This window comes from Listeria marthii, assembly GCF_014227425.1.
GTDB lineage: Bacteria > Bacillota > Bacilli > Lactobacillales > Listeriaceae > Listeria > Listeria marthii.
Genome location: NZ_JAASWB010000001.1, coordinates 288358 through 346028 on the forward strand (window position 1 = coordinate 288358; position 57671 = coordinate 346028).

At 38.1% G+C, this 57671-nt stretch carries 54 protein-coding genes, 5 tRNA genes and 2 pseudogenes (2 of these 61 only partly in view); 25 read left to right on the forward strand and 36 right to left on the reverse strand.

From position 1 onward, the window contains the following. The 3 genes from fepA to HCJ55_RS01505 all read right to left on the reverse strand — a co-directional run. On the reverse strand, nucleotides 1-1323 hold the 5' portion of the coding sequence (gene fepA / locus HCJ55_RS01495) for a multidrug efflux MATE transporter FepA (RefSeq protein WP_185501943.1). The gene continues 9 nt to the left of window position 1, outside the view; 1323 of the gene's 1332 nt are visible here — the first part of the coding sequence; its start codon is at nucleotides 1321-1323; its stop codon lies off the left edge, out of view. A 9-nt stretch (nucleotides 1324-1332) separates the two neighbouring features. Beyond that, complete coding sequence (gene fepR, locus HCJ55_RS01500; RefSeq protein ID WP_008948397.1) at nucleotides 1333-1923, reverse strand: efflux pump transcriptional regulator FepR; 591 nt, start codon at nucleotides 1921-1923, stop codon at nucleotides 1333-1335. 110 nt (nucleotides 1924-2033) lie between these two features. Continuing rightward, a complete protein-coding gene (locus HCJ55_RS01505) occupies nucleotides 2034-3077 on the reverse strand; it encodes an alpha/beta hydrolase (protein ID WP_008948398.1) in 1044 nt (347 codons plus the stop codon). 214 nt (nucleotides 3078-3291) lie between these two features. On the opposite strand from HCJ55_RS01505, the gene HCJ55_RS01510 reads away from it, so the two are divergent. The 3 genes from HCJ55_RS01510 (at nucleotide 3292) to betL (ending at nucleotide 7573) form a co-directional block, all read left to right on the forward strand. Next, nucleotides 3292-4506 carry an argininosuccinate synthase gene (locus HCJ55_RS01510; RefSeq protein ID WP_008948399.1) on the forward strand — a complete coding sequence of 405 codons (1215 nt, stop codon included), beginning with the start codon at nucleotides 3292-3294 and terminating at the stop codon, nucleotides 4504-4506. Between the two features lie 3 nt (nucleotides 4507-4509). Then, nucleotides 4510-5880: an argininosuccinate lyase gene (argH, locus tag HCJ55_RS01515; protein ID WP_185516746.1), complete on the forward strand. Its 1371-nt coding sequence runs from the start codon at nucleotides 4510-4512 to the stop codon at nucleotides 5878-5880. Nucleotides 5881-6049: 169 nt separating this feature from the next. Next, on the forward strand, nucleotides 6050-7573 hold the full coding sequence (gene betL, locus HCJ55_RS01520; protein WP_185504035.1) for a BCCT family glycine betaine transporter BetL: 1524 nt from the start codon (nucleotides 6050-6052) through the stop codon (nucleotides 7571-7573). A 43-nt stretch (nucleotides 7574-7616) separates the two neighbouring features. Here betL and HCJ55_RS01525 read toward each other — a convergent pair whose 3' ends face one another. The 8 genes from HCJ55_RS01525 to HCJ55_RS01560 form a co-directional block, all read right to left on the reverse strand. Beyond that, nucleotides 7617-7814, reverse strand: a complete 198-nt coding sequence (locus HCJ55_RS01525; protein WP_008948403.1) for a hypothetical protein — start codon at nucleotides 7812-7814, stop codon at nucleotides 7617-7619. 3 nt (nucleotides 7815-7817) lie between these two features. Next, nucleotides 7818-8468, reverse strand: coding sequence for a class II aldolase/adducin family protein (locus HCJ55_RS01530; protein ID WP_008948404.1), 651 nt, complete (start codon nucleotides 8466-8468; stop codon nucleotides 7818-7820). 1 nt (nucleotide 8469) lies between these two features. Continuing rightward, entirely contained in the window at nucleotides 8470-9402 is a 933-nt protein-coding gene (locus tag HCJ55_RS01535; protein ID WP_185501937.1) for a 1-phosphofructokinase, read from the reverse strand. 17 nt (nucleotides 9403-9419) lie between these two features. Next, nucleotides 9420-10769: a PTS galactitol transporter subunit IIC gene (locus HCJ55_RS01540; RefSeq protein WP_008948406.1), complete on the reverse strand. Its 1350-nt coding sequence runs from the start codon at nucleotides 10767-10769 to the stop codon at nucleotides 9420-9422. Between the two features lie 33 nt (nucleotides 10770-10802). Next, nucleotides 10803-11078, reverse strand: coding sequence for a PTS sugar transporter subunit IIB (locus HCJ55_RS01545; protein ID WP_003722354.1), 276 nt, complete (start codon nucleotides 11076-11078; stop codon nucleotides 10803-10805). Between the two features lie 5 nt (nucleotides 11079-11083). Then, nucleotides 11084-11551: a PTS sugar transporter subunit IIA gene (locus tag HCJ55_RS01550; protein WP_185504038.1), complete on the reverse strand. Its 468-nt coding sequence runs from the start codon at nucleotides 11549-11551 to the stop codon at nucleotides 11084-11086. 7 nt (nucleotides 11552-11558) lie between these two features. Next, complete coding sequence (locus HCJ55_RS01555) at nucleotides 11559-13565, reverse strand: BglG family transcription antiterminator (RefSeq protein ID WP_185501935.1); 2007 nt, start codon at nucleotides 13563-13565, stop codon at nucleotides 11559-11561. A gap of 180 nt (nucleotides 13566-13745) precedes the next feature. Then, nucleotides 13746-15191, reverse strand: a complete 1446-nt coding sequence (locus HCJ55_RS01560; protein ID WP_185516748.1) for an aminotransferase-like domain-containing protein — start codon at nucleotides 15189-15191, stop codon at nucleotides 13746-13748. A gap of 125 nt (nucleotides 15192-15316) precedes the next feature. On the opposite strand from HCJ55_RS01560, the gene pdxS reads away from it, so the two are divergent. Beyond that, nucleotides 15317-16204 carry a pyridoxal 5'-phosphate synthase lyase subunit PdxS gene (gene pdxS / locus HCJ55_RS01565; RefSeq protein ID WP_185504040.1) on the forward strand — a complete coding sequence of 296 codons (888 nt, stop codon included), beginning with the start codon at nucleotides 15317-15319 and terminating at the stop codon, nucleotides 16202-16204. 1 nt (nucleotide 16205) lies between these two features. Continuing rightward, the gene (pdxT, locus tag HCJ55_RS01570; RefSeq protein WP_185516749.1) at nucleotides 16206-16772 is read left to right on the forward strand and encodes a pyridoxal 5'-phosphate synthase glutaminase subunit PdxT; all 567 of its coding nucleotides are present in this window, start codon (nucleotides 16206-16208) and stop codon (nucleotides 16770-16772) included. A 47-nt stretch (nucleotides 16773-16819) separates the two neighbouring features. On the opposite strand, the gene HCJ55_RS01575 is transcribed toward pdxT, so the two are convergent. From HCJ55_RS01575 to HCJ55_RS01590, 4 genes and pseudogenes are all read right to left on the reverse strand, one after another. Then, nucleotides 16820-17260 (reverse strand): hypothetical protein, encoded by a 441-nt coding sequence (locus HCJ55_RS01575; RefSeq protein WP_185516751.1) that lies wholly within the window; start codon nucleotides 17258-17260, stop codon nucleotides 16820-16822. Continuing rightward, nucleotides 17260-17928 (reverse strand): hypothetical protein, encoded by a 669-nt coding sequence (locus HCJ55_RS01580; RefSeq protein ID WP_185501933.1) that lies wholly within the window; start codon nucleotides 17926-17928, stop codon nucleotides 17260-17262. The genes HCJ55_RS01575 and HCJ55_RS01580 overlap by 1 nt, the downstream gene beginning before the upstream one ends. A gap of 285 nt (nucleotides 17929-18213) precedes the next feature. Further along, nucleotides 18214-18674, reverse strand: a pseudogene (locus HCJ55_RS01585) (NUDIX hydrolase). A 48-nt stretch (nucleotides 18675-18722) separates the two neighbouring features. Next, the gene (locus tag HCJ55_RS01590; protein ID WP_061668488.1) at nucleotides 18723-19259 is read right to left on the reverse strand and encodes a TetR/AcrR family transcriptional regulator; all 537 of its coding nucleotides are present in this window, start codon (nucleotides 19257-19259) and stop codon (nucleotides 18723-18725) included. Nucleotides 19260-19381: 122 nt separating this feature from the next. Here HCJ55_RS01590 and HCJ55_RS01595 point away from each other — a divergent pair, with 122 nt between their 5' ends. Beyond that, the gene (locus HCJ55_RS01595) at nucleotides 19382-20032 is read left to right on the forward strand and encodes a transmembrane-type terpene cyclase (protein ID WP_185516753.1); all 651 of its coding nucleotides are present in this window, start codon (nucleotides 19382-19384) and stop codon (nucleotides 20030-20032) included. Next, complete coding sequence (locus HCJ55_RS01600; protein ID WP_185516755.1) at nucleotides 20029-20646, forward strand: NAD(P)H-dependent oxidoreductase; 618 nt, start codon at nucleotides 20029-20031, stop codon at nucleotides 20644-20646. The genes HCJ55_RS01595 and HCJ55_RS01600 overlap by 4 nt, the downstream gene beginning before the upstream one ends. Before the next feature lie 79 nt (nucleotides 20647-20725). On the opposite strand, the gene pta is transcribed toward HCJ55_RS01600, so the two are convergent. Beyond that, complete coding sequence (gene pta / locus HCJ55_RS01605) at nucleotides 20726-21703, reverse strand: phosphate acetyltransferase (RefSeq protein WP_008948417.1); 978 nt, start codon at nucleotides 21701-21703, stop codon at nucleotides 20726-20728. A 319-nt stretch (nucleotides 21704-22022) separates the two neighbouring features. Here pta and HCJ55_RS01610 point away from each other — a divergent pair, with 319 nt between their 5' ends. From HCJ55_RS01610 to HCJ55_RS01620, 3 genes are read left to right on the forward strand one after another with little or no spacing between them, the layout of a single operon-like run. Next, nucleotides 22023-22250 carry a FeoA family protein gene (locus tag HCJ55_RS01610; RefSeq protein WP_003722363.1) on the forward strand — a complete coding sequence of 76 codons (228 nt, stop codon included), beginning with the start codon at nucleotides 22023-22025 and terminating at the stop codon, nucleotides 22248-22250. Continuing rightward, nucleotides 22247-24241 carry a ferrous iron transport protein B gene (gene feoB / locus HCJ55_RS01615; RefSeq protein ID WP_185516757.1) on the forward strand — a complete coding sequence of 665 codons (1995 nt, stop codon included), beginning with the start codon at nucleotides 22247-22249 and terminating at the stop codon, nucleotides 24239-24241. The genes HCJ55_RS01610 and feoB overlap by 4 nt, the downstream gene beginning before the upstream one ends. 6 nt (nucleotides 24242-24247) lie before the next feature. Next, nucleotides 24248-24430 (forward strand): FeoB-associated Cys-rich membrane protein, encoded by a 183-nt coding sequence (locus HCJ55_RS01620; protein WP_185501928.1) that lies wholly within the window; start codon nucleotides 24248-24250, stop codon nucleotides 24428-24430. A 27-nt stretch (nucleotides 24431-24457) separates the two neighbouring features. Here HCJ55_RS01620 and HCJ55_RS01625 read toward each other — a convergent pair whose 3' ends face one another. Beyond that, a complete protein-coding gene (locus HCJ55_RS01625) occupies nucleotides 24458-25312 on the reverse strand; it encodes a metallophosphoesterase (protein WP_185516759.1) in 855 nt (284 codons plus the stop codon). 251 nt (nucleotides 25313-25563) lie between these two features. Here HCJ55_RS01625 and HCJ55_RS01630 point away from each other — a divergent pair, with 251 nt between their 5' ends. From HCJ55_RS01630 to HCJ55_RS01640, 3 genes are read left to right on the forward strand one after another with little or no spacing between them, the layout of a single operon-like run. Further along, entirely contained in the window at nucleotides 25564-26325 is a 762-nt protein-coding gene (locus HCJ55_RS01630) for a DeoR/GlpR family DNA-binding transcription regulator (RefSeq protein ID WP_185516761.1), read from the forward strand. Nucleotides 26326-26330: 5 nt separating this feature from the next. Beyond that, nucleotides 26331-27473, forward strand: a complete 1143-nt coding sequence (gene nagA / locus HCJ55_RS01635; protein ID WP_185516763.1) for an N-acetylglucosamine-6-phosphate deacetylase — start codon at nucleotides 26331-26333, stop codon at nucleotides 27471-27473. A gap of 41 nt (nucleotides 27474-27514) precedes the next feature. Continuing rightward, complete coding sequence (locus HCJ55_RS01640; protein WP_185516765.1) at nucleotides 27515-28312, forward strand: alpha/beta fold hydrolase; 798 nt, start codon at nucleotides 27515-27517, stop codon at nucleotides 28310-28312. An 89-nt stretch (nucleotides 28313-28401) separates the two neighbouring features. Here HCJ55_RS01640 and manA read toward each other — a convergent pair whose 3' ends face one another. Together manA and HCJ55_RS01650 are read right to left on the reverse strand one after the other, a co-directional pair. Continuing rightward, nucleotides 28402-29358, reverse strand: coding sequence for a mannose-6-phosphate isomerase, class I (gene manA, locus HCJ55_RS01645; protein WP_008948423.1), 957 nt, complete (start codon nucleotides 29356-29358; stop codon nucleotides 28402-28404). Between the two features lie 79 nt (nucleotides 29359-29437). After that, nucleotides 29438-30169 (reverse strand): NADPH-dependent oxidoreductase, encoded by a 732-nt coding sequence (locus HCJ55_RS01650; RefSeq protein WP_185516767.1) that lies wholly within the window; start codon nucleotides 30167-30169, stop codon nucleotides 29438-29440. A 122-nt stretch (nucleotides 30170-30291) separates the two neighbouring features. On the opposite strand from HCJ55_RS01650, the gene HCJ55_RS01655 reads away from it, so the two are divergent. From HCJ55_RS01655 to HCJ55_RS01670, 4 genes are all read left to right on the forward strand, one after another. Beyond that, nucleotides 30292-30522, forward strand: a complete 231-nt coding sequence (locus tag HCJ55_RS01655) for a helix-turn-helix domain-containing protein (protein ID WP_008948425.1) — start codon at nucleotides 30292-30294, stop codon at nucleotides 30520-30522. Nucleotides 30523-30605: 83 nt separating this feature from the next. Further along, the gene (hemQ, locus tag HCJ55_RS01660) at nucleotides 30606-31361 is read left to right on the forward strand and encodes a hydrogen peroxide-dependent heme synthase (RefSeq protein ID WP_185501921.1); all 756 of its coding nucleotides are present in this window, start codon (nucleotides 30606-30608) and stop codon (nucleotides 31359-31361) included. A 197-nt stretch (nucleotides 31362-31558) separates the two neighbouring features. Beyond that, nucleotides 31559-32326 (forward strand): ABC transporter ATP-binding protein, encoded by a 768-nt coding sequence (locus HCJ55_RS01665; protein WP_185504051.1) that lies wholly within the window; start codon nucleotides 31559-31561, stop codon nucleotides 32324-32326. Then, on the forward strand, nucleotides 32313-34256 hold the full coding sequence (locus HCJ55_RS01670) for an ABC transporter permease (RefSeq protein WP_185516769.1): 1944 nt from the start codon (nucleotides 32313-32315) through the stop codon (nucleotides 34254-34256). Before HCJ55_RS01665 ends, HCJ55_RS01670 begins: the two co-directional genes overlap by 14 nt. 32 nt (nucleotides 34257-34288) lie before the next feature. Here the strand turns inward: HCJ55_RS01670 and HCJ55_RS01675 are convergent, their stop codons facing one another. Continuing rightward, nucleotides 34289-35113: a hypothetical protein gene (locus HCJ55_RS01675; protein WP_185501918.1), complete on the reverse strand. Its 825-nt coding sequence runs from the start codon at nucleotides 35111-35113 to the stop codon at nucleotides 34289-34291. Between the two features lie 61 nt (nucleotides 35114-35174). Here HCJ55_RS01675 and HCJ55_RS01680 point away from each other — a divergent pair, with 61 nt between their 5' ends. Further along, nucleotides 35175-35636: a GNAT family N-acetyltransferase gene (locus HCJ55_RS01680; protein WP_185516772.1), complete on the forward strand. Its 462-nt coding sequence runs from the start codon at nucleotides 35175-35177 to the stop codon at nucleotides 35634-35636. A gap of 34 nt (nucleotides 35637-35670) precedes the next feature. Here the strand turns inward: HCJ55_RS01680 and glmM are convergent, their stop codons facing one another. The 9 genes from glmM to HCJ55_RS01725 all read right to left on the reverse strand — a co-directional run bounded on the left by glmM (nucleotide 35671) and on the right by HCJ55_RS01725 (nucleotide 48233). Next, on the reverse strand, nucleotides 35671-37023 hold the full coding sequence (gene glmM, locus HCJ55_RS01685; protein ID WP_008948433.1) for a phosphoglucosamine mutase: 1353 nt from the start codon (nucleotides 37021-37023) through the stop codon (nucleotides 35671-35673). 239 nt (nucleotides 37024-37262) lie between these two features. Then, on the reverse strand, nucleotides 37263-38603 hold the full coding sequence (locus HCJ55_RS01690; protein ID WP_185502103.1) for a CdaR family protein: 1341 nt from the start codon (nucleotides 38601-38603) through the stop codon (nucleotides 37263-37265). After that, nucleotides 38603-39424, reverse strand: a complete 822-nt coding sequence (gene dacA / locus HCJ55_RS01695) for a diadenylate cyclase (RefSeq protein WP_003722380.1) — start codon at nucleotides 39422-39424, stop codon at nucleotides 38603-38605. Before dacA ends, HCJ55_RS01690 begins: the two co-directional genes overlap by 1 nt. A gap of 174 nt (nucleotides 39425-39598) precedes the next feature. Next, complete coding sequence (gene mdxK, locus HCJ55_RS01700) at nucleotides 39599-41860, reverse strand: maltose phosphorylase MdxK (protein WP_185516774.1); 2262 nt, start codon at nucleotides 41858-41860, stop codon at nucleotides 39599-39601. A gap of 15 nt (nucleotides 41861-41875) precedes the next feature. Continuing rightward, nucleotides 41876-42709 carry a DUF1189 domain-containing protein gene (locus HCJ55_RS01705; protein ID WP_185516776.1) on the reverse strand — a complete coding sequence of 278 codons (834 nt, stop codon included), beginning with the start codon at nucleotides 42707-42709 and terminating at the stop codon, nucleotides 41876-41878. 27 nt (nucleotides 42710-42736) lie between these two features. Beyond that, complete coding sequence (locus HCJ55_RS01710) at nucleotides 42737-43588, reverse strand: sugar ABC transporter permease (RefSeq protein WP_003763416.1); 852 nt, start codon at nucleotides 43586-43588, stop codon at nucleotides 42737-42739. After that, nucleotides 43589-44896, reverse strand: coding sequence for a sugar ABC transporter permease (locus HCJ55_RS01715; RefSeq protein WP_185392236.1), 1308 nt, complete (start codon nucleotides 44894-44896; stop codon nucleotides 43589-43591). A gap of 88 nt (nucleotides 44897-44984) precedes the next feature. Further along, the gene (locus HCJ55_RS01720; protein ID WP_008948440.1) at nucleotides 44985-46244 is read right to left on the reverse strand and encodes an extracellular solute-binding protein; all 1260 of its coding nucleotides are present in this window, start codon (nucleotides 46242-46244) and stop codon (nucleotides 44985-44987) included. Between the two features lie 213 nt (nucleotides 46245-46457). Beyond that, entirely contained in the window at nucleotides 46458-48233 is a 1776-nt protein-coding gene (locus HCJ55_RS01725; protein WP_185516778.1) for a glycoside hydrolase family 13 protein, read from the reverse strand. Between the two features lie 235 nt (nucleotides 48234-48468). Here HCJ55_RS01725 and HCJ55_RS01730 point away from each other — a divergent pair, with 235 nt between their 5' ends. Continuing rightward, nucleotides 48469-49104, forward strand: a complete 636-nt coding sequence (locus HCJ55_RS01730; protein ID WP_008948442.1) for a CPBP family intramembrane glutamic endopeptidase — start codon at nucleotides 48469-48471, stop codon at nucleotides 49102-49104. A gap of 36 nt (nucleotides 49105-49140) precedes the next feature. Here the strand turns inward: HCJ55_RS01730 and HCJ55_RS01735 are convergent, their stop codons facing one another. The 3 genes from HCJ55_RS01735 to kimA all read right to left on the reverse strand — a co-directional run bounded on the left by HCJ55_RS01735 (nucleotide 49141) and on the right by kimA (nucleotide 52902). Beyond that, nucleotides 49141-50106, reverse strand: coding sequence for a LacI family DNA-binding transcriptional regulator (locus HCJ55_RS01735; RefSeq protein WP_008948443.1), 966 nt, complete (start codon nucleotides 50104-50106; stop codon nucleotides 49141-49143). Between the two features lie 138 nt (nucleotides 50107-50244). Continuing rightward, nucleotides 50245-50481, reverse strand: a complete 237-nt coding sequence (locus tag HCJ55_RS01740) for a hypothetical protein (RefSeq protein WP_185501914.1) — start codon at nucleotides 50479-50481, stop codon at nucleotides 50245-50247. A gap of 597 nt (nucleotides 50482-51078) precedes the next feature. Then, entirely contained in the window at nucleotides 51079-52902 is a 1824-nt protein-coding gene (gene kimA, locus HCJ55_RS01745) for a potassium transporter KimA (protein ID WP_185501913.1), read from the reverse strand. A gap of 334 nt (nucleotides 52903-53236) precedes the next feature. On the opposite strand from kimA, the gene HCJ55_RS01750 reads away from it, so the two are divergent. From HCJ55_RS01750 to HCJ55_RS01770, 5 genes are all read left to right on the forward strand, one after another. After that, a tRNA-Glu gene (locus tag HCJ55_RS01750) sits at nucleotides 53237-53308 on the forward strand. A 157-nt stretch (nucleotides 53309-53465) separates the two neighbouring features. Further along, nucleotides 53466-53539: transfer RNA gene (locus tag HCJ55_RS01755), tRNA-Thr, on the forward strand. Nucleotides 53540-53548: 9 nt separating this feature from the next. Beyond that, a tRNA-Tyr gene (locus tag HCJ55_RS01760) sits at nucleotides 53549-53632 on the forward strand. Nucleotides 53633-53643: 11 nt separating this feature from the next. After that, a tRNA-Gln gene (locus HCJ55_RS01765) sits at nucleotides 53644-53715 on the forward strand. A 9-nt stretch (nucleotides 53716-53724) separates the two neighbouring features. After that, nucleotides 53725-53797 (forward strand) — tRNA-Lys (locus tag HCJ55_RS01770). Nucleotides 53798-53915: 118 nt separating this feature from the next. Here the strand turns inward: HCJ55_RS01770 and HCJ55_RS01775 are convergent. Further along, nucleotides 53916-54617: a Crp/Fnr family transcriptional regulator gene (locus tag HCJ55_RS01775; RefSeq protein ID WP_008948445.1), complete on the reverse strand. Its 702-nt coding sequence runs from the start codon at nucleotides 54615-54617 to the stop codon at nucleotides 53916-53918. Nucleotides 54618-55095: 478 nt separating this feature from the next. Between HCJ55_RS01775 and HCJ55_RS01780 the strand changes: the two are divergent. Beyond that, nucleotides 55096-55825, forward strand: a pseudogene (locus HCJ55_RS01780) (cyclic nucleotide-binding domain-containing protein). 11 nt (nucleotides 55826-55836) lie between these two features. On the opposite strand, the gene HCJ55_RS01785 reads toward HCJ55_RS01780, so the two are convergent. The 3 genes in view from HCJ55_RS01785 to HCJ55_RS01795 are tightly spaced (at most 18 nt apart) and all read right to left on the reverse strand, a layout consistent with a single transcriptional unit that may run on beyond the window. Then, on the reverse strand, nucleotides 55837-56736 hold the full coding sequence (locus HCJ55_RS01785) for a ketose-bisphosphate aldolase (RefSeq protein ID WP_008948447.1): 900 nt from the start codon (nucleotides 56734-56736) through the stop codon (nucleotides 55837-55839). A 16-nt stretch (nucleotides 56737-56752) separates the two neighbouring features. Beyond that, nucleotides 56753-57607: a class II fructose-bisphosphate aldolase gene (locus HCJ55_RS01790; RefSeq protein ID WP_185516782.1), complete on the reverse strand. Its 855-nt coding sequence runs from the start codon at nucleotides 57605-57607 to the stop codon at nucleotides 56753-56755. An 18-nt stretch (nucleotides 57608-57625) separates the two neighbouring features. Further along, a protein-coding gene (locus tag HCJ55_RS01795; protein WP_185392584.1) for a PTS fructose transporter subunit IIC crosses the window boundary here: on the reverse strand, nucleotides 57626-57671 show its 3' portion. The gene runs 1049 nt beyond the window's last position; the window shows 46 of its 1095 coding nt (coding positions 1050-1095); the start codon falls outside the window, past its right edge; the stop codon is at nucleotides 57626-57628.

Genomic DNA, 57671 nt, shown 5'->3' on the forward strand with positions numbered 1-57671 from the left:
TAAAATATGTTTTTTCTTCATATAAACTACGATGGATGCCGCTACGATCATTTCTGAAATCGGAATTGCTAGCCAAACACCAGGAATACCAATGATTGGTGGTAATACTAATAAGAAAATTACCATAAAAATAATCTCACGCGAAATCGTAATCCATGTCGCCATTTTTACTTTGTCCGATGTTTGGAAGTAAGTCATCATCACAAAGTTGAATCCCATGAACAGATAAGCCGTATAGAATAACTTGATGCCGTTACTTGCTAACTCTCTAATTTCCGGGCTAAAGTTCCCGAACATCGAAACGAGTAAATTGGAGCCAAAGAAACCAACGAGTAAAAAGCCAACTCCAGTACTAAACGCAACGATAATCGCGATTTTCAACGTTTCCAGCTCTTTTTGTCTTGCTTTTGCGCCCCGGTAATAACTAATAAGCGGCTGAATCGCCGAGCCCATACCAAGGAACAGCATCAAAATCACACTATGCGTATAATTCAACACGGAGAACGCCGCGACCCCAGCAGTTCCAGCAATCGCCGCAATCGAAATATTATAACCGAGCGTGAAAACCGATACGCCAACTTCTGCTAAAAAGCTCGGCAAACCAATCGACAATGTCTTTTTGAAAAAAGCTTTATTCCAGTCCACTTTTACAAATTTCAAGCGGCTCGATTTTTTGAAGAAATGGGTAATTAGGATGAATACACCGATAATAATCGCCAGCATTGTTGCTAAAGCAGAACCGGTTACACCCCATTCGAACACAAATAAAAATAAATAGTTCAAAATAACATTACTAATCGCCGTCACAATAAGCGCAATCATCGATAAATTAGGATCGCCATCATTACGTACAAAAATACTTAAAATATTTTCCAGCGTCAGTGCAAATCCGAAAATAAGTAGTATATTCATATATTCCAGTACATAACCAATCGTATCGTCATTCGCACCTAAAAAATAAGCTAATGGTTCTTTAAAAATAAACGCGATAATTCCAATAATAATCGTAAGCGAAACAACTGCTAAAATCGCATTGGTGAAAATCGTTTGTGCTTTCGCGACATTCTTTTCCCCAATCGCAAAGGAAAACTGGGTTGCAGCACCAATACCAATCCAGATCGAAATCGCCGTAAAAATAGTAAATACTGGTACGGCAATATTTATTCCAGCAAGTGCCACCCCGCCGAGCTTATGCCCAACAAAAATCCCATCAATCACGATGTTCAAAGACATTAATAACATCCCCACTAAAGAAGGGACTAAATATCTAAAATAAATCTTTTTTACTGAATCTGTTTCTAAAATTTCAATATTTTTTGCCATGTTACACCTCTAATTCAAGGCTTTTAGCGTAATTCCTCTCCAGAAAATTTGCCATAAAGCCGTGATTTTCTTTTCCGTTCTTTCTGGGTCATTCACGTACACAATGTCAACAATGACGGCATCGAGAATCCCCATGTATGCTTCTTTCATCGTTTCTACATCTTGCATTGGAATTAACTTTTGCTCTATCCAATCGTTAAATAAAGCCGTAAAATCTTGTTCCATTTGCCCGACATTTTCGGTAATATCCGCTTGGACAATATCATATAAATGCTTCGGCGGATAGAAGCCATATCTTAACCAGAATTGGTAGGCCTCATCCGTATCGTATAATTCTTTCACACCAAAAAGTAAACTAGACAAAACAAGATCTGGTCTTGATAAGTCACTATCACGAAGTTTCGCCCGATAGTAATCTATTTCTGTCGATTTCGCGTCCTTCATAATCGATAAAAACAAATCATCTTTATCTTTAAAATGAGAATAGATGGATTGCTTCTTTAGCCCCACTACTCCTGCAATGTCAGCAAGTGACGTTCCCTCAAAACCATTATGGGCGAAAAGTGTCAATGCGGCTTGTTTGATTTCTTCTTTTCTCATCTCTTCACTCCTCTCGTAAAAACTGACGACCGTTCGTAAGTCATTCTCTCATGAAAAAAATTCTTTGTCAATAAAAAAATCCACTCTAGTAAAAGAGTGGATTCCAGGTTTTATTTTTCTTCTAAAAACTCGCTAATCAGTTCATACGTCTCATCAGTAGCTGTAGAATTCGTTGTCATAAAGCCATGAGGGACTTTTTCAAAGCGTTTCGCAAATACTTCTACGCCGGCATCTTTTAATTTCTTCGCGTATGCTTCCCCTTGATCTCTTAGTGGATCAAATTCAGCAGTCGCAAGGAATGTTTTCGGTAGGCCAACTAAGTCTTTGCTACGAATTGGTGCTACAAGTGGATCATATTTACGATCACTTGCATTTGCAATGTATAATTTAAAGAATTTGTCTAATGATTCTTTTGTAAGTACGTAGCCTTCTGCAAATTCATCCATTGACGGATAAAGAACCGATGCATCACGACTGAAAATATCCGTTGCTGGATAAAGTAAAATTTGAGCGGTGATGTTTGGTTTTCCTTTGGCTTTAGCGATTTGTGTAACAACGGTCGCTAAGTTTCCGCCTACGCTATCTCCCGCAACGATAATGTCTGAGGATTTAGCTCGTAAACTAGTACGATGATTTTGTACCCAAAGTAGCGCCGCGTAAGCATCTTCCACTGCCGCTGGGAAAGGATTTTCTGGAGCAAGTCGGTAGTCAACAGTGACTACACGAGCACCGGTTGTTTGTACAAGTTTTCTAGCAATCGCATCATGTGTTTGCAGTCCGCCTAAAACAAATCCGCCACCATGATAATAAACGATAATTTCGAAAGGTCCGTCTTCTTCTGGCGTATAAATCCGAATTGGAATTTTGCCAGCCGGGCCATCAATTTTTTTATTTTCAACATCGCCAATTTCGATATCTTTTGCAGATGGCAATGCTTTTGTCGCTAGTCTCATATATTTATATCGCGAATCTACGTCGGATAATGGTGAAGTATTTTTCACAAATTCTTGTGAAGCTTCATCTAAATTCTCAAGTACCTCAGGATTATATTCTTTTTTCCCAACCGCTTTTTTGTAAATAAAGAAAACGATTAATAATGGAAGTAGAATGATCCCAGCAAAACCAATGGCAATCCATTTTATTGTATTTTTCACATTCGCTCAACTCCTTCAATATAACTTCAATAACAAGTATAGCAGTTTTATGAACAGGAACCAATTTATTACTATTTGAAATGATTATTTTTATTTCAAAATGTATTTTTAAGCATAATTATGAATAAATAAAAATAAAAAGGTTGATATCCAAAAGCATCGATGTTAATATAAATACAAATGTTTGTATATTTATGAATAGGGGATGTTTACAATGGCGAAAGAAAAAATCGTTTTAGCTTACTCAGGTGGGTTAGATACTTCGGTTGCAATTCAGTGGTTAGTAGAATCAGGTTATGAAGTTATCGCATGTTGTTTAGATGTTGGTGAAGGGAAAAATTTGGATTTTATTAAAGAAAAAGCCATTACAGTTGGAGCAAGCGAGTCCTATACAATTGATGCAAAAGAAGAATTTGCGGAGGACTTTGCGTTAATCGCCCTTCAAGCCCATGCTTATTATGAAGGAAAGTATCCGCTCATTTCCGCGTTAAGCCGTCCGTTAATCGCGAAAAAATTAGTAGAAGTGGCTCGTCAAGAAGGCGCCTCTGCTATTGCTCATGGTTGTACTGGTAAAGGAAATGACCAAGTTCGATTTGAAGTAGCGATTCATGCACTTGCACCTGATTTAAAAGTCGTTTCCCCTGTCCGTGATTGGAAATGGTCAAGAGAAGAAGAAATCAATTACGCCAAAGAACATAACATCCCCGTTCCAATTGATTTAGATAACCCCTTCTCGATTGACCAAAACCTTTGGGGCAGAAGCAACGAATGTGGTGTACTTGAAAATCCGTGGACAACGCCGCCAGAAGCTGCCTACGACTTAACAGTTAGTTTAGAGGACGCGCCAGACACAGCCGATATTGTCGAAATTACCTTCGATGCTGGTATTCCGATTTCCCTTAATGGCGAAAATATGAGTCTAGCTAATTTAATCCTTACTTTAAACGAAATCGCCGGCAAACACGGCGTCGGCAGAATTGACCATATCGAAAATCGGTTAGTCGGTATTAAATCACGTGAAGTCTACGAGTGCCCCGCTGCAGTCACTTTAATAACTGCACATAAAGAATTAGAAGATTTAACATTTGTTCGCGAAGTGGCACACTTCAAACCAATTATCGAACAAAAAATCAGCGAAACAATTTACAATGGCTTATGGTTCTCGCCTTTGACAGAAGCATTAGTAGCATTCTTAAAATCAACCCAAAAATTCGTCAACGGCACGATTCGCGTCAAATTATTTAAAGGGCATGCTATCGTTGAAGGAAGAAAATCTCCAAATTCGCTTTACGATGAAAACTTAGCGACCTATACTTCTTCCGATACATTTGATCAAGATGCAGCGGTTGGTTTCATCAAGCTTTGGGGACTACCAACGAAAGTGAGCGCAGAAGTCAATTCAAAAGTTACGATAACGACTGAGGTGTAAAAAATGGAAAAATTATGGGGTGGCCGTTTTCAAGGGAAAAGTGAGGCATGGATAGATGAGTTTGGCGCTTCGATTTCTTTTGACCAAAAAATGGCAAAGGAAGACTTAGCGGGAAGTTTGGCACATGTCGCGATGCTTGCCAAATGCGGGATCATTCCGGATAGAGAGGCTGCAGAAATTACGGCCGGGTTGAAAATCCTCCAAGAAAAATTAGCGCTTGGTGAGCTGGAATTTAGCACGGTGAATGAAGACATCCATTTGAATATCGAGAAACTGTTACACGAGGAAATCGGACCTGTCGCTGGGAAACTTCATACGGCGCGGAGTCGAAATGACCAGGTCGCGACTGATATGCATTTATATTTAAAACAAGCCGTAGCGGAAATTATCCAATCATTAAAACATTTACGCGTGGCGCTCATTCAAAAAGCAGAGCTGCATGTTGAAACGATTATGCCTGGTTACACACATTTGCAACACGCCCAACCCATATCTTTTGCTCATCATTTACTAGCTTACTTCGGAATGTTTTCGCGGGATTTAGAGCGTTTAGAAGAGAGTGTCAAACGGATTGATATTTCGCCACTTGGTTCTGCGGCGCTTGCTGGAACGACTTTTCCAATTGACCGGGCTTATAGCGCCGAATTGCTTGGCTTTTCTGCGGTTTATGAAAATAGCTTGGACGGTGTGAGTGATCGTGATTTTATTATTGAGTTTCTTAGTAATAGTTCCCTTTTGATGATGCATTTATCGCGTTTTTGTGAGGAGCTGATACTTTGGACGAGTCATGAATTTCAATTTGTGGAGTTGACGGATGCGTTTTCGACAGGAAGTTCGATTATGCCGCAAAAGAAAAATCCAGATATGGCCGAGTTAATTCGCGGGAAAACTGGCCGGGTTTACGGGAACCTTTTTGGTATGTTGACGGTTTTAAAAGGACTGCCGCTCGCTTATAACAAAGACTTACAAGAAGATAAAGAAGGCATGTTTGATACGCTTGAAACGGTTCAGACTAGCTTAGATATATTTGCAGGGATGATTGAAACGATGAAGGTTCGCACGGATATAATGGAAGAATCTACCCAAAAAGATTTTTCCAATGCGACTGAACTAGCCGATTACTTGGCGAAAAAGGGCGTTCCTTTTAGAGAAGCGCATGAAATCGTTGGGAAATTGGTGCTGGAATGTACGCAAAATGGGATTTATTTGCAAGATGTGGCGCTTAACCACTATCAAGAAATAAATCCACTTATTGAGGAAGATATCTATGATGTGCTTTCGTCTAAAACTGCCGTCCAAAAGAGAAATTCCTACGGTGGAACTGGCTTTGATCAAATCAAAGTGGCACTCGAAAACGCGAAAAAAACATTATAAAACTGGCTGGAATACTCACGGGTGTTCCAGTTTTTTTGCATTTCTCCCCTTTTTTGGAAAGTCTGACTCGATTTGTCAAAGCACTACTTTTTTTGTTACTATTAAATAGATGTTACCTTTGTGCTAACATGGGGAAATACATACATAGAATATAAAGGGAAGTGATGTAATGAAAAAATTAACGAATGTCTTTTGGGGAGCAGGTTTTTTAGTTCTCTTAGCTGTTTTATTTGGCGCTTTTTTGCCAGAGCAATTTGAGACACTTACAACAAATATCCAAAAATTTCTAACGAGTAATTTCGGTTGGTACTATTTAATCGTTGTCGCGATTATTATTATCTTCTGCTTATTTTTAGTTTTAAGCCCGATTGGTACAATTCGGCTCGGAAAGCCTGGCGAAGAACCGGGATATAGCAATAAATCTTGGTTTGCCATGTTATTTAGCGCCGGAATGGGAATTGGCCTCGTTTTCTGGGGTGCTGCTGAACCTTTATCGCATTATGCTGTTCAAGCTCCCGGCGGTGAAGTTGGTACACAAGCTGCTATGAAAGACGCGCTTCGTTATTCTTTCTTTCATTGGGGAATTTCCGCTTGGTCGATTTATGCGATTGTCGCCCTAGCACTTGCCTACTTTAAATTCAGAAAAAATGCCCCTGGTTTAATAAGCGCCACACTATATCCACTTCTAGGGCGGCATGCAAAAGGCCCGATTGGTCAATTAATTGATATTATCGCTGTTTTCGCGACAGTTATCGGGGTTGCAACAACGCTCGGCCTTGGCGCACAGCAAATTAATGGTGGGCTTACTTACTTATTTGGTGTTCCAAACAATTTTACAATTCAGTTTACGATTATTGTCATTGTAACTATTTTATTCATGTTATCAGCCATGTCTGGACTTGATAAAGGGATTCAGCTGTTGAGTAATGTAAATATTTATGTTGCCGGAGTGTTGCTCATTCTAACGCTTATTCTTGGCCCTACCCTTTTCATCATGAATAACTTTACCAACTCGTTTGGGGATTACTTACAAAATATTATCCAAATGAGCTTCCAAACCGCACCTGATGCGCCGGATGCTCGAAAATGGATTGACTCATGGACTATTTTTTACTGGGCATGGTGGCTTTCCTGGTCGCCGTTTGTCGGGATTTTCATTGCGCGAATTTCACGTGGCAGAACGATCAGACAATTTTTACTCGGGGTTATCGTTCTTCCAGCTCTAGTCAGTGTCTTCTGGTTTGCCGTATTTGGCGGCTCAGCGATTTTTGTGGAGCAACGTACAAACTCCGCACTTTCGAGTTTAGCGACAGAACAAGTTCTCTTTGGGGTATTTAACGAGTTTCCAGCTGGAATGGTATTATCGATTGTCGCGATGATTTTAATTGCTGTCTTCTTTATAACTTCGGCAGATTCTGCCACATTTGTTCTCGGTATGCAAACGACGGGCGGTTCTTTAAACCCACCGAACTCCGTCAAAGTGACTTGGGGACTTTTACAAGCAGGAATTGCGAGCGTACTACTTTACGCGGGCGGATTGACAGCACTTCAAAATGCTTCGATTATCGCGGCCTTTCCATTTTCAATCGTGATTATTTTAATGATTATTTCCTTATTCATCTCATTAACAAGGGAACAAGAAAAACTAGGCTTATTCGTTCGACCGAAAAAATCACAACGTTCACAACTATAATAAAAAGGGCTGGAAATCTAGTTTTAGATTCCCAGCCCTTTTTTCATCCTTTTTTCTGCTTTGCCGCGATTATTTCACGATAACTACGAGTTTGTTTAGGATATTTTTTCCGAAAGAAATGTTGCGAAACGACTGCTAACACGAGTGAGATGGCGGTAATTGGAATAGAACTTCTAAAAATACCGACCATTAGTAATAAAGCACTGGCAAATAACGTTGCATTAAAAAGGAATTTTTCCATTGGTTACTCCTCCAAATTGTAGTTTAGGTCGCGATCATGAGCTAATTTTTTAATACCTAAAGCATCGAATACTAAAGCTTTTTCTGCAATATAGGCATTGTATTCGATACGTTCTAGCATATCGTACGCTTTATGGAGCGAAGTGTCTAACACAACAATTCCATGTTTATTTAATAGACTTGCACTTGGAACTGCTTTTTCACCTAGCTCGATAACATGCTTACGAACGATTTCAGCAAGTTCCGGACTAGTCGCTGGTGCAAAAGCAAGGGTTGGAATTTGACCGATTTTTTGGGTTGCTTCTGTTAAATTCGGCAGTTCCATACCAAGCGTTGCGAATAACATCGATTCTTTTGGATGGGCATGAAGAACGCAGCCGATTTTTGGATTTTCTACGTAGCAAGCGCGGTGTAAGTTGATTTCTCTTGTAACTCTTCCGTCTCCTTCTACGACTTCATTATTGTTATCCACTACAAGGATTTCATATGGGGAAAGATCGCAAAGTTTTGCTTGACTCATAAGTGTTGGTGTCATAATAATATGTTCGCTATTCATGCGCACACTTACATTTCCTCCAGCAGCATTTGTTTCAAAGCGGTCAAACATCGTCTTCACTATTTTGGCTAAATCTTCACGTTCTTTTTGGTATAACATACTATCTCTCCTCCAATTGTATAATACTTACTTGATTCTTTAATTTTCCAGCAGCTTCTAAATCAAAGCTTGAACTGTCTTGTTGCATTACTTTGCTGGCTGAGCAACCTGTCGCAACTTTTAACGTTTCGGTGATTGGCATATTCATTGCAAGTCCTGCGATAAATGCCCCGACAAACACATCGCCAGCCCCTGTATCATTGCGTTCCTGCACTTTTGGCGGAATAACTTGATACAATTTGCCATTATGTGCGCACATTGATCCTTTTGATCCAAGCGAAACGACTAGATAAGGGATTTTTTCGGCTAACTTGCGGACATTTTCTTCCAGTGAAATCGTCTTTTCATCTAAAATGGCAATGACTTCATCTTCATTTGGCTTAATAAAATCGACACCCATTTCGACTGCTACGTTTAAATAAGCACCGGAATTATCGCATCCAAGAAACGCGCCTGTTGCTTTGACAGTTCTTAGTAGTTCTTTAAAATCAGATAATGTATAATGAGGAGGCGGGGATCCAGCAATCACCACCATGTCCTCTTTTTTAACTTTTTTAGCGATTTGTTTTAAAAGGTTCACTTTGTTGGTCTGACTTACGGTAAAACCAGCTTCTGGTATCATGGTGCTGCCATTCGTGTCATCACTTAAGACGACGAAGCATTCTCTTGTCGAAGTTCCAGCTTCTACAAGGAAATCATGGTTAATATGTTTTTCTTTTAGAATGGCATATAGTTTGTCGAGATTGTCTGATCCCGCAATTCCAAGTGCTTCATTTTTAATACCAAATTTCGATAGCACTCCCGAAACATGAAGCCCCTTTCCCCCGCAATCAAATTCCGTTTTTTTGACTCGATTAGTCTTCCTTTTTTCCAACTCTCCATTAATGAAAAGCAACCGGTCAATAGCTGGATTTAATGTTATCGTGTAAATCATCTCATCACTCCTATTTCTTAAGAGCTAGCTTTTTCTAGTTCAATAGTTCGTTTTTTCATCATTTTCACGTAGAATACTAGTAATACTACCCAAATTGCGACAAAAATAAATCCTAAAATAGTGAACTGTGCTGCTTCTGCAAATACATAACGGAACACTGGATACTCAAGCGTACTCCAAGTAATTTGTTGTCCAGCTTTAAGCGAAATCGCACCTGTTGAATGTGCTAAGTCCGTAATCGATCCTGCGAAGAAAGTAGATACATATAAGAAAATTGGTGTTGTAATTGTTCCTAGGATAATCATTCGAATCAAGTTCCCACCTGTTACGATAAGCGCTGGTGCACACAAGGAAATATTTAATATTCCGGCAAACGGTAATACGCCATTTCCTGGTAAAATTAGCGCGAAGATAAGTGTAACTGGAACCATAAGAACGATAGCTACCCATACTTCACTACATCCTGCTAAAATCGGCCAATCTAGCCCAATGAACAATTCACGATTTTTAAATTTACGTTTCATGAATTCAGAAATCCCATCAGATAGTGGGGATAAAGCTTGCATAAATAGTTTCGCAACCATCGGGAATAGTGTTAATGCCGCTGCTGCTTGCATGGCTAACATTAGTGTTTTCGCTACATCATAGCCAGCTGCAATCCCTAGAAGTCCACCGATAATAAAGCCCATCACGTGGTTTTCGGCAAAAATCCCAATTTTATCTTTTAATGCATTGGCATCCATATCTTTACGAAGTGCTGGAATTTTCTTTAGTAACCAGTCAATTGGCATTAAGAAAATACAGAAAATCATCATACCATGGGAAACTGTTACACCAGGAATCCCGTTTAGTTCTTGAATTTGGCGTTGGTTGGCATCACATAGAATTAGTTCCGTAACAATTTGAATTCCGGCAACGATAAATGCCAAGTAAACATTTTGTGTTACGCCAATAATAAGTACCGCTGTTAAAATTTTTCCCCAAACATTCCATAAATCGACGTTTAAGGTCTTTGTTTTATTAATAACAAGCATAATTGCGTTAATCCCAAGCTGTAGCGGGAACATCAAAAAGGCAAATGGCCACGCCCAAGCAAGTGTTGCCATTGATGTCCATCCTCCGTCTAAGATGCTTAAATTAATCCCTGTTCTCTCTGCAAGTCCTTGTGCAGCAGGTGTTAAAGCCTCAATCATAAAGCCGATAACGATGTTCATTCCAAGGAAAGCTACCCCTAAAATAATCCCCGCACTTACTGCGTCTCTCACTTTCATTCGTACGATTAGCCCAATAATAATCATCAGTGCTGGAACAAAAACGGCAGCTCCAAGGTTTAAAATAAACTGTATAACTGATTGTAATGACTCCATTTTTTCACGCTCCCTATTTTATCTTGTTTGTTTTTATTTTAAGGCGTTCAGTAATTTTTCTGTTTCTTCGTCCATGCCCATACCAGTTAAGAAAGCAATACCATTTAATGTTGGGATATCGAATTCTTTGTTTGCTTTTGTAATCGCCACATATACATCACTTGTTTTAATATGTTGTTCAAGTGATTTAATGTCTACTGCTTCTACTGTCGCGCGAACGCCCTTTTCTTTTAAAATACGTTCTACTTTTGATGCGACTGTTTGACTTGTTGCTACACCTGATCCGCACGCTACGATAACTTTTTTCATTGTAATCACTCTCCAAATTGTTTTTTTAGGAAATCACATAAAGTATTGCTATCATTCATTTCTTTTATTTGTTCCACAAAGTCTGCTTCCATAAATTTTTCCATGATACTTGAAAGCAGTGGAACTTGATCTTGGGGATTTTTGATTCCTAACATGAAAATTACTTCGACATCAATCCACTTATCCGTCGTTCCCATTTGAACAAAAGGAATCGGTGTAGAAAGTTTATTTACGAGTACAAAAGGCCGTTTTACATAAATTGTATCTGTATGAGGAATTGCGATTTTGATGCCATTCATCTCGAGTCCAGTAGGAAAAACTACTTCTCGGCTTGTTACCGCTTCTTTAAAAGTTGGCTCTACATACTGCTCTTTCTCTAATATCTTGCTCGTGTATTCAAAAAGTTCTGCCTGACTCTCGTAACTTGAATTTATCAGGGTTAACTCTTTTTGAAACAAATCATGGTAATCCACGTGACGCTCACCCCCTTTCAAGGATTTCAACGATTTTCTTTTTGTTAGTTGAAGCAAGAAGTTCCGCTAACCTTTCTGGCTGTAAGAAAATTTCGTTCAATTTTAGTAATAGTGGTATGTGTTTGTTTTGTTCGGATGGTGCTAGGGCAATCATGATTTTGACTGTTTCGTCCACCGGCGTTTTTGTGTCCGCTTTCATTATCATCAACTGAATATCTTGCTCGATTACGCCATTCGCCGGTTTAGCATGTGGTAAATAAATATTCGGTCCAATCATCATCTGCTCATAATTTTGATAGAAGATTTCTTCGCAAGTATGAATGTAACAAGTATCCACTGTTCCTCGTTCTAACATTGGTGCAAACGCCGCCGAAACCAGCCTCTCCCACTCAAGTGGTGTTTCTAAAAAATGAACCTGTTCTTCGGTAATCCGCATTGGTTCTGGTTCTTTTTTCTCCACAGGCTGCTCTTTTTTACTGAAAAATGATTCCACTTTAGCTTGCACTAAGCGGATGTTTTCTTCAGGAATTTCATCTTTTAGCATGGCAAGTAGTTCTTTGGTTTTTTTATGACTGTCCATTTCGATGGCTTTATCGACTTGTTCTCTAAGGATTTGTCGGCTATCTTTACTTAAAATCGACGGGATCACGAAAATGGTGGCGTCGCTTTGGACTGGAACGGTCGTAAAAATAAAATCGATATCACGCGCAACGGTATTTAATTGCCGCACCGCATAAGCTCCTTGAAAATCAATATTCGGAAACATCATTTTCAAGTTTTCTAACAGTAATTTGGAAATGGATGTACCACTTTTACAAAGGACGACTGCGCGGAAAATCGGCTGTTCCGTTTCCTCGATTTGATACATCCATCCAAGAACTATCATAGAAAGATACACAATTTCCTCTTCCGACCACTTACGGCCAACCAGTTTTTCAAAAGGTTTAGAGGCTTTTTCTACAATGTTGAATGTTGGGGTGTATTCTTTGATAAATTGTTTTTTAAGCGGATTATTGATTTGAAATCCTAAAATCGTCCGGTAAATTGCTGGCCTGACATGTAAAATCACTTTTTCTTTAAACTCGTTTTTCTTCATGATTTCGGTCGCAAAATACATTTCAAGTAAGCGGATGAACTCATCAACTGCGTAGGCGATTTCTTCACTGTCTGAGAAATGAAGTGCCGACTCGACTAGGTTCGAAGCGAGTACTTGTAACGATAAGTAAAGCAAATCATTTTCACTTAAAAAGTCGTAACCCCAAAACATTTCTTTCATTATCGGGAACTCACGGGTATTTTTGATGTCGTACATTTCAATTTTAAATGTCCATTTTTTATTCGTTACGTTGGACCGTTTGATGATGCCGTGGAGGATATAGGGCAATTCTTCCATTTGTTCATCTGTAAATGTAATTTGGAGTTTACTTTCGACTTTTTCGAGCCGTTTCTTTAGCAAAAAAACTTCGCTAACTGTAATAAGCTTCTTTTCATCAAGTACGAATTTTCCGTACGGGGTCTGAACGACTTCGCGAATGAGTTCCGCTAGTAAATTACGAATCAAGAATTCTGAACCGGAAACTGCATAACCATCTTTTCGCGAGTAATCTAGTTGTATTTCGAATTCATGCAAGCTTTCCTTAATACTTTTCACATCTGTTAACATCGTATTTTTACTTACATAAACGTATTCCGCAAGCGCGCCGAGTGACATGTAATGATTGTGAAGCAGCAGTTTAATCATAATTAGTTTGCGACGAATATTTACCTCATAAAACGAAAACAGCTGTTGTTCTTCTGCTGTTAAAAGCCGGTAACAAGCTTCCCTACATACATCTGTAACAAAAATCATGTCATGGTCAATCAAAATTGGTTCTGACTTTAGTAGATGGTTTATTTGTGTAATCTGTGCGCTAATTGCTTCTTTTGATACCTTAAAATTTTTGGAAACATTTCTAAGATTCACTTGCCGATTCAAGAGCAGATAAGTAATTAATTCCTTACAATTCTGTTCCATCTACTTTCCCCTCCCTTATATTAATAGTAAATGATAACCCTTACATAAAAATGCTGATTCATCACAACTTGTCTTTTGGCAGAAAGATTTATTGTGATGAGTGACATTTTGGGGTCTCTTTCTATTATAGATTAGAAGATATTAGAGTGGAATATGAAAAAAGTGCAACTCAGCTTTAACTCACGCTTCGTCGCACTTTTTTTCTTGTAATATTTGCTTGATTATTTTTGCTACACGTCTCGATTCTTCCTTCTCTAGTCGTGCATAAGTTACGCGAATAACGGTCTCCTTTACCCCGAATAAAAATCCTGGCATTACGAGTAAATCATTCGCTAAAAAAATATCAAAATCACGAATCGCGCGGAATTCAATTGGTAATTTCACCCATAAATGAAAACCGCCTTGTGGCCGAGTAAACATCAACTCATCCGGTAAAATTTCATCAAAAGCTTCGATTAAATTATCGCGGCGTTGTTCCAAAAGGTGATGTAATTGTTTTAAATGAGCGCTATACCCGGCCGTATTTAAAACACTGTTGGCTAAAACTTGCGGGAAAATACTTAAACCAAAATCCATTTCTTGCCTTGCGAGCGCGAGTCGTTCAATAACCGCGGTTGGTCCAATTAGCCAACCAATTCGTGTAGTTGATCCCATAATTTTTGAAAGTGAGCCAATATATAACACATTATCCGTGTCCAGCTGCTTTAACGGCGCTGGAATTCGACTATCAAGCGCGGCCAATTCTGAAAATGGATCATCTTCCACAATCGGAATTTGCAAGTGAGCACAAATTTTCACGAGTTCTTTGCGTCGCTTCGTCCCCATTACAAGCCCAGTCGGATTTTGAAATGTCGGATTAACAAATACCATTTTGACACGATGCTTATGGTATAAATCGCGTAAATCGGAAATAATCACGCCATCCTCGTCCATAGGTAAAGCAAAAATTCGTAAACCCGCCGATTGAAATAATGATAGCGAATAAAAATAAGATGGCGACTCAATCGCTACAGCATCACCAGGTTTTAGTAAACATTGCGTAATCAAAAAGAGGGCTTGTTGCGCACCAGATGTAATCAAAATTTGTTCCGGTCGCGCGTCTAATCCATATGCAGCTTTCATTTGTTTTTGAATCGTTTCTCGCAAAGGCCTGTAACCCGCTTCGTCTTCCAGCTGCTCCTCGGCAATAAAAGACTGCCACGAAAGACTCGGCGTTTCCATTTTCGGCGTCATTTCCAGTGGAAGTTCCCCGGTTGCAGCATCAATCACCCGTTCCGCATCCACTCGTTCCATGACTCCCGCTTGGCGAATATAAGGAACAGCTGGTGTAAAACCGCCTTGTGTTAAATAATGGCGCCAATTCGTCGACTGCCCGGCAAAAAGCCCCCATTTTTCCGCATTAACCGTTGTTCCACTACCTTGTTTGCGAATGATAACAGCCCGCGCCGTAAGTTCATCCAGCGCCCGCACAACCGTCGAGCGATTCACGCCAAACAACTCCGCCAACTGTCTTTCCGGAGGTAATTTTTCTTCTGGCAAAAGTTCACCATTCATAATTTTCGTTTCGATTAAATCAACAATTTGTAAATAAATCGGTAAACTGGAATTTTCACTTAACTGCCACATTGACACATTCCTCCTATATAAATTGGATGGAGAAAACAACATCCAATTGGCTGTTTTTACGAAATGGCTTTTAGCTTATCATAATAGTCAGGTAATTTCAATTAACTTTGATGGAGGTTGTTAATATGGAGAAAAAAGTTGGTACAGAACGTGTAAAACGTGGCATGGCGCAAATGCAAAAAGGTGGCGTCATTATGGATGTAGTTAACGCCGAACAAGCAAAAATCGCGGAAGAAGCTGGTGCAGTTGCCGTTATGGCACTTGAACGGGTTCCTTCCGATATTCGTGCAGCCGGTGGTGTCGCTCGAATGGCTGACCCTCGCATTGTCGAAGAAGTAATGAATGCTGTCTCTATCCCTGTTATGGCAAAAGCCCGCATTGGCCACATTACAGAAGCGCGCGTCCTAGAAGCAATGGGCGTGGATTATATTGACGAAAGTGAAGTATTAACTCCCGCCGATGATGAATTCCATTTATTAAAATCAGATTTCACCGTTCCTTTCGTATGTGGTTGCCGAGATATCGGTGAAGCACTGCGCCGTATTGGTGAAGGTGCTGCCATGCTCCGTACAAAAGGTGAACCCGGAACTGGTAATATCGTCGAAGCTGTTCGTCATATGCGCCAAGTAAACGGCCAAATTCGCCAAATCGCTGGCATGACAGATGATGAATTAATGGTTGCCGCTAAAAACTTCGGTGCTCCATATGAATTAATCAAAGAAATTAAAACACTTGGCAAACTTCCGGTCGTTAATTTTGCCGCTGGTGGTGTTGCGACTCCCGCTGATGCTGCCCTAATGATGGAACTTGGAGCAGACGGTGTTTTCGTTGGATCTGGTATCTTCAAATCTGATAATCCAGCAAAATTCGCCAGCGCCATAGTCCAAGCCACTACTTACTATACTGACTATGAATTAATCGGAAAACTGTCCAAAGAGCTAGGTTCCCCGATGAAAGGAATCGAAATGTCTCGCCTTAATCCAGAAGACAGAATGCAAGATCGGAGTATTTAATATGAAAAAAATTGGTGTACTTGCACTTCAAGGTGCAGTCGATGAGCATATCCAAATGATTGAATCTGTCGGTGCTCTCCCTTTTAAAGTAAAGCGTTCAAGCGATTTAGATGGACTTGACGGGCTTGTTTTACCCGGCGGAGAAAGTACCACGATGCGCAAAATAATGAAGCGTTATGATTTAATGGAACCTATCCGCGCATTTTCTAAAGAAGGGAAAGCTATTTTTGGAACTTGTGCTGGGCTTGTCCTTTTGTCAAAAGAAATTGAAGGTGGCGAAGAGAGTCTAGGATTGATTGACGCTACCGCGATCCGTAATGGTTTTGGACGTCAGAAAGAAAGCTTCGAAGCCGCGTTAAACTTAGAAGCATTTGGCGTCACTCCTTTTGAAGCTGTGTTTATCCGCGCTCCTTATTTAATAGAACCGAGCGATGAAGTAACTGTATTAGCAACCATTGACGAAAAAATTGTCGCTGCTCAACAAGCGAATATTCTCGTAACAGCTTTCCATCCTGAATTAACTAATGACAATCGTTGGATGCGTTACTTCCTCGAAAAAATGGTATAAAAAAACACAGCGGAAATCTAAACTATGATTTCCGCTGTGTTTTTTATTTATTTTGCCATAGATTCTATATATGATTTCGCATCTTTTTCCGGAATTCCCTCATAAATATAAAATTCATACATGTATTTCTCTAAAGCTGGAAGATACTTCGATACATCTTCGCCAGCTCTTCTCATTTTATTAATATTAATCAACGAAGCATCAATATTTTTTCTTTGCGCCTTCGTCAAATCTTCATAAGGAATATTTTTTTCGTAATAAGAAACCATAACATCCTTACTAATATCCTTCCGATAAGAATCTCCAACAAACATAAGTACAATCCCCGCTACTACACAAAGGCCTAAAACAATCCCCATTGTGCTAGTAGGACGAAATCTCCCTTTTGTGGATGAGTGTAGAATGTTAATAATAAGTACGCCAATAGGATAAACTAAAACTAGCGCTCCTCCTAAATACATCATTAATTCACCATTATTTTGTATCATTAATAATCCTCCCTATAAAGTAATTCATTGGTGTCAAAACTTTCTTGAATATCTGCAACAAGAGCATTATCGGTATCAAAGCATCGTTCAATCATTCTGGCATTCGAAAATTCTGTCTCCCAGATTCCTAAAATCACTTTACCATTACGTTTTACATCATATACCCGATATACCTGAGCTTGTCTAGCATCCATAACCCCATTGTAATCGTACAATTTCGCTTCAATGGAATCGATGTTATGGAACCAGATAGTTTTCTTTTTAATTAAGTTGCCACTTACTATCGCATTTTTATATAATTTCACATAATTCGTAGCATTTAGCGTGCACCAGACAAACCAGATAGCTAAAATTGCTAGCATAATCAATTTACTATTAATAGAACCCCGATAAAAAATCCCAATAACAAGCATAATTAAGCAAATAAAAATAGGCAGGATAAAGCGCCCACTCTTACTTCTTTTCAATAGAAGAATAAGTTCGCCCAGTTCCTCCACACCCGTATTAGACTTATTAAAAAACACTTTAAACATAGAAAACTTGTTCTCAAATTCTTGTTGCAGTTTCTGTTTTCGCTGCCTATTTATCCTGTTTGCAAAAAGTATTGCTAATCCTACAAATAGAGCAACACCTAAGAGAGATAACCAGCGGACTAAATTCTCGTCCATGTTCTACAATCCTTTCTTTTATCAATTCAATTTTACATAGCAAATAGAGTGTTCTTTTTAAGTATGTATTATAAACTGTTGTCCAAAACGGGACACTAAGTTAAGGACAACATCACCCAAATCTACTACACAACGAATTATTATAGCATAAGAAAAATAGCAAATTGATAAAATCTTAGAAAAATAGTTGTGGAAATGTGACGAAAATATGAATGCTAATTAAAGAATTCCTTTTCTCCACTACTAAAACAGGAAAGAAATCAACGTTTTAAAAATCCACTTTTTCTATCTTATCAATACCTGCCCATGAAACTGCTTCAAATCAGCCAGAAAATCCTCATGCTGCTTATTAACTAATTGAGGTACCTCATCTTCTTTAAAGTATCTAAGTTCAACAGTCTCCTCATCCCCAGCAGATAATTCCCACTCACATATTCCAGTTTAAAAAAGAATGATATTGGCTGCGCTCTATCTCCGTTTGGATAACTATCTTCATATTTAGAATATATCCCGATTAATGAGGTTACTTTAACACAGAGTCCAGTCTCTTCTAAATACTCCCTGATTAGCGCTTCTTCAAAAGATTCCCCCAGTTCAATCGCTCCGTCGGGAAATCCCCACAAATTTTTATCTGCTCTTTTTTGTAGAAGCAGCTTTCCTTGTTTATCTCTAAGGCAACCACTTACAAAGTTTAGCATTATTTTCTCATGACCTACCTTTTCTCTGATCCATCTAATATAATCCATTGTCGTCTCACCTTTCGTCAAACAAGCTTTTGGCATTCCCAATTTCTGCTATTCTGATAAATGCTCTAAATCAACCAACTTTAAAATGGACTGGGTCACCTGAGCCGGTGAATCTGTGCTTTTTGTGGAAATCCAATGAAGCATTGTCCGCGTTAAACCTCCTAGTATAAAAGTTTTCTGCGTCTCATTCAAACTATTAAGGGAGGGGATTTCTTCCATTATTTTTTCTAAAAAAGAATAAAATGGTTGATCCAATAAATGAATTAAATTGTTCTTAATGAGAATTTCCATAATTTGAGCATCACGTTTCCAGTAGTTAAAGCACTCCAGCAAAGCATTGTTTATATCAATTATTCCTTCTACTTTTTGTAATTCATTAAAATATTCTTCAAAAAGATAATTAGATCTAGCAAGTAATATTTGATCTTTATTTTCAAAATTTCTATAGAAGGTTAAGCGAGCAACTCCAGCTCTTTTAGTAATTTCAGTGATTGTAATTGCGGAATATGGTTTTGTTTTTAAAAGATCTAATAAAGCTTCAATAATCCATTTTTTACTTAGCACTCTTTGTCTATTTTCTTCCAAGACTCTTCCTCCTCAAAGTGTAACAATTCAGCTTTAAGTGTATCTTGTATTATGAAATCACAAGTACTACACTATTAACTGTAACATATGTAACACCTAATAAAAATAAAGGAGGATATATAATGACATTATTTTTAACCCTATTAAGTGGTATCGCTTGGACTATTGTCTATATAGAATTAATTCGTAACGGAATAAAATATAAAACATATGCAATGCCCTTATTTGCTCTAAGTCTAAATTTTGCTTGGGAAGTTATTTATTCGGTAAATGATTTAGTAATTAATTCGAACAGCGTAGGCGTACAAGGTTTGGTCAATCTAATATGGGCATGCTTTGACTTAATTATTGTGTACACATACTTTAAATATGGGAAAAAATATTTCCCTGAAAACGCAAAAAAATATTTTATTCCTTTTAGTATCCTTGTATTTATTACAGGATTTGCCATTCAATTTGCTTTTTATTTTAGTTTTGCATCCATTCCAGCTGCGCAATATTCAGCCTTTATGCAAAATGTCGCCATGTCCATTTTATTTGTAGCAATGTTATTCCAACGCCAAAATACAAATGGTCAAACCTTACTAATGGCTTTTGCCAAATGGATTGGCACTTTGGCACCGGCTATATTAATGGGAGTTTTGCAAGAAATCAATATCTATATCATTATATGCGGCTTTATTTGTAGTATTTTTGATATTATATATATCGCTTTCTTGAAAAAACGAAAATCAGCAGAAAATAAACTAGTAAAGAATGGCGGTATTTTATGAAACGGATTTGTATAGTTTTTGACCATCCTTACACAGGTGATGCTAGCTTTAACGAACCACATAACCGGAGTTTTTCAGCCGCTTTGTTATTAACAGCTAAAGATACTTACGAACAAGCTGGTTACACTGTCGATATAATTGATCTTCACAAAGACGGATTTGACCCTGTTATGCATAAAGAAGATTTAATTGCTTGGCGAAAAAAAGAAGTCGAAAATCCACTAGTGAAAAACTATCAAGAACGAATAATGACTGCTGAGGAGCTTCTTTTTATTTTCCCCATTTGGTGGGAAGCAATGCCCGCTATGATGAAAGGCTTTTTTGATAAAGTGATTGCTAAAGGCATCATTTATGAAGAATCCCCGAAAAGCAAACTATTCAAAAGTAATTTACCAAATTTAAAAAAAGTGAAAATGATTACGGTAATGGCCACACCTCATTGGATTTATAAATGCATATTTGGTAGCCCTATTACTAAAATTGTGTTCAGAGGAACTTTTAGAAAAATGGGATTTCACAAATTAAAATGGTATAACTTTTCAAGTGTCCATAAGATGAGTATTAATGATCGAAAAAAACTACTAGATTCATTTAGTCGCAAAATAGAAAAATAAGCAGGAATCTTGTATGCGCCATTTTTACTGGCTTCGTACAAGATTCCTGCTTTTTTATAGTTTAATAGTAAATCGCGTTTTATTTATTCACTGCTTGTGCCGCAGTAATCAACGTTAAGTTATAAACGTCATCTGTATTACAACCACGAGATAAATCATTAACTGGTGCATTTAACCCTTGTAAAATTGGTCCAACTGCTTCAAAGTTGCCTAAACGTTGTGCAATTTTGTAGCCAATGTTCCCTGCTTCTAGGCTTGGGAAGATGAATACATTTGCGTCCCCTTTAATAACAGAACCTGGTGCTTTTTTCTCAGCAACCGTTGGAACAAATGCCGCATCAAATTGGAACTCGCCATCTAATGTTAATTCTGGTGCTTTTTCTTTTGCAAGTGCTGTTGCTTCTACAACTTTTTCTGTTTCATCAGATTTTGCAGAACCTTTTGTCGAGAAGCTTAACATCGCAACGCGTGGGTCAATGCCGAAAATTTCTGCTGTTTCCGCACTAACAATCGCATTTTCCGCTAAGTCTGCTGCAACTGGTGCAATATTGATAGCTACATCGCTGAATAAGTAGCGTTCTTCGCCGCGAACCATAATCATCGCACCGGCAACTTTACTTACGCCTGGTTTTGTTTTAATAATTTGTAGCGCTGGGCGAACCGTGTCACCAGTAGAATGAGCCGCACCACTTACAAGACCTTCTGCTTTTCCTGTGTATACAAGCATTGTTCCAAAATAGTTTGGATCTACTAGCATTTTACGAGCTGCTTCTTCTGTTGCTTTACCGTTACGACGTTCTACAAATGCAGCCACTAATTCATCAAAAAGTGGATCTGTCGCAGGTTCATGAATAGCGATTCCTTCAACTGAAACGCCAATTTCTTTTGCTTTTGCTTCAATCTCTGCTTTGTTTCCTAGCAAGATTGGTTGTACGATATTTTCTTTTTGCAGACGTGCAGCTGCTCCAACAATACGTTCGTCCGTTCCTTCAGGTAATACAATGCGCACGTTTTTCCCAGTAACTTGTCCTTTAATCGTAGTAAATAAATCACTCATGTGTTAATTGCCTCCATTAATATACATATTATAGTTACCATTTTACTATAAAAAAGCGCAACTTGACAGAAAAAAAGTGATTAAAAACAGCTCCAGCACTTATTCCCGTGTATCAATACAGAGGGGAAAAGGCATGCTCCTTAGGTAAAAGAGCATCGTTCTACGCAGAAGTTTTTTTGCTGTTATACCCTACTATTTTGCTATTCTACTAATAAATCCAAAAAAACACTTCATATTAAAGTCCGTTCGTGATAAAATGAACATAGTTGATAATGATTATCATGTTCAATACATAACATAGAAGGAGGCCTGCTAGCTTATGCAATTAAATGAAACTGCTGTCGGTGAAAAAGTGCGCATCTCAGAATTAAAAATAGAGAATGCCATGCTTAAACGTCGCCTACTTGCACTCGGTTGCGATGAAGGTTGTGATATTTGTATCAAACAAAAAGGACTATTTGGTGGTCCCTGTACTTTTGAAACAAAAGGGCAATATATCAGCATTAGACAATGTGATGCTTGTGCCATTATGGTGGAACGCAGATGAGTCAAAATACTTATTGTTTACTCGGAAACCCAAATACTGGGAAAACTTCTTTATTTAATGCATTAACAGGCTCTTATGAATATGTAGGGAACTGGAGCGGCGTAACCGTTGAAAAGAAAATCGGTACTTTGCGTTCAAAAACAGGTAAATTAATAGATTTACCTGGTATTTATGATTTAAATCCTATTTCTCGTGATGAAACAGTTGTCACTAGATTTTTATTAGAAGAAAAATTTGATTGTATGTTAAATATTGTCGACTCCTCGCAAATTGAGCGCAATTTAAATTTAACGATTCAATTACTTGAATTCGGCGCACCAGTCGTAATGGGACTGAACATGATCGATGTGGCTGCTGGTCGCGGCATCCATTTAAACATCCAAAATTTAGCGAAAAAACTGCACATTCCAATTTTGCCAGTCGTTGCTCGGTCTGGAAAAGGTACCGATGACATTTTAACCACTTTATCGGAAAAACACGTAGCACCAGCGATTCCGCTTGTTTTACCATACGGAGAACCCGCGGAAAAGGCGATTGCCGAAATCCAAGCGTTAACAAAAGATATGCTTCCCGCTAAGCAATCTCGTTGGCTAGCCGTTCAATTTCTTTCTAAAAATGAAGTCACGGAAGAATTTTTAGCCGCTTCCCCTGCTTTCGAACAATTAGAGCAAATCAGAGCGACACTCGACATAGCACTTGATGGTAAATTAGAAAATCATTTCCACCAAGTTCGTGTTAATTATATTCATGATATTTGTTTGACCTCAGTCGAATATACGCGCAATTCGGATATTCCCTTATCAGACAAACTCGATAAAATTTTCACGCATAAGTTTTTCGGGATTCCGATTTTCCTTGGTATTATGTGGTTAATTTTCCAAATAACCTTTACTTGGGTTGGCGCGCCGCTGTCCGATTTGCTCGATGGTTTTATCGGTGGGTCACTGACGGACTGGGTGACGTCCTTCCTAACAACTATTGGCGCATCTGGGTTTATCACTGATTTGGTCGCAGATGGCATCATCGCTGGGGTTGGCGGCGTACTCGTCTTCGTTCCCCAAATCTTGGTTATCTTCTTCTTTATTTCCGTCCTAGAAGATTCCGGCTATATGGCGCGGATAGCGGTTGTTATGGACCGGGTAATGGAAATTTTTGGTTTAAATGGGAAAGCTTTTATCCCAATGATTATCGGGTTTGGCTGTAACGTGCCAGGAATTATGGCGGCGCGCTCAATTGAAGAGTCCAAAGAACGGACGCTTACGATTCTTGTCTCGCCATTCATGTCCTGTTCTGCGCGTCTTCCCGTATACGCCCTTTTCGTTGGTGTATTTTTCGAGAAATATCAAGCACTTGTCGTATTGTCACTTTACATTATCGGAATTTTAATGGCACTCATTGTCACTAAAATCCTATCAAAAACACTACTTAAAAAAGATAATTCCGTATTTGTCGTCGAACTGCCACCTTACCGTTTGCCGTCACTAAAAACTTTATGGCGTAGCACGTGGGAAAAAGGAAAAGGCTTCTTGCGTAAAGCGGGAACGTTCATTTTCGCTGGTTCGGTTATCATTTGGTTGCTCAACTACGCGGGGCCATCCGGACTTAATGTACCGATGGGTGAAAGTTTCTTAGCCATCATCGGCGGCATGCTCGCACCACTACTCGTTCCGCTTGGCTTTGGAACTTGGCAAGCCGGCGCCACACTTATTCCCGGATTTCTAGCAAAAGAAGTAGTTGTTTCTACAATGGCCATTATTTATGCCGTTGGAGAAAGTGCGATGGGCAGCGTCGTTAGCTCCTTCTATACGCCACTTTCGGCTTATTGCTTTATGTTATTCATCTTGCTTTACATCCCTTGTTTAGCAACGGTTGCAGCAATTCGAAAAGAAACTAGTTCGTGGAAATGGACCGCATTTGCTGTTGCCTATCCACTTGTCACAGCCTACACGTTAGTATTTCTGGTTTATCAAATCGGCAGTCTATTCGTTTAAGAAAGGATGTTTTTCATGAGCATTATCGTTAATTTATTACTTGGCGGCGCAATTTTTGGTTACACCATTTACGCGATTATCAAATTTGTCAAACGCAGCAAACAAGGAAAATGTGGCGGTTGCGAACTTGAAAAAGCCTGCAATTGCGAATCAGACGAGCATACAAATTTAGATCATATATTTAAATAGCAAAAAGAGCCTAAGATAGGCTCTTTTTTATTTCGATTCCGGTTTAATCGTCACCGCAACAATTTCATATGGATTCCCTAAACGTGGAAATGCTTTTTGATGAAGACTTCCCGCACCAAGTCCAGCAGAAATTATCATCGTCTTGCCATCTTTCGAATGCTCACCGTAAACATACTTCGGCAAAAGTGTTCGCTGCGGCCCAGGAGCAATCGCGCCAATATTCGTATACGGAATACGTACAATCCCGCCATGCGTGTGCCCACTTAACGTCAAATCAAAACCATTTTCCACATAAAGCTTAAAATAATCCGGCATATGGGACAAAAGAATTTGATAATACTGCGCATCTTGCTGCTTTTTAATTTCAGCCAAGCCTTCCTCGTAATAAGGATAATCGTAATCTAAATTCGCACTACTCCGCAAACCAGATATCTGTAATTCCTGTCCGTTAACCTCGATAGTCGCCGTTTTATCTTCTACGTTAATAACACCCGCTTCTTCTAAAAATGGCTTATAATCCTTTTCATATGCACTTTTAACATCATATTCATGATTTCCCGGCGAATAATAAACCGGCGCAATCTTCGTTAATTTTTTAATAAGTTCTTTTGGAACGCTATCCCCTTGCCTATCAAACAAATCCCCAGTGATAGCAATTACATCTGGCTTTAAATCCGCCACTTTAGTTAACAATTTTTCATTTCCATCGCCAAATTCACTAAAATGTAAATCTGATAATTGCACTAGTTTAATTTCTTTTTCAATTTTAGGAGAACTCACTTCATATTTTTTCACCGTTAGCCTAGTCCCAAGAAACCACCCCACAACTAAAAGCACAATGATAATACTAATTGCTATAATCCACTTCATTTTTAAAGACATTTTTTCACCTCTATGTTGTTGTTTCCATTTATTATCAATTTTTGTCATCCTTTAAACGTTATCTTTATCATTATAACCTAGATTAAGTGCTGACTCAAAATGCACGAAAAAATCACCCCAGTCTGGTAAAAGTAGGAAACTGAGAAAAACATTAGGTTGACATAAACTTAATAAGATATATAATTAACTTATAAATACTTATATAAAATTACAAATAAACTTAAAATAAATTATTCAAAGCGGAGGAAATTATGAATCAAAAAGAAAGAATAGTGGAGGAACTGAAGCTGCTAGAGAATAAGAAAACTATTTCTCAGGAAGAACTCATGCAGATTTTTTCCATTTCAAAAGATACAGCAAGGCGTGATATTTTAAAATTAGTCGAAAGTGGTTTGGCTGAACGCTATCCAGGTGGGGTGTCACAACCCATTTTAAAACCGCAAATCGAAAGCTATACTAGTAGATTAGTTAAACAGAGTGAACAAAAACAAGCAATTGCTTCTGCAGCAGGTAACTTGATAAAAGACCAGATGACTATCTATTTAGATGTTTCTACCACAGTTCATTTTTTGGCTTCGGACCTTGAGCAAAATGACTTAGTAGTAGTGACTAATTCTATGGATAATGCAATAGCCGCATCTCAGAAAGAAGATAATAAAATATACTTGCTCGGTGGTTTTTTCAACTTCCAATCGCGTGTATTATCAGGCGAACCCGTTTTAGGTCAGCTTCAACAATTTAACTTTGATGTTGCTTTTATTGGAGGGGCTGGGCTAACAGAAGAAGGTATCTTTTATTCAGAACTTACAGATGTCTACATGAAGCAAGAGATTATCAGAAATTCTGAAAAAGTATACTTATTAATTGATAGTACGAAAGTGAATAAAAAGACGGCCTTCAAAATTGATTTTTCTGGAATTGATGGCATTATTACAGATATTCCCTTGCCAAAAGATTTACTGCAGCACCTTATTTCTAAAGAAGTGGAAGTTATATCTTTGAAAGGATTGTGAAAATAATGGCGATTATCAAAAACGTAAAAGTTTGCAAAGAAAATGAATTAATAAATGTAGCAGTTATTACAGAAGGGCATCTTATAAAAGAAGTTTTTCCAAGCAATAAAATTATTCCCGAACAGTATTCAGAAGAACCAATTTTTGATGGAAATGGTCAGTTGCTAATCCCAGGAATGATTGATGTTCATATTCATGGGGCAAGTAATTATGATATGATGGATGGCTCAACAGAAAGCATCCAAGCTGTTTCTATGGCTTGTGCGGAAACAGGATGTACTAGCTTCTTAGTAACATCAGTCAGTTCCTCTTTGGAAGACTTGATTCAAATGATTAGACAAACAAAAAAAGTGCTAGGAAAAGAGCAAGGCGCCAAAATTGCAGGAATTCACTTAGAAGGCCCCTACCTTAATATCGAAAAAAAGGGAATGCAAAATCCAGCCCATTTAAGACACCCAGACCTAAAAGAAATGAAAAAGATTTTCGATGAAGCAGATGGCCTAATTAAAATGGTCACGATTGCTCCAGAATTGCCCGGCGGTATAGAACTCATTGACTTCTTGAAAAAAAGAGGCGTTGTTATTGCCATTGCGCACTCCAATGCAACTTACGAAGAGGCGCAAGATGCTTTTGAAAAAGGAGCATCTCACATAACTCATTGCTTTAACGCTATGCCGGCAATCCATCACCGGGCACCAGGACTTGTTACAGCGGCTTTGGAAAATGATTCGGTTAGCGTTCAAACCATAGTAGACGGGGTCCACCTTCATCCTGGGATTGTGCGTCTCATCCATAAAATTAAAGGACCAGATAAAATGGTTCTCACGACTGATGCCCTTCAAGCTATGGGAGTTGGCGACGGCGAGTATATTTTTGGCGGTCACCAAGTAACTGTTAAGGAAGGAATAGCACGCTTAAAAGACGGGACATTAGCTTCAAGTACCGTGACAATGAATAAATCTTTAAGGTTAAGTACTGAGTTTGGTATTCACTTACAAGACTCTATGCAAATGGCAACAAGTACACCCGCAGCTATTTTAGGCTTGAAAAAATTGGGTCGAATTGAAAAAGGTTATATCGCTGACTTAGTTTTACTTGATGAAAAATTCGAGGTTCTAAGTACATGGATTAATGGTGAAAAATACTAAATTAGCTGGATCAATATCATCAAAGGAGTGGATTATAAAATATGCCATTATTCAAACACGAAGGAATTGATTTTAACTATGAAATACAAGGAGCAGGCGTCCCCTTTTTGTTTCTTCATGGATTAGGTGATAATTTAAAATTTGCTTTTGAAACATTTAATAATGATAAAAAAATCCAATTAATTTCATTAGATCAAAGAGGTCATGGAAAAAGCGGACATGATTCCAGAAAACTTAGCTACGATAGATTGGCAAGTGATGCATTAGCGTTAATGGATTATTTAGGAATACAGCATTTTTATGTCGGAGGATTGTCTATGGGGGCTGGTGTTGCAGTGAATTTGGCAGTCCATGCAGAAAATAAAGTGATGGGCCTTATATTACTTAGAAGTTCTGCGACGAATGAACCAATGAAAAAAGAAGTGATAGAATGGTTTAATACCGTGAGTATGTATTTGCCGATGAAAAATGGCTCTCAGTTGTTTGAACAGGATCCGATATTCCCATTGATAAAAGCTACTTACCCTAAAGCAATTGATACTTTTAAGCGATATTTTGAAGATGACGCCTCTGTTAATTACTATAAAAAATTTATTGATATACCTATCGATAGCCCAATAAAAAATAAAAGTGAGTTAACTAATTTAACGATTCCCACACTTATACTTGCAAATAACTATGATGTGATCCATCCAATAGAATACAGTTTATTTTATGCACGTAATATTGAAAATGCAAGTTATTATGAGCTCACGCCTAAGACCGTTGATGCAGAGAAACATAAATTGGAAATAGATACCTATATTAATACATTCATCATCCGTAGCTCAAAAAACTAGGTCGTAATTTCATAAAGAAATAAAAAAGCAGAAATCATCTATATTCCATTGTTAGAAATGGTTTTATACAATGATTTCTGCTTATTTTTTTATTTTACAGGAGGCGTAGAAACAATCGCTGTGATTTCGCCAGATATTTCCCAAGCTTTCACTTCATTTGGTAAAACGAAATGATCCCCTTTTTTAATCGCTTGCTCGTTACCATCAATCGTAAGTACCGCTTCTCCGTCTAAAATACTCACTAACGTGTACGGCGCTTTTGCTGTAAATTCAGCCTTGCCAGCCACTTCCCATTTATAAACGCTAAAGAAGTCATTGGAAACAAAAGTTGTTTCTGTCAAACCGCCACGAGTTTCTGTTTTAATATCTAACTTCGCATCCACATGTGGTGCCGTCGTAACATCAATCGCTTTATCTAAATGAAGTTCGCGCAAGTTCCCTTCTGCGTCTTTGCGGTCGTAGTCATATACACGGTAAGTCGTGTCGGAGCTTTGTTGTGTTTCCAGTACTAACGTGCCAGTACCTAACGCGTGGATTGTACCGCTTGGAACATAATAAAATTCGCCTGGTTTGATTGCCACTTTACGAAGCAATTTGTCCCATTCGCCATTTTTTGCCCAGCTAGCGAATTCTTCTTTGCTGGCTGCTTTATGACCATAAATTAATTCTGCACCAGGAGCGCAGTCGATAATATACCAGCATTCTGTTTTGCCAAGTTCGCCGTTTTCATGTACTTTCGCGTATTCGTCATTTGGATGGACTTGTACAGAAAGATCCGTATTCGCATCCAAAATTTTCGTTAATAGCGGGAAAACTGCTTCTGTTGGATTACCAAAAAGTGCTGGGTTTTCTTGCCATAATTCGGCTAACGTTTTGCCTTTATATTCGCCGTTTTTGATTACGGAAGGACCATTCGGATGAGCGGAAATCGCCCAGTCTTCTCCAGTAGTATCGGACGGGATATCATAACCAAAGTAATCATGTAATTTCGTTCCACCCCAAATTCGGTCTTGAAAAACAGGGTTTAAAAACAATGCTTCTGTCATTATAAAATTACCTCCATTCCAGCGATTTTGCTGGGTTTTATCAATTAAAAGTATATACTAACTATCGCGAAGATGCTAGTCATTTCCCGCCTAAAAAGCCTCTTTCTTTTATTTGTTCGGTTAAATTCGGATAATATGGTCTGTCATAAAATTTCGCTAAACGTTCCGTATAAGAAACAAAGCCTTCCCGCTCAGAAAACGGAATAATTTCTTGGTCATATGCTTCGAGTAAAGGCATCACATCGGTTTGGTATGTTTCTTCAAAATAAACTGCTTCTTTTGGCAAACGAGGTTTTACAGGCGCTTCGACATCTGGAACACCAATACAAAGTCCAACAACCGGCATGACGAATTCTGGTAAATTTAGAAATTCAGATGTTGCCGTAATATTTCTACGCAATCCACCAATACAAATCGTCCCGTAATCAAGCGACTCAGCTGCGGTTAAAGCATTTTGCATGCATAATCCGATATCCGTTGCCGCAACCATCAATAAATCTTCTTCCGCAGCGATTTGAAAGCTTTTGCCATGCATGTCACTCGCAACTTTTACGCGATGGAAGTCTGCTACAAAACAAAGAAATACAGAACATTCCGCTATATATGGTTGATTTCCGCAAAGTTCAGCCATTTTATTTTTACGTTCTTGGTCTTTAATCGCAATAATTGAATAGTGTTGACCATTAATCCACGACGGGGCTGCTTGAGCTGCGCGGATAATCGCATCTAGTTGTTGTTCTGGAATCTCGACCCCTTGTTTATACTTACGAAAAGAGCGATGATTTCTTAGCAAAGTTAATACGTCATTCATATTTATGCCTCCTAGATTTATCATTTAGTTAAAGTATAGCTTGTTTTTAAGCAATTGTTAATGTTTTCTCTTGTATTTCTGCCAGATATTTTCTACACTTAAAGAAAAAGAGGTGAAAAGATATGCGCCAACAACAAATAGATTTTAAATGGCTAGAAGACAACTTTCTGACCGCGAATGAAGCCGCGACTTACTTAGGCATATCTAAGCAAGCACTCCTTTCCTTAGCAAAACGCGATGTACTCCCCTTTACGAAAAAAGGAAACATGGTTCTTTTTCACCGAATCGACATTGAACTTCGGCTAGAAAACCAACAGAGCTTGCGCGAAAAATACCGTCCATTCGAAACCTGAATTTCACAAACAGCGAAACGGACGAACTACTTCCCATATGTTACACTTTAGTTAGTGATATTCTAAACAAGGAGTGATACATAATGAATGAAGCAGTAAAAACGTTAGACGGTTGGTTTTGTCTACATGATTTCCGTTCGATTGACTGGGCAGCATGGCGTGAATTAAATCCAGCTAATCAAGAACTTATGTTAAATGAGCTAAGTCATTTTTTAAGTGATATGGAAATTACTAAAAATATCGGTGAAGGCGAACATACCATTTATAGCATCCTTGGTCAGAAAGCAGATTTAGTATTCTTCACTTTACGTGATTCCTTAGAAACTTTAAATGAAGTCGAAAATCGTTTTAATAAATTAGCGATTGCTGACTACTTATTACCGACTTATTCCTATATATCTGTAGTGGAATTAAGTAACTATCTTGCGTCCCATATGGCTGGTGGCGAAGATCCTTATCAAAACAAAGGTGTTCGCGCGAGGCTTTACCCAGCGCTCCCACCTAAAAAGCATATTTGTTTCTACCCTATGAGTAAAAAACGCGATGGTGCTGATAACTGGTACATGCTTCCAATGGAAGAACGCCAACAACTGATTCGCGACCACGGCCTGATTGGCAGAAGCTATGCTGGAAAAGTACAACAAATCATTGGTGGTTCTATCGGCTTTGACGATTACGAATGGGGCGTTACGTTATTTTCAGATGATGCACTTGAGTTTAAACGCATCGTAACAGAAATGCGCTTTGATGAAGCGAGTGCTCGTTATGCAGAATTTGGCTCCTTCTTCATTGGAAACCTATTACCATCCGAAAACCTCTCCAAATTGTTTACCATCTAATAAATCCAAACCGAAATTCTAGTAAATAAATCTATTTTAAAGATTTGTTTGTATAGATTTCGGTTTTTTTACTTCATAAAACTAACATTTTTGTAAGGATATTCAATACAATTGTCATTTGATGCGATGGAACCGGCTCTTTATAGACGTTAGAATGGTAGATAGTAACGAATCTAGTTTTATAAGGAGAGAAAATAATGGAGACAGTTTTACAAGCAAAAAATGTGAGAAAAATATATGGCAGTAAAGGAAATGTCTACACAGCGCTAGAAAATATCAGTATTGATATTAAAGAAGGCGAATTCACAGGAATTATGGGTCCTTCTGGTGCTGGTAAATCTACACTTTTAAATGTCTTATCTACTATTGATAAGCCAACTTCTGGTGAGATTAGAATTTCCGGACAAGAACTTGAAAACATGAATGAACAACAAATGTCTACTTTCCGCCGTGATAAACTAGGTTTTATTTTCCAAGACTACAACTTACTAGATACACTAACGATTCGTGAAAATATTATCCTTCCACTTGCACTAGCCAAACGCCCGGTTAAAGAAATGGAAGAAAAGTTAGCAACAATTAGTACTAAATTTGGGATTACAGATATTCTGGATAAATACCCAAGTGAAATTTCAGGAGGTCAAAAGCAACGTACGGCTGCATCTCGAGCAATCATTACTTCACCAAGTTTAATTTTTGCCGATGAGCCAACTGGTGCACTTGATTCCAAATCCGCAACAAACTTACTAGAAAGCTTACGTGATTTAAATGAACAAGATAAGGCGACTATCATGATGGTAACGCACGATGCCTTTGCCGCAAGTTTTTGTAAGCGAATTTTATTTATCAAAGATGGGGAATTATATACGGAGATTTATCGTGGTAGCAAAACGCGTAAGGAGTTCTTCCAAAAAATTCTAGATGTCCTTGCAAAACTGGGGGGCGACACAGATGACGTTATTTGATTTAGCCAAGAAAAATATTCGCCATAATTTCGTCCACTACTTTCTATACTTTGCGTCAATGATTTTTAGTATCATGATTTACTTCACTTTCCTTGTACTTTCTAAAGATCCAGCAGTTGTCGCGAGAATTGACCAATCATCCAAACTATCGACCGCTTTCTCAAGTTCGTCCGTCATTTTACTTATTTTTGTAGCGATTTTTATCCTTTATTCCAACAACTTCTTCACCCGAAAACGGAAAAAGGAAATCGGACTATACTCTTTACTCGGCCTTCGTAAAAAAGAAATTGGCCGCATGTTATTTTATGAAAATTTCATTATGGGACTTGGTGCATTAATCATTGGTATTCTTGCCGGCACACTACTTTCCAAAATTTTTGTAACAATTTTACTTAACCTTATCAACATCGAAAATATTGGTGGCTTTGCCTTTTCGTGGGGTGCTGTCGTTCAAACAAGTATTGTCTTTATCATCATCACGCTCTTTACCTCTTTTTCGGGTTACCGAATTATTTACCGCACGACTTTGCTTGATTTGTTCCATTCTGAAGCAAAACGCGAAAAAAGCCCAAAACCTTCTTTTATTTTGGCGCTACTTTCCGTCGTATTAATCGGCCTTGGCTACCTGATTGCTGGACAGCCACTTGATTCCAAAGGTTCGATTTGGGCACAACTTGGTTTTTCTATCGGCGCATTGGTTATTTTAGCTTCGGTAATTATTGGTACTGCCCTTTTCATTACCTTCTTCTTGCCGTACTTGCTTAATAAACTTAGAAATAACAAACGAATTTTCTATAAAGGTAGCAATATTATTTCTACCTCACAATTAACGTTTAGAATTTCATCTAATGCGAAAACGCTCATTATTATTTCTATTCTAAGCGCAACAACGCTTTCTGCTATAGGTACGATAAGCAGTATTTACTATCAAGCAAATAACTCTGCTAATACCGCTGCTCCGTCTAGTTTTGAATATGTCGTTCCTAACAATAGTGAAACGAACAAAAAAATTCTCGAAACAGCTGAAAGTGACCCAGATCACCCAGTAGAGTTTAAACAAGAAAGTAACTACTATATCGTTAAAGCAGAAGGTAATCGTCCAGACTTTGCCGAGTATGATATAAATGAAGGTTTCCCTGTTATTTCTGAGTCAGATTACAATGGGCTAGTTAAAGGTCAAGGTGAACCAGAAAATGCAGTAAAACTAAAAGAAAATGAAGCGCAAATGGTGTTATCAATTACCTACAATGAAGAAGCGCAAAAAGAAATGATTGGTGAAAAATATACACTTGCTTCCTCAAATAAACCAACAGTTGAAATTAAATCTGTCGTCCAAAACTCACCAATCAGCACTGTGCCTGGATTGCTCGTTCTTCCAGATAGCCAAGTCAAACAAATAGCGGCAGATTCAACTATCAAGGCACATGGTGTTGAATCTATCTTGATTAAAGATCCAAAGCAAGCACAAGCCTTAGATAAGAAAATGCGTTCTGTCATTCCAAAAGATACAGATTTCACATCTTATACTAGTACCTATCAACAAATCATCACAGTGACAGGTGTACTACTCTTCATCGGTATGTTCATCGGCTTTGTTTTCTTAGCAGCAACCGGAAGTATTATTTACTTCAAACAGCTAACAGAAGCTTACAACGATATCGGCACATTCGATATCTTGAAAAAAATCGGTCTTACGCGTAAAGACATCCGAAAAATTCTTGCAAAACAATTACTAGTCGTTTTCTTAATTCCGCTAGTTATCGGTATTGCTCACAGCAGTTTCGCACTACTCGGCTTATCGCACATGTTAGAATTAAATCTCACTTTACCAGTTATTATTTCCACTGGAATTTACACACTTATGTATATCATATACTATTTCGTTACTTTAAATAGTTATACAAATATCGTATTCGGTAAAAAACAATAAAAAAAAGAACCCTCTAAATTAGAGGGTTTTTCTTATTTTTTCGCAATGTAGGCAAAGATGCTTGAGATAAAAGCAGATGCCCCCATTAGAAACTGCATACCAAACACTTGTCGTTCATTGCTACCAAAAGTAATCGCTAAATTTTCTTTGGCAAAATCAATCCAACTATTTACCGACAAATAATTGGTAAGTAAGATAAATGCCGCACCCATTAACACACCGATAAGTAGGTATGAAACTTTACGCCAAGCAAGTACAGTTACAAGTAGAAATACTACTGCCATAAAACAAGCAAAGTAGCCATCTAATGCCGTTGTAAATAAATAGCCTTCTTTAATATTATCCGAATGCAGTTGTTTAAAAATTGTTATCGCAGCATAAATCGAAGTCACTGCACCAAGAAGCGAGAAAAATCCTGCAGCATAGCGCCATTTCGTTTTCCAGGCTTGATCGGTTGTTACTTCTTTCGCTTGAAACTTAGGTCCAACAAGAAGTGCAATCAACACCAAGACGCCTGCTATACATAATAACGTCCCAGACCATTCAAACGGCTGCGCGTACTCTAATTTCGCTAAGATTCGCAGCTGATAATAATAAACCGAAAAGGCTTGGAATAAAACAAAGCAAGCCACTAAAACTATACTAATGACACGAAAGCTTTCTTTTCTCATAAAAATAAAACCAACAATAAAAAGTCCTAAACCAAATAATAATAACATCCAATAATTCCATACAAATACAAAACTATTTTCTTCTGCAGTAAAGTAACCAATAACCGCACTTGTAAAACTATATAGCTGCGTGACGCCAAGTGCCACCAGCAAACTACCACATATTCCTCTCCATTTACTAGGCAATTTGCCCACTTCCCTTCCTATTTATGTCTTACCATGTTACCCTAACAATGAGGTGATAAAAATGAACTGGACCATCTGGGATAAAAGCCAACCAGTCCCGCTACATCTATTGTTAGAGGCTGATCCTAGCGCAAAACAAATTGCGACATACTTCGACAAGTCTCACGTGTTCCAATTAGTACACGCTGATAACATCATCGGCATCGTTTGTTTATTACCACTAAATGAACAGCAACTCGAAATCATGAATATTGCTGTTTCTTCTGAATACCGCAACCAAGGCATTGGCAAACAATTACTCGAAAAAGCGGTTGATTATGCGGTTCATAACCATTTTGCAGAAATCATCGTTAAAACGGGAAATTCCAGCATTGACCAACTTGCCTTTTATCAAAAAAACGGCTTTCGGATGCAGCAGATTGTGCCAAATTATTTCGTTGAGCATTATCCTGATCAAACCATTATCGAAAATGGTATCGCTTGTCTTGATCAAATTATACTAACAAAAGAAATAAAATCCTGATGACGTTGATCATCAGGATTTTTTGTTTGTTGTTTTAATCGTTAAGTGCCATTTCTGAACGAACAACCGCTGAAATACGTTCACAATATTCGTCTGTTTCTTCTTGGGAAGCAGCCTCTACCATTACTCGTACTAGTGGTTCTGTACCAGATGGGCGAACAAGAACTCGACCATTTCCAGCCATTTCCGCTTCTACTTCACCAATTACTTTACTTACTTTTGGATTATCCGTTACATGATTTTTATCACTTACACGGATGTTTTCTAATTTTTGCGGGAAAGTTTTCATTTCAGCCGCAAGTTCAGATAATTTTTTGCCAGTTGCTTTCATTACGTTGATTAATTGGATTCCGGAAAGAAGTCCGTCACCTGTTGTATTATGATCTAAGAAAATAATATGACCGGATTGTTCGCCGCCAAGGTTATAATTACCTTCACGCATTGCTTCTACTACATAACGGTCACCAACGGCCGTTTGTACGTCTTCAATTGCAAGTTCTTTTAAGCCTTTGTAAAAGCCTAAGTTACTCATAACCGTTGATACAATAGTGTTGTTATTTAATAAACCTTGTTCACGCATGTATTTCGCGCAAATGAACATAATTTTATCGCCATCAACAATTTGGCCAAGTTCGTCAATCGCAATAACACGGTCGCCGTCGCCATCAAAAGCCAAACCAACGTCTGCTTTTTTATCTAGGACGAATGCAGCTAATGTTTCTGGGTGAGTAGAACCAACGCCGTCATTGATATTTAGACCATTAGGAGAAGCTCCCATTGAACTAATATCGGCATCTAAATCAGCAAATAAATGTGTCGCTAGGCCAGAAGTTGCTCCGTTAGCACAATCTAATGCAATATGATAACCATTAAAATCATTTTCAATTGTTTGTTTTAAGTACTGAATATATTTTTGTTTACCTTCAAAATAATCGCTCACGGTTCCTAGACCTTCACCGCTTGGACGTGGTAATGTATCTTCTGGTGTATCAAGAAGTTGTTCAATTTCTTCTTCTTGATCGTCTGATAGTTTAAAGCCATCAGAACCAAAGAATTTAATACCATTATCATCAACCGGATTATGGCTGGCAGAAATCATTACGCTGGCAGAAGCTCCTTGCGCTTTTGTTAAATAAGCTACACCTGGAGTGGAAATAACACCTAAACGCATTACTTCAATTCCTACAGAAACAAGTCCTGCGATTAAAGCGGATTCAAGCATTTCTCCGGATATACGTGTATCACGTGCAACAAGCACACGTGGATGTTCACCAACGTGACGAGTTAAAACATACCCACCCATACGACCTAATCTGAATGCAAGTTCTGGTGTTAATTCAGAGTTTGCTACACCTCTAACTCCATCCGTACCAAAATATTTACCCATTTCATTACTCTCCTTCTGAGTCATTCATTATCTAAATGATTTTTGTTTGTCGTTTCGTAGTTACTTTTCAAATGCTGGTTCTATTTTTGTTCACTCTCAACCATACATCTGTTATTATACCTTTTTTGAGAGAAAATTTCATCCCTCTACGTTAAAACGTTGCTATCACTCACTTTTATGTATTAAAAGCTTTTGTAAAAAAGGAGGAGTATGAGACATACGCCCCACACTCCTTATGTTTATGTTTTTTTGGAAGGTACTTGAATTGATGCTTCTTTGTCTGTAATGATGAAATCTGCTCTTCTAGGATTAATTACATAAGCGACATTATCTGGCAAACCATTCAACTCTAGCGGTATGCTATAATTTCCTGCTTTGCTTTTGCTTAAGTTGGCAATAACACTTAGATCTTTCGCTGCAATTCCATCGACTGTTTTCTTCTCTCCAGTGATAGTTACAGAAACTTTTCCATTCGCAGGCGTAATCATCTGGGCATCGAACGTATTTTTCAATCCGCTCATATATACTTGCATATTAGAAAACGACTTGGAAATTTTCGTGCTATTATCATCTGTATTTTCATCGCTTGTATCTGTACCTTGATTGTTCTCTGAGGTGGTATTATTTGCTTCAGACTTTTTTACGGTCTTAATCTTCACCTCAATCGTCGTCGGTTGGACTGATTTCGCGCCGGTTGGAACAGGAACAGTCACCTCTTTGACGGTATCTGCTTTTATTTTAGAAACATCAATTGGAATTTCGATTTCTTTGATTTTTTCAAGGACCGCATCGTCACCAACGACAACTACTTCTGACTTATCTGGTGTCATGCTGGAAATTTCAATATCATTTTCTGGCGTGCCTTCTTGCTTGATTTTCACTGGAACCGACTTCCCAACTTTTTCAACTGGGACGGTTACTTCTACTTCTTGTGGATTTACCTCCACGTCTAGCTTATTCAAATTACTGTCAAAAACAGAGACGGTTGCTTTATCGGTAAATTCCGATTTATGCTTACCATCATTTTCGAGTGTTGCTTTGACGTAAGCGATTTGTTCAATCGTATCTTTGGCACCAGTAATGGAGACTTTTTTAGGGTCGATTATTGGTGTTCCAGCTTGGTATCCGTCTGCAACAACAGATTTACTTAGTTCTACATCTACAGAGAATTTTTTCGTTACTTTTTCTTGTACGTTTACTGTCACTGTCGCAGGATTCACTTTTACTTTCAAGCGGTCAGATACATCTTTTACTTGTAGTTTTACTTCTTGTGTCCCAATCGATGCATTTTTCAAATCTGCGTAAACGGTAAAGTCTTGCTGCGCTTTGGCAGATTGAACAATACTACGCGGGCCAGAAAGCGTAACGGTCACGGTTTCTGGAATTCCTGAAATGTATAAATTAGTTTTATCATAATATACTTTGACAGGCACGTTCTCAATGACTTCTGAATCACTCGAAGCAGTTGTCGAAAAGGACGTGGCATTATTGTTATTAGCGTTCACCGATGTAAAAAGGATGGCTGCAAGTATTAGGGCTATAATCCGAATCGACCATTTATTATTTAAAATTCGATCCATCATTCGCTTTTGCCTCCTTTCCATTTAGAAAAGATAGAAGGTTTCTTTGCAGTTACTGTGACTAACTCTTTAAGAAGAATTTTATGTAACTCTTCTTCTGAAACATCACGGAAAAGTTCTCCACCTTTAGTAAGGGAAATTCCGCCTGTCTCTTCGGAAACTACGATGGTAATACTGTCTGTCACTTCACTAATTCCAAGTGCAGCCCGGTGACGCGTTCCAAGTTCTTTGGATAAGAACGGGCTATCTGAAAGTGGTAAATAACTTGCTGCCGATGCAATTTCGTTTCCTTTAATGATAACAGCTCCATCATGAAGCGGTGTATTAGGAATAAAGATATTAATTAATAATTGAGAAGAAATTTTTGCATTTAGCGGAATACCTGTTTCAATATAATCATCCATCCCAGTGTCGCGTGCTACTGAAATCAATGCGCCAATACGACGTTTCGCCATGTACTGGGTAGATTTTTCGATAGACTCAATTAAGTGGTGCTGTTCGCGCTCGATTCTTGATCCGTAACGAGTAAAAATATTGCCTCGTCCAAGCGTTTCTAAAGCACGGCGCAATTCCGGTTGGAAGATAATTATAATTGCAAGGAATCCCCAAGTAAGCATCTGATCCGTAATCCATTCAACTGTTTGGAGACCAAAAAATCCGCTTAATAGTTTGACTGCAATGATAATAAAAATGCCTTTTAATAATTGTACTGCTTTTGTACCTCGGATTAACATGATCACTTTATAAATTACAAACCATACGACAAGAATATCTACAATATTTGCTAGATAATGCAATATCGACATATTGGAAAAATCCATCACTTCACCTCCGTGCCTCTTGTAAACCATTTATGATCACATGGTTCACTTTCTTTATTATAGCATAAGAGTGCAGGCGGAAAAAGCAATCATCCCGCCAAAAATTAGAAAGATTTGTTAAAGAAAAAACTTGTTGAAAACGATTGTTATCGTTTCCAACAAGTTCTATTGTCGTTAAATTTCTACTGTTACAGCCGTTTCTAGCAAATATTTTTTCTTATACATTTCTAAATCAATTGGCTCTCCGTGACATAATTTTACAGTCACTTGTCCGACTTCTACTTTTACTTCTAATAAGCGATCGCGGAAGTTAATTTTGAAACGATAATTGTCCCAGCCTGTTGGTAAAAATGGCGCAAAGCTTAACTCGCCCGCTGTTACGCGCATCCCAGCAAAGCCTTGGACAATGGATAGCCAGCTTCCGGCCATGGAGGTAATGTGCAAGCCATCGTCTGTGTCATTGTTGATATTATCAAGATCCAGTCGCGCTGTCCGCTGATACAGTTCTACTGCTTTATCATATTTACCAAGTTCCGCCGCTAACACTGCATGCACAGCTGGCGATAAACTAGATTCATGTACCGTTAATGGCTCATAAAATTCGAAGTTGCGTTGTTTTGTGTCAAAGTCAAAGTCATCATAGAACAAATATAAACCTTGAAGTACATCGGCTTGTTTAATGAAGCAAGAACGTAAAATTTTATCCCACGACCAGTTTTGATTGATTGGCATATCTTCTGATTTTAGTGTATCCGTCGAACGTAACTCTTTATCTAAAAAGGTATCGTGTTGTACAAAAATCTGCCATTTTTCGTCAAAAGGATAATACATTCTATGCTCGATATCTTCCCATTTAGCAACTTCATATTCGGTCACGCCTAAACGTTTTTTCGCTTCTCCATCCAAGTTTTCTAGCGTATATCGAATTGTCCAAGCCGCGATATAGTTTGTATACCAGTTATTGCTAACGTTATTATCGTATTCATTTGGTCCAGTAACACCGTGAATCATGTATTTATCAAGGCGATCGGATAAATGCACGCGGTCAGCCCAGAAACGAGTAATTTCGGTTAATACTTCAATACCATCTGTTTTTAAATACGAGTCATCGCCAGTGTAGTTAGTATAGTTGTAAATCGCATAGGCAATCGCGCCATTACGGTGGATTTCTTCAAAAGTAATTTCCCACTCATTATGACACTCGACTCCGGTAAAAGTGACCATTGGGTAAAGTGCGCCACCTAAGCCAATTTTTTGTGCGTTGATTTTGGCACCGTCTAATTGATCATGGCGATATTTGAGCAAGTTATGGCTGACAGATTTGTCCGTTAGCGATAAATACATTGGAAGTGCGAACGCTTCGGTATCCCAGTATGTCGCGCCGCCATATTTCTCTCCAGTGAAGCCTTTCGGACCAATGTTTAATCTAGCATCTTCGCCGTAGTAAGTCGCAAATAATTGGAAAATGTTAAAACGAATACCTTGTTGCGCGGAATCGTCACCCGTTATTTCGACATCAGCTTTATCCCAGCGTTCGCGCCATCCTGCTACATGTGCGGCTAACAGCTCTTCGTAAGACATGGTTTCCAAGCTTTTTAAAATTTCTTCCCCCGCTGGTAAAATTTCCGCTTCTTCAAAATCACGAGAAGTAGTGATGACCACCCGTTTTTCGATTTGCGCTACCTCATTTGCTTGTAAATCAAATTGATAATAGTTTTCGGCGTAAAGATCCTTTGTTTGGTTTGTTTCGTTTACCGCATTGGTCTTATTTTCCATTACTGCAGAAACGGTGAAGCGTGGCGTGCCGAAGTTATTCGGAATTGTTTTCGTTACAAGTGAGCCGTGATTTTTTGATGCCGCTTTTTCGACTTCTTGCCAGAACATTTCCTCATAGTTGGCATCTTCATTTTGGACGTTACCGTTTAAAGTGGACGTTAATTCCACTTTTGCTGAGCTTAGCGCTTTCACGTGGTAGCGAATAACCGCCAGTTCTTTCGTTGCAACACTTAGGAAACGTTCCGCTGAAATCTGGAAGGTTTTATTATTTTTAACGACCGTGAATTGTCGTCTTAAAACGCCTTTTTCCATATCTAACACAAGTTCAAAATCGCTTACTTCATCTACAAATAAATCGAGCTTTTCACCGTCAAGACGTACTTCAATTCCGATAAAATTAAGGCCGTTGATGACTTTACCAAAATAATCTGGATAGCCATTTTTCCACCAACCAACGCGTGTTTTATCGGGAAACCACACGCCTGCATAATAAGTTCCAATATGGCCGTCGCCGGAGTATCCTTCTTCAAAATTCCCGCGCATCCCCATGTATCCATTACCGAGTGAAGTTAGGCTTTCTTGCAAACGTTTATTTTCTTTATCTAGTTTGGTTGTCCGTAATGTCCATGGTTCGATTTCAAATAATTGCTTCTGTGCCATACTAAAACCTCCTAATTAGCGACTAGCAGCCATACTTTTTTCACTAGTCTTATAAAATCTTGTTTTCAAAAATGTCCATGCTATCATTAACACCATTCCGAGCGACTCTACAGCCATAATAACGGTAATATCAAAGTAGATAAAGCCGATAATACAAGCTGCAACCACTGGAATTCCTAGTGCATTTAGCGTTAAATTAAATGATTCTTTAAAAGAAGCAATGCTTGAAAAACTGCTCCGTTTTGTCATCCAAATGAAAAGTGTCGTGAACACAGCTAACATTAGCGAACTAACAAAAACAATCGAGCCAATCATCAGCACCATCGATAAGAAAACAAACGCTTGGTTTTCTAAGTACCACTGCGCTGAAACCCAATTAATAAGCGATTCCCCGGACGTAATTTCGCTTAACGTCGCGTTTTTCGGATAGCTCACTTCGAAATTGTAGCCACTCGCATCTGTTAGCGTCATTTCTCGGTCTTTGATGTTAATCACATTCTTCGCTCCAGCCAGTTCTGCTTGCGTTAAATTCACGCCAGCCACACCATTTGCTGATTTTTCGACGATATGCGCATTTTTATTAGTTAGCTCGCCATTTTCAAGCGTCAGTCCGCCGACCTCAGCCGCCAATTGATCCGTACTAAGCTCTGCCATTTTCGGCATTAAACTTGGTAAATCAAAGCTCGACTGGTTAGCAAAGTGCGCCGAAACAGGTAGTAACAGCAGCGCATTTAAGAAAATAAACACGATGACCATTTGCCAGAATTTCAGTACTTTCCGACCTTCGAAAATTGCCGTTGGTCCAAGTGTACTTTTTACATATTGAATGATAAACGGAACTTTTTTCATTGATATCACAGCCTTTTTAAAAATCAATTATCCTTTTGTTCCACCAGCAGTTAGGCCGGAAACAAAATTCTTTTGTAAGAAGAAGAACAGTAAACAAATTGGTAGCGCGGCTAAGATTGCGCCCGCTGCGAATAAGGCTACTTTTTGTTGTTGAGGGTTGGCGATAAAGGTTTGAAGACCAACCGCGATTGTTAAGTTTTCTGGCGTTCTCAGTAGGAATTTTGCAAGTAAGAAGTCACCGAATGGTCCCATGAATGCCCAGAGAGCTTGAACGGCAATCATCGGTCTTACAAGTGGTAAAATGATTTGCGCAAAAATCCGGAAGTGCCCTGCGCCGTCGAGTTTGGCGGATTCATCAAGATCACGTGGCACGGTATCGAAGTAGCCCTTCATCAGCCATGTGTTCATTGGAATCCCGCCGCCGATATAAATTAATGTTAAGAACCAATATTGGTCAAGCGCGCCTAGTAGCATTGCTAACACGTAGAAAGCTGTTAGCGCGGCCATTGTTGGCACCATTTGAATAATCAAGAAGAACACTAAGCTATTTTTACGACCTTTGAAACGGTAACGGCTATATGTATAACCGGCTAGCGTCACAATCGTTACTTGCATAATCATCGTTACAACTGCGATAATTAGCGTATTTTTGTACCAATCAAGGTATAATGTTTCATTAAATAATCTTGTAAAGTTATTCAGCGTCCAGCTATCCGACCACTCAAGCGTAAATGCCGCGATGTTCCCTGGTTTGAAGGCCGAAGATGCAGTTATTAGAATCGGATACAAAATAATAATCGTAAGCACGGTTAAAAATAAATACGTGAAAAACTGTGTTAAAAACTTTGTTGTCCGCTGATCTTTCATAAAGTCTCTCATTTACATCATCTCCTCGTTCCCAAAGGCATTCGTTTTCTTAAAGGCAATCATCGAGACGGTAATCACGATAATTGAAATAAGTAACGTCACAGCAGCAGCTACAGCGTATTGTGGCGAAGTACCTGTTGTTAATTTGTAAATCCATGAAATTAAGATATCGGTTGATCCTGCGCCTGCTCCGACACTTCCGGGACCACCTTCATTGAATAAGTAAATAATTGAAAAGTTATTGAAGTTAAATGTATATTGCGTAATAAATACGGGCGCTGTTACGAATAAAATCATCGGCAGCGTAATTTTACGGAAACGTTGAATCGCGCTTGCTCCGTCAATTCTAGCTGCTTCATAAAGCTCACCAGGAATCGCTTGAAGTACCCCTGTAACCATAACGTAAATATACGGGAACCCAAGCCAACCTTGGATACCAATCAGCGCCACTTTTGTCCAGAAAGGATCTGTTTTCCAAGCAATCGCATTGATATCAACGAATGGCAAATGGTTTAGTAGCGGGATAACTTGCGAATTAATCGCTCCGATACTATCATTAAACATATTCGAAAAACTCATAATCGTAATAAAAGCTGGTACCGCCCAAGGAAGTAAGAAAACTACCCCAAAGAGACGTTTCCCTTTAATAAAGCTTTGGTTCGCAACAATCGCTGTGAATACCCCAACAACAATTTGTAAAGAAGTCGCACAGATCGTCCAAACGAGCGTCCACGAAAATACACTTAGGAATGTGTCGCGATACGAACTTAGGAAGAAAATATTAAAGAAGTTCTTAAATCCAACCCAGTCAATTAAGTTCGCTGGCGGGATATGGTAAAAATCATAGTTCGTAAATGCCATGAAAAGCGTTACAAGAACTGGGAAAATAATAACAAAAGTCATCACTAGGTAAGCGGGTAGCGTAAGTAAGTACGGGAAACCTTTGTCGAGCATATTTTTTATAATAGCAATTGCGGAACGATTGACAGTTTCACCGAGGTTCCACTGCATAGCCACGCGTCTTGCATCGAAAATATTTATAAACCAAAAGCCTATAAATAGTAATGTCACAATTAATTGTAAAGTACCCTCAATCATTAAGAATAAGGAATGGTCCACACCTGGCACAGATCCAAGTGTCACGAGGCCAATAAGTGCGTTCAGCCCAACTGCAAAAAATTCTATGATAAACAAAGCAAATAGTGCGAAAAAAACAATCCCTTTAAAATTTTGCTTATTATAAAATTGACCAAGTCCCGGAATGATTGATAACAAAGTCGCTTGACGAACATTTTTAATTTGTTTTTGTTCTAGTTTCATTTTGTTACCCTCAATTCTAGATATAGATTCACTAACTAAGTTGAAAAAAATTGGCGGAGCGCGCTATCTTTGCCCCGCCAACTCATGATTATTTAGTATATTTTTGCGTTACATTGTCTTCAATTACTTTTACTGCATCATCCGCTGATTGTTGCGGTGTTTTCGAACCAGAAGCTGCATCAAACATTAAGTTTTCAGCGCCAGTCCAAACTTCCGACATTTCAGGAATATTTGGCATTGGTTGTGCATTTTTGTATTGTTCGATAACTGCATTAGTTAATTCATCATTTTTCGATTTTGCTGTATCGCGTGCTTTTAAGTTAGCTGGTACTTCATTTGTCATATCATATAAAGTTTCTTGATTTTTTTGGTCAGTCACATAATCCAACCATTTTTGCGCTACATCTTTGTTTTTAGAATAGTTACTTACAACCCAACCTTTACCGCCTGCAAATGGAGAATACTCTTTACCGTTATCAAGTGTTGGGATTTTTGCTACGCCGTAATTAATTTTTGCTTCTTTGTAGTTTGCTGCTGACCAAGGGCCGCCTAGAATTGCTGCTGCTTTACCTTTAACAAATTGATCTTGGATAAAGTCATCTGCACTCTTATTATCTTGCATACCTTTTGGCCATACATCTTGGAACCATTTTGTTGCATAAGTAATTCCTTCAACCGAACCTTTATTGTTTAAACCGATGTCTTTTGGATTTGTACCTTCATCGCCGAATACATAACCACCGTATCCTGCAAGAAGTCCGTAAGAGAAGTAGAAATCAGTCCATTTTGCTAAGAAACCAGTATTTTTTCCTTTTTCAGAAGTGAAGGCAAAACGAGAATCTTTGGAAAGTGTTTCTAAATCTTTAAAAGTTGCTGGGGCTTTGTCGAGTAAATCTTTATTATAGTAAAGAACTAATGTTTCAATAATTGCTGGAGCACCGTAAATTTTATCATCAATGGTTACTTGTTTTTGGTCTTTTTCATCGTAATCGTCTTTATTACCAAGTTTAACTTCCGCCAAATGTCCTTGTTGACCTAGGCTTCCGATTCTATCAAATGCAGACATCATTACGTCTGGTGCAGTTCCAGCTGGACCATCAAGTGGAAGTGCTTCTAACGTTTCAAACATGTCTTTTTCGACTACTTTTACTTTCACGTCATTGTCTTTTTCAAAATCACCTTTTATTTTGTTCACGTAGTCTTTGTAACCTGCGTCAACAGAAACCGTTAATGTCTTTTCATCAGATGAGCCCGATTTGCTAGTATCTTTTCCGCCACCACATGCTGCCAAGCTTAAAGCCATTACTAAAACCGCCGAAACTATTCCCACTTTTTTGAAACGCTTCATTTACTTTTCCTCCTCTTTATGAAAAAAGTCGCTCATTACTGTCTGATTTTCCAAGTCCCCATCTTTTTTCAATTCTTTTTAAAGTTTGTGAATTAGGTTAACCTATGCATTTATTATATGCTGATTCCGAAAGCGTTTACAAGAGGATTTCACATGTTACCGATAACAACATTTTCTCAGTAAACATGTGAAAAATCCCTTTACGCTATTGATTTAGCTGTTTTCTTTAATAACAAGAAATCCTTTTGCCGGGATAGTAAGGTTATCCGATACAGCATGATTATTCCAAATATCCGTCGCTGCGTTTTTAAATGATATTGTGAAATCTTTCTCTTCATTTGCTTGATTGAAAAGGAAATGTAGTTTTTCGCCATTTAGCTCTTTTGTAAATGCAGTAATGCCTGTTTCACTGCTTGCCCCTAGCCAAGTTAATTCACCGGATGTGATAATTGCTTGATTGTCTTTTCGAAGCGCAATCAGTTGTTTCGTAAACGCTAGCATAGCTTGATTTTGTTTTGCTTCGTCCCACTCCATACATTTACGGCAACCCGGGTCATTTCCGCCGTCCATTCCGATTTCTGTGCCGTAATAAATACACGGCGAACCAGTGTGCGCGAACATGAAGGCAAGCGCCTGTTTCACTTTATCTTCATCATTATTAGCACGTGTTAAAATGCGCGCCGTATCATGGCTATCAAGCATGTTAAACATCACTTCATTCACTTGATTTGGATAGCGCATATATTGCTCATTAATACCGGAAACCATTTGTTCCGGCGTAATTTTTTCTTCAATAAAGTTCTCGATAATGGTTTGCGTAAATGGATAGTTCATCACCGCATGGAATTCATCGCCAAGCAGCCAAATCCACGAATCATGCCAAATTTCACCAAGAATGTAAATATCTTCTTTTTCCGCTTGAACCGCCTTCTTAAACTCTTTCCAAAAAGCGTGATCGACTTCATTAGCAACGTCTAATCGCCAGCCATCAATGTCAAATTCACGAATCCAGTAAGTTGCAATATCAAGAAGATACTTTTGTACTTCCGGGTTAGCTGTATTTAATTTCGGCATATGAGTCGTGAAAGCAAACGTATCATAGGAAAGCGTTGGTTCTCCTTCGATATTGCCATTTTCATTTTGACGAACAGGGAAACTATGAATATGGAACCAATCGCGATACGCTGATTTTTCTTCGTTTAGAACAACATCTTGCCACTCTGCGGAAGTATCGCCAATGTGGTTAAATACTGCATCTAACATAATCCGAATGCCACGTTTATGCGCTTCTTGAACCAATTTTCTAAAAGTCTCTTTATCACCAAAATGCGGATCAATTTTTTTATAATCAACCGTATCATATTTATGATTAGTCGGCGCTTCAAACACAGGCGTCAAATAAACCCCATTAATGCCAAGCTCCGCTAAATAATCTAAATGCTGGATAATTCCTTCAATATCTCCACCGAAAAAGTCTGTCGTGCTCGGATCTTTACTTCCCCACGGCAACGCATTCTCTGGTGAAATTTCCGGATTGCCATTCGCAAAACGTTCTGGGAAAATTTGATACCAAATTGTTTGCCCTACCCATTCAGGCGCTTCAAAAGTATCCACTGCATGTATAAAAGGAAATTTAAAATAATAATCCATCGTATCTAAATTTGCTTCAGTCGGCTCAAAAAAGCCACGTCCGCCGTAAAAGGTTGTTTCTCCCTCTGTATCCGTTAACAAAAAGCCATATTGCAGACGTCTGTGCTCTGGTGTAATTGCAAAAAACCAATAATCATGCTCTTCTGTTTCTGCGATTTTGCGCATCGTATAAGATTCACTTTGCCATTTTCCGTCGTTCCATAAGTAAGGGTCGGCCGCAATTAGAGTAACCTCGCTAATATCCAAGCGTTTCGTTCTAATCCGAATATGTAGTGTTTTCGCGTCATAACTATAAGCATAGCTACTCGCTGGTTGATGATAAATCCCTGCTTTTTCCATTTTTTCTCCTCCTATATCACCTTTCGTTCTATTTCAAATTAGCATTTCCATTAAAGCGTTTGCAACCTTTTCTCGCTCGTTAACGGTAACAAGATTTTTTAACTAGCAAAGATAACCCCGTCGATTCCCGTGCTCCAATATGACAAATTAGTAACTTTACTGATTTAAAGTAAAGAGCTATAATAACTCATGGACTACTGAAATGCTCTTAAAACTGGTCTAAAAGGAGGATAAAATGGAAAATACTTTAAGCTATAGAAAACAAGGGTATTGGTTATTTTCCAGCGCAATCATTATTGGTGTTCTTTTTCTTCTTTTGCCACACATCATTTCCAATATTGGAGTGTTAGAATTTATAGGTGCTTTTTTTAATGCCCTATGTATGGGGGTTATCGCTTTTATCATATTGAAAGCAGAATTCCTCGATTGGTTTAAACATTTTAGTTTCAAATGGATACTTATTGGTGCTCCTGCATTAATTATTATCAGCTCTATTTTCAACATTGCCTGGGCTTACTTCGCAGGTAGTACTACTGAAAATGGTATCAACAGTGTTCTTACATGGTCTTACGTTTTTACAAGTATTCCATTTATGCTACTCGGCGAAGAATTGCTATCTATTAGCTTGCTATACGCCGCTTGGAAAAAATGGAACTGGAAATTTTGGCAAGCTTCCTTGCTCTGCGCGTTACTTTTTGCAACGTGGCACTTGACTTCCTATGATTTTAATTTCCTACAATGTATCGTTACGTTGGCACCAGCAAGACTCATTTTGAACTACTTATTTAAGAAAACAAACTCGATTTGGGTTACTTTTATCGTTCACTTCATCTTTGATTTTATTGCATTTTTACCGATTTTACTCAAATAAAAAAGACGCTAGGAATAAAGATTCCTAGCGTTTTTATTACTCTTCTTTTCCAGTTGTAGAGGCTCGTATCAGTAATTCAGGAGTAAATAATAGGTTTCCTTGAGGCTTTCCATGATCATTAATTTTCGCAAGTAACATCTTCGCGAGTTCTTCTCCCATTTCAACGACCGGAGAACGAACAGTAGTAATTTTGGGCGATGAAATTCTATCTAAGAAAACACCGTCAAACCCTGTTACAGCAATATTTTCACCAAAACGGCGACCAAATGCAGCGGCAGCCCGAACGACACCAATCGCAATTCGGTCCGATGCGCAAACAATCGCAATTTTTTCTGAGTTATAACGCAATAATTCAAATGCTTTTTCTTCCGCGACACTCGAACTATTAGCAATAAAATAGCTTTCCGGCTTCAAACCGTGTTTTTTCACCACTTCTTCGTAACCTTCTAGGCGTGATTTCATAAACTGTTCATCCAATAAATCAATTCCTAAAAAGACAATTCGCGAAAACCCGATTTCTACCATATGCTCTGCTGCGAGCGCGGTTCCTTTTTTATTGTCTACATCAATCGAATCATAGCCACGTTTATTTTCACCATAAAAAATAACTGGTTTATCAATATCTAAAAGTCCTAAATCATAATCTTTGTCGCGTATTCCCGTAACAATAAGCCCGTCATAAGCTCCGATATTTCTGGATCTTTGTGTAACGAGTTGCAACGAATAATAATACTTATCTAACTCCCGACTAATGCCAGTTAGTAAGTTCATGTAATATGGTTCAACTGTATCAATTTCTTCTAAAATCAAAAACTTTATGACTTGTGTCCTATTTTGAACAAGCGCTCTGGCAGCATAATTTGGTACATACTCTAAGGCTTCCATTGCACTATAAACAAGCATTTTCAGTTCATCTGAGACTTGATCTGGATGATTAATAACCCGTGAAACTGTCATTTTGGAGACATTTGCCCGTTTCGCAACATCTGCTAAAGTCGCCATCTCCAACCTCCTCCATTCATAATCTTCCTTATTGTACCATCTTTTACAAAAAAAAAAATAAGAATTAACCCACAAAAAAAGCATTCTCTCTAAAAGTCCGAAAATGCTTGGTTTATTATGATTATGTAATGAGTCATTTTATAGTGTTTGCCACTTTTTTTGAGAGACTCTACGTTCCTTCGTTTGTTGATAAGCTTTGATAATCACTCTGCCTAATTGATGAATTCCGCCAATGATCATTCCAATGACGACAGCAACGAGCGTAGTTGTTAGAAAACTAATAAATGGAAAACTAGATGCATTCATTGCAGCAATTCCTAATATAAAAACAATAATAGTAGGTAGTACATAATACCTAACGTCCTGCTCCTGCATTCAAAGCGCCCCTTTACCAAAATAATAACTCCCATCAACTACTGAAATTATAACGCGAAAACTGGCTTTTTTCAAGGGTTTGGCGGATTTTAAAACCGTGCTGTAAAAATGGTAAATGGCTCTATGTAGCGCTTTCTAAAGAGATGATAAATCCACTCAGTATGAATTCATCAAAAAGAAAAATTTGTTACCACTTTGTAACATTAATTAAGTCCTTTTACTTATTTTTCGTTAGACTTATATTTATTCATTTTATTAGATAAGTATTACTATTTATGACCTTATGTTCTAAGCTGACCGCTTCATTATTTATAGCATATACAAATCACGGTGCTCTGATTGTACGTTATAAAATATTTTTTAATTTATGTAAAAAACTTTATTCACGCAGATTATTTGATTTTAGAGGTTTTTATCAGATTCAAAATGCGGTTTTCGCTTAGGTGAAAATCATTTTTTCTACTGAAAATTAGCTCCAAAAAAGCAAATTCGTTTTTTTACAAATAATTAAACACCAGTTATGCTTACATTGTTCCATTATAAAAACGGAAGAGCTCCCCCCTCTTCCCCCGAAGGTCTCTTCCGTTTTTTCTCTTGTTATTCTTTTAAATGATAAGGATATGTTGACACTACAACATCCCTTTTCATTAGAAGTCTTGTGCGAATCAATAGACTTGTTTGGTTATGAAGGACGTTTTGCCAACCTTTTCTAGGGATAAATTGCGGTATTAATACCGTTAGTGAGTAATTGTCTTGATCTGCTTTTTGCTTAGCTGTGTCAATAAATTTCATTAATGGATCTGAAATAGATCGATACGGAGAGAACAGATTAGCCATACGCACTTCCGGATGAACCCTATTCCATCTCTCAACAAATTCTTTTTCCTGCTTTTTATCAATAGAAATGTGAACAGCTATGACCGTATCACCAATAGACTTAGCATATTGCAATGCTCCTTCTACAACTTTGGTGGTATCAGACACACAAATAATGACGGCATTTCCCTTGAAATCAGGCAAGTCCATTGTTTCGTCAATTCTAAGTTGTGGTCCTACTTTCCGGTAATGATGTCTCGTCCGATGGAACACATAAATCATAATTGGCATAAAGATAAATACCGGCCACACAGATTCAATTCTCGTTAAAAATAACACTAGCAGAACGGTGAACGAAATCGAGGCACCAAGTAAATTAGCTGATAATGCCTTTTTCCAGCCTTTTGGACGCTGTTTCCACCATTTTACAATCATCCCTGTTTGCGAAAGAGTGAATGGTATAAACACCCCAACAGAATATAGCGGAATGAGTAGCTCCGTTTTCCCTTTAAATAAAATAATTAGTAAGATAGAGCCGATTGCTAACGTAATAATACCGTTAGAATAACCTAGTCTATCTCCTCTAGCTAAATACATTCTTGGCATAAATTTATCTTTCGCCAAGTTAAATGCTAACATTGGGAATGCAGAGAATCCGGTATTAGCTGCTAAAACCAAAATAAGTGCAGTCGTAGCTTGAATAAAATAAAACATGAAGTTTCTACCAAATACATTTTCAGCAATTTGAGATAATACAGTTACTTTTAATTCAGGTACCGTTCCATAAACAAAAGCAAGGACAGTTATTCCTACAAAGAAGAAACCAAGCAAGCCTGCCATTAACGTTAATGTCTTAGCTGCATTTTTTGGTCGCGGTTCTTTAAATAACGGAACTGCATTTGAAATAGCCTCAATACCAGTTAGAGAAGCCGAGCCTGATGCAAATGCTCTTAGTAAAAGAAAAATTGTAACACCTTGCACATGTGTTCCTACTGCAGCCGTTTCATGACTTGCATCCATACCAGTTAATACTTTAAATAAACCTGTAAAAATAAGAGCAATAATAGAAAAAACAAATAAATATACTGGTATTGCAAGTAGACTAGCTGATTCAGTAATCCCTCTAAGGTTGATAATGGTTACTCCGACGACAAGCACTACAGCTATAGGTACTGCGAACGGATATAACGATGGGACTGCAGAAACAATGGCATCTGTTCCAGACGATACACTTACAGCAACGGTAAGCATGTAATCTACTAGCAAGGATCCACCTGCGATTAAACCAGCATTATTCCCTAAATTCTCTCTCGAAACAATATAAGCTCCCCCACCATGTGGATAAGAGTAAATAATTTGTTTGTAAGATAGATTAAGAGCAAACAAAAGAACAAGTACACAGAGCGCAATTGGTAATGAATACCACATAGCGGCAGCACTAACAGTTACGAGTACCAATAAGATCTGTTCTGTACCATACGCAATAGAAGAAAGTGCATCTGATGACAGAACTGCTAAAGCTTTTAATTTCCCCAATTTTTGGTCTCCAGCTTCTGATGTTTTCAGAGGGCGGCCGATTAATAGTCTTTTTAGCGGCGAAGCCATTGTATTCCCTACCTTTTTTATTTGATTTTTAGCTAACTCCAAGTTGACCAGACACATTATAGCACAGCTGATTTTAGATTGTAATACTAAATTAAATTATTTTAGCTACCTAATTATTTTCCGAGTGAACAATTGTTCGTAATGCTTGCTTTCGCGTCTTTTACAACTGAAAATTTATTTCATACGCCTTTCAATATACATACCCATTAATAAGATAAATAACCCGTTTTCCTTGGTTATATTTTCAGAAAAAAAAGAATTTAATTTGGGTATTTACAAATGATAACCTTTTTTTATATAATAGTTTCTAGCGGTAAAAAACTTTTATACATATGGCCCGTTGGTCAAGCGGTTAAGACACCGCCCTTTCACGGCGGTAACACGGGTTCGAATCCCGTACGGGTCACTTTTTAATCAAAAAAATCAGCTTGAAAAATATTTTTCACTTTTTTTAAAAAAAAGCTGGTAAAATGATTCAAAATGTTATATCATGTACTAGTATCTGTTTTAAAGAATTAATTATGCATTAGATTTCGATGTGCCAGCAGTGAGAGCGATTCTTAGCCGACTTAGCTCAATCTGGTAGAGCAACTGAATCGTAATCAGTAGGTTGCGGGTTCAATTCCTGCAGTCGGCATTTTATAGCGGAGGGGTAGCGAAGTGGCTAAACGCGGCGGACTGTAAATCCGCTCCTTCGGGTTCGGTGGTTCGAATCCACTCCCCTCCACCATTTTCTATTATTGGGCTATAGCCAAGCGGTAAGGCAACGGATTTTGATTCCGTCATGCGCTGGTTCGAATCCAGCTAGCCCAGTCATATTTAGAGCCGTTAGCTCAGTTGGTAGAGCATCTGACTTTTAATCAGAGGGTCGCTGGTTCGAACCCAGCACGGCTCATCCTTAATGAACAAGCAAAGTAAATACTTTGCTTGTTTTTTTAATCCTTACTTCTCTCCTTTATAAAGCAAAAAAATAAACCATTTTACTAAATAGTTTATCTTTTTTCTAAGTATGACTAAGGAGCTGTTGCTTTTGATTTTAATCTTCCGCATGGACTTTCATATCTATTCAACAAAATAAAAGACTTCGAATTTTCTGCTAAAAAACCTGAGTCTATTAATTTTCTGCAAAGGTGTGTAACTGAACGCACGGAAAGGTTAGAATAGTTAGCAATAATTTTCCGCGTGAAACATTTCGGAATACGAAGCATCCCTTCTTTTTCAACTCCAAAAAAAATTCCCAATTGCTCTAAAGAATCTTTCAAACGACTTTCCCCATTACCACGCATTAGATTGCATTTTTCGATTAGTACATTTTCGTGATTTCGGTTATTAAGATATAAATAGAGCCACCCCTCTTGCATCCCAATAATCGAGCAAATGATATCCTCTTTATCGAATTCATATGCTGTAATTGTTTCAATGACTCTGGCGGTGTAAACGTTCGCTTCTGCCATAAAGTAATCATTTAAACCAGCGATTTGGTTGGATCCTAAAAAACTTACTACATTTTTCTTCTTTTCTAATGAAACTATACCTTTTTCAATAAAGTAAACCTTTGCATTTATTGTATCTTCAGTTAATAAAATCGTGTTGGTTGATATTTTTGTTTTTTTATACGGGATTCTGTTATTGATTAAAGTTTGTAAGAAGCATGTATACCCGAATTCTTCTTCCAAAACTTTTTTACTATACAAATCTTCAAATACCGACTGCATATATTGTCATCTCATTTCTATTTTGTGTTATTAGCAAATAGTTTTATAATGCGATGAGTGGCTTCTTACAAGTGATGATACTACCAAACACTTTTAAAAGGAACCCAACAAAAAAACCAAACTTCCTACTTTTCCCAACTATTTTTGACTTTTTTGTCACATTTCAAAATTATTCATCTTGTACATAATTTTGTAAGCATCTTTTGTTACTTCTATTATAAGTCATAGCCAGTGTTCCATATTTACTCCTAAAATTTTTTATCTAGCATTTACTTGAAAATAGTACTCTAATAACTACCTTTTTGCGGCATTATTTCCTTTTTCCATTGATTTTCGTTATATCTTGAACTATTTGTGAAAGTTTTTATTTAGTAATATTGTTCTTCTGCATGAATTATTTAGCTAAAATGTTCTACTAAAAGAATAAAGTTTTATCGTTATAGGTTGAGGGAACTTAGTGGGATAAGGGGGAATCAGTATGTATTTAAAAGACACGTTAGAGCAATTCGCTTCACTTGATAATATTCTCAAATTACTCAAAAAAGATCCTAGCTTTAACAAACACTGTCGACAAGAGCGGCTGCCAGCAAAAACGATATTAACTGTAAATAAACAGGAGAATTACGTCTATATAATAGAAGAAGGTTTTATGAAATTGATATATGCCGGAAATCCCCAACATGCTTTTTCTTATATTGTATCAAAAGGTACGTTTCTTCATTTGCCGATTTATTCAGCAGACATACTTCCGTTCAGAGCGATGACCTCGTTAACTGATATTCTATGGTGGAAAATTGATTTTCTTTATTTTAAATCCACTCTCGAACTAGAAGACCCCAAAAATTATTTAATGCTCCATCAACTAGCTGAAACAAGCAAAAGATTGTATCAGCTCGCTTTCCAACAAAAACTGACTTCCCGCGAACGTATCTTTTATTCTTTAAATACAATGATTGATTTTGGCTTGAGGATTTCAGAAAAAATAGTGGAACTTCCTCCATTTTTAACCTATCAAATACTTGCTGACCATGCGAACACTTCTAAAAGTTATGCTTCCAAGGTGCTCGGAGAATTACGCGCAAACGATATTTTGGCATCACAAAAAAAGCCCTGGCGCATTAATGATGTCCAGAAACTTCGACAATTAATTGAGGCGGATATTCGCTTATAAAGATACAAAAAAACTAAGAGCCGACTTGCGCTCTTAGTTTTTTTGTAATTAAATTAGTTCACTTCGCCAAGCCGGTGTTTTTGCTTGTTGATATTTTTCTACTTGATCAATCGATTGGAACAGCTCCATTTTATACTTCACGACTTCCTTCGCAGCATCAATACAGTCTGGATAAATCGCATTCGCATCCCAAAGCTCTGTTGTACTTAGGATTTCACGGCATTTCTTATAAAAGGCATATTTGTAATCGCTCGATATATTTACTTTTTGAATGCCAATTTCGACTGCGGCGGCAATTTCGGCATCAGGATTTGCGGAGCCACCATGAAGCACAAGCGGAATATTTACTAAAGCTTGTATTTCTTTTAAAATATCCAGGCGTAGTTTCGGCTCTTTGTCTTTTGGATAAATGCCGTGAGCCGTTCCAATCGCAACTGCTAGCGTATCTACCCCAGTGCGGCTAATATATTCTTCGGCTTCTTCAGGTTTTGTGTAAATAATCTCACTCACGCCGCCTTCAATACTATTTCCCGTTTTGCCGATAGTCCCAAGTTCGCCTTCAACTGAAACACCCAATTTATGGCAAACATCAACGACTTCTTTTGTCACTCGAATATTTTCTTCAAAAGGTAATAATGACCCGTCAATCATCACGGAACTAAAGCCACAACGCACTGCTCGCATCACATCAGCCATATTATCACCATGATCCAAGTGAAGCACAAATGGAACAGGGCTATTTTTAATTCGCGCAAGCACGTATTGGAAAAAATCATCTTTGGTAAAATCTAATTCAGTTGGATGCACGGCGATAATTGCTGGAGCATTATTTTTTTCTGCTTCTTCTACCACAACTCGTAAAAAGTTACTATCTGCAACATTAAATGCCCCTACCGCGAATTTATTTTCTTTGGCTACTTCTAATAATTGTTTCATATTTACTAACATGTTTTCATTTCTCCTTTTAAAGTGATTTTCCGGTTGAACCGGATAGTTGAATATAATACTGCACAGCTTCTTTGCCAGCCATAATCGTTTCATGGATAAGGTCGACATAATTAATCCCTGGGTTTTCTTCTAATGTAGCTTTTATTTTGTTGGCTTGTGCTTTCATAAAATCTGAACCCACATTGATTTTATTAATGCCAAGCCGAACAGATTCGCGGATATTTTCCGCCCCGCAACCAGAACCACCATGTAAAACAAGTGGCATATTCGTCGCGGCTTTAATTTCGCGCACAATATCAAACTGAAAAGCGGGCGTAAAGCCTTCTGGATAATCGCCGTGGGAAGAACCATATGAAATAGCTAATGCATCAATTCCCGTTCGCTTTGCAAAATCAATTGCGACTTTGGGATTAGTGTACATATCTTGATTTGTATAGTTATCCCCCGTCACCGCGCCAATATTACCAACTTCCGCCTCGACACTTGCATTAAAAGCTTCGGCAAACTCGACCATTTTTTTCGTGATTGCGACGTTTTCTTCATACGGATAACTGGATGCATCCATCATCACACTTGAAAAACCATCTGCTAAACATTGCTTCACTATCGCCACATCTTGCCCATGATCTAAATTAATCGCTACTTCCACGCTTGCCTCTTCTGCCATTTTGATAATCGGCTTCGTTAAAAATCGACTACCCAGATGGCTGGTTAAATGGTCTTGGAGTAAATCAATGATGATTGGCGCACGGAGTTCTTGAGCCGCATCGATTACCGCTCTTGCTGTTTCCAAGTTAAAACAATTAATCGCCATTACCGCGTAACGCTCTTTGTTCGCACGCGCTAACATTCCTTTCATCGAAACATACATTTGCCTTATCTCCTCGCCTTACGAAATTTTAATTCCAGACAAATCGACTTCCTCTTCTTCTTCC

What these genes read in the sequence shown, in the direction of transcription:
- HCJ55_RS01555 (WP_185501935.1), bottom strand. Translation starts at nt 13,565, where the DNA reads ATGGAACAGAATTGTAAGGAATTAATTACTTATCTGCTCTTGAATCGG.
- HCJ55_RS01670 (WP_185516769.1), top strand. Translation starts at nt 32,313, where the DNA reads ATGACGTTATTTGATTTAGCCAAGAAAAATATTCGCCATAATTTCGTC.
- HCJ55_RS01595 (WP_185516753.1), top strand. Translation starts at nt 19,382, where the DNA reads ATGACATTATTTTTAACCCTATTAAGTGGTATCGCTTGGACTATTGTC.
- pta (WP_008948417.1), bottom strand. Translation starts at nt 21,703, where the DNA reads ATGAGTGATTTATTTACTACGATTAAAGGACAAGTTACTGGGAAAAAC.
- argH (WP_185516746.1), top strand. Translation starts at nt 4,510, where the DNA reads ATGGAAAAATTATGGGGTGGCCGTTTTCAAGGGAAAAGTGAGGCATGG.
- HCJ55_RS01775 (WP_008948445.1), bottom strand. Translation starts at nt 54,617, where the DNA reads ATGCAGTCGGTATTTGAAGATTTGTATAGTAAAAAAGTTTTGGAAGAA.
- HCJ55_RS01735 (WP_008948443.1), bottom strand. Translation starts at nt 50,106, where the DNA reads ATGGCGACTTTAGCAGATGTTGCGAAACGGGCAAATGTCTCCAAAATG.
- HCJ55_RS01785 (WP_008948447.1), bottom strand. Translation starts at nt 56,736, where the DNA reads ATGTTAGTAAATATGAAACAATTATTAGAAGTAGCCAAAGAAAATAAA.
- HCJ55_RS01535 (WP_185501937.1), bottom strand. Translation starts at nt 9,402, where the DNA reads ATGATTTACACGATAACATTAAATCCAGCTATTGACCGGTTGCTTTTC.
- HCJ55_RS01545 (WP_003722354.1), bottom strand. Translation starts at nt 11,078, where the DNA reads ATGAAAAAAGTTATCGTAGCGTGCGGATCAGGTGTAGCAACAAGTCAA.
- pdxS (WP_185504040.1), top strand. Translation starts at nt 15,317, where the DNA reads ATGGAGAAAAAAGTTGGTACAGAACGTGTAAAACGTGGCATGGCGCAA.
- HCJ55_RS01725 (WP_185516778.1), bottom strand. Translation starts at nt 48,233, where the DNA reads ATGGAAAAAGCAGGGATTTATCATCAACCAGCGAGTAGCTATGCTTAT.
- fepR (WP_008948397.1), bottom strand. Translation starts at nt 1,923, where the DNA reads ATGAGAAAAGAAGAAATCAAACAAGCCGCATTGACACTTTTCGCCCAT.
- HCJ55_RS01560 (WP_185516748.1), bottom strand. Translation starts at nt 15,191, where the DNA reads ATGTGGCAGTTAAGTGAAAATTCCAGTTTACCGATTTATTTACAAATT.
- HCJ55_RS01730 (WP_008948442.1), top strand. Translation starts at nt 48,469, where the DNA reads ATGGAAAATACTTTAAGCTATAGAAAACAAGGGTATTGGTTATTTTCC.
- kimA (WP_185501913.1), bottom strand. Translation starts at nt 52,902, where the DNA reads ATGGCTTCGCCGCTAAAAAGACTATTAATCGGCCGCCCTCTGAAAACA.
- HCJ55_RS01690 (WP_185502103.1), bottom strand. Translation starts at nt 38,603, where the DNA reads ATGGATCGAATTTTAAATAATAAATGGTCGATTCGGATTATAGCCCTA.
- HCJ55_RS01790 (WP_185516782.1), bottom strand. Translation starts at nt 57,607, where the DNA reads ATGTATGTTTCGATGAAAGGAATGTTAGCGCGTGCGAACAAAGAGCGT.
- pdxT (WP_185516749.1), top strand. Translation starts at nt 16,206, where the DNA reads ATGAAAAAAATTGGTGTACTTGCACTTCAAGGTGCAGTCGATGAGCAT.
- HCJ55_RS01620 (WP_185501928.1), top strand. Translation starts at nt 24,248, where the DNA reads ATGTTTTTCATGAGCATTATCGTTAATTTATTACTTGGCGGCGCAATT.
- HCJ55_RS01680 (WP_185516772.1), top strand. Translation starts at nt 35,175, where the DNA reads ATGAACTGGACCATCTGGGATAAAAGCCAACCAGTCCCGCTACATCTA.
- HCJ55_RS01530 (WP_008948404.1), bottom strand. Translation starts at nt 8,468, where the DNA reads ATGTTATACCAAAAAGAACGTGAAGATTTAGCCAAAATAGTGAAGACG.
- HCJ55_RS01510 (WP_008948399.1), top strand. Translation starts at nt 3,292, where the DNA reads ATGGCGAAAGAAAAAATCGTTTTAGCTTACTCAGGTGGGTTAGATACT.
- HCJ55_RS01625 (WP_185516759.1), bottom strand. Translation starts at nt 25,312, where the DNA reads ATGTCTTTAAAAATGAAGTGGATTATAGCAATTAGTATTATCATTGTG.
- glmM (WP_008948433.1), bottom strand. Translation starts at nt 37,023, where the DNA reads ATGGGTAAATATTTTGGTACGGATGGAGTTAGAGGTGTAGCAAACTCT.
- HCJ55_RS01640 (WP_185516765.1), top strand. Translation starts at nt 27,515, where the DNA reads ATGCCATTATTCAAACACGAAGGAATTGATTTTAACTATGAAATACAA.
- betL (WP_185504035.1), top strand. Translation starts at nt 6,050, where the DNA reads ATGAAAAAATTAACGAATGTCTTTTGGGGAGCAGGTTTTTTAGTTCTC.
- hemQ (WP_185501921.1), top strand. Translation starts at nt 30,606, where the DNA reads ATGAATGAAGCAGTAAAAACGTTAGACGGTTGGTTTTGTCTACATGAT.
- HCJ55_RS01600 (WP_185516755.1), top strand. Translation starts at nt 20,029, where the DNA reads ATGAAACGGATTTGTATAGTTTTTGACCATCCTTACACAGGTGATGCT.
- HCJ55_RS01740 (WP_185501914.1), bottom strand. Translation starts at nt 50,481, where the DNA reads ATGCAGGAGCAGGACGTTAGGTATTATGTACTACCTACTATTATTGTT.
- feoB (WP_185516757.1), top strand. Translation starts at nt 22,247, where the DNA reads ATGAGTCAAAATACTTATTGTTTACTCGGAAACCCAAATACTGGGAAA.
- manA (WP_008948423.1), bottom strand. Translation starts at nt 29,358, where the DNA reads ATGACAGAAGCATTGTTTTTAAACCCTGTTTTTCAAGACCGAATTTGG.
- HCJ55_RS01525 (WP_008948403.1), bottom strand. Translation starts at nt 7,814, where the DNA reads ATGGAAAAATTCCTTTTTAATGCAACGTTATTTGCCAGTGCTTTATTA.
- HCJ55_RS01705 (WP_185516776.1), bottom strand. Translation starts at nt 42,709, where the DNA reads ATGAAAAAAGTTCCGTTTATCATTCAATATGTAAAAAGTACACTTGGA.
- mdxK (WP_185516774.1), bottom strand. Translation starts at nt 41,860, where the DNA reads ATGGCACAGAAGCAATTATTTGAAATCGAACCATGGACATTACGGACA.
- HCJ55_RS01720 (WP_008948440.1), bottom strand. Translation starts at nt 46,244, where the DNA reads ATGAAGCGTTTCAAAAAAGTGGGAATAGTTTCGGCGGTTTTAGTAATG.
- HCJ55_RS01665 (WP_185504051.1), top strand. Translation starts at nt 31,559, where the DNA reads ATGGAGACAGTTTTACAAGCAAAAAATGTGAGAAAAATATATGGCAGT.
- HCJ55_RS01715 (WP_185392236.1), bottom strand. Translation starts at nt 44,896, where the DNA reads ATGAAACTAGAACAAAAACAAATTAAAAATGTTCGTCAAGCGACTTTG.
- HCJ55_RS01610 (WP_003722363.1), top strand. Translation starts at nt 22,023, where the DNA reads ATGCAATTAAATGAAACTGCTGTCGGTGAAAAAGTGCGCATCTCAGAA.
- HCJ55_RS01580 (WP_185501933.1), bottom strand. Translation starts at nt 17,928, where the DNA reads ATGGACGAGAATTTAGTCCGCTGGTTATCTCTCTTAGGTGTTGCTCTA.
- HCJ55_RS01710 (WP_003763416.1), bottom strand. Translation starts at nt 43,588, where the DNA reads ATGAGAGACTTTATGAAAGATCAGCGGACAACAAAGTTTTTAACACAG.
- nagA (WP_185516763.1), top strand. Translation starts at nt 26,331, where the DNA reads ATGGCGATTATCAAAAACGTAAAAGTTTGCAAAGAAAATGAATTAATA.
- HCJ55_RS01650 (WP_185516767.1), bottom strand. Translation starts at nt 30,169, where the DNA reads ATGAATGACGTATTAACTTTGCTAAGAAATCATCGCTCTTTTCGTAAG.
- HCJ55_RS01540 (WP_008948406.1), bottom strand. Translation starts at nt 10,769, where the DNA reads ATGGAGTCATTACAATCAGTTATACAGTTTATTTTAAACCTTGGAGCT.
- HCJ55_RS01575 (WP_185516751.1), bottom strand. Translation starts at nt 17,260, where the DNA reads ATGATACAAAATAATGGTGAATTAATGATGTATTTAGGAGGAGCGCTA.
- HCJ55_RS01655 (WP_008948425.1), top strand. Translation starts at nt 30,292, where the DNA reads ATGCGCCAACAACAAATAGATTTTAAATGGCTAGAAGACAACTTTCTG.
- HCJ55_RS01630 (WP_185516761.1), top strand. Translation starts at nt 25,564, where the DNA reads ATGAATCAAAAAGAAAGAATAGTGGAGGAACTGAAGCTGCTAGAGAAT.
- dacA (WP_003722380.1), bottom strand. Translation starts at nt 39,424, where the DNA reads ATGGATTTTTCCAATATGTCGATATTGCATTATCTAGCAAATATTGTA.